This window comes from Pseudoxanthomonas sp. 68-E7, from assembly GCF_057773145.1.
On sequence record NZ_JBYMTI010000001.1, the window covers coordinates 701,232 to 757,414 of the forward strand.

The window sequence follows — 56,183 nt, forward strand, 5'->3', positions numbered from 1 at the left end:
CGCGCACCTTCGCGCCCATTGATGCGGAATTGCTGTTGGGGCGGCGTGCCGCGGGCGTTGCCGCTGGTGCCGACCGTGCCCAGCGGCGCGCCCGCGGCGACCACGCTGCCCGCCCGCAGTCCGCTGGCCCATTGATCCAGGTGTGCGTAGTAATAGCGTTCACGCCCGGGACCGAGCACCCAGACCTGGCGGCCACCCAGGCCGCCCTCACGGATCGAGGTGACCACGCCGCGCGTGCTGCTCAGCACCGGCGTTCCGCGGCGGGCGAAGATGTCCACGCCCGCATGGCGTCGATCCGTGCCGCGCGCGGCGCCGAACGTGGCGGCGATGTCGCGCGCGGCCACGCCCTGCACGGGAACGGCAAGCGCGTTGGCGGGCGGCAGGCGCGACAGTTCCCACAGCGTGCGAAGCGGAAGCAGGAAGGGTTGCCGCCACGCCCATGCCGCCAGCCATGCCAGCAGGGGGATCGCGGCCCAGGCGAACAGGCGTCGATGCCTGCGGCGGGCGGGACGCGGGCCGGTGGCGGCCATGGCGATCAGGCCGGCGGAGCGGAATCCGCCAGTTGCCGTTCCAGGCGCGCCTTCAGATCGGCATCCAGCTTCAGCTGCCGCGCCAGTTCATCCAGGTAGGCGCGCTCCATGAAATTCTGTTCGTCGACCACCATCAGGCTGGCCAGGTACATCTCCGAGGCCACCTCCGGGCTATCGCCGGCGCGCGCGACCTCGGCCGGATCCAGCGGCTTCTGCAGCTCCGCCTGCAGCCAGCGCTGCAGTTCGGCATCGTCGCCGAGGCGGCGGAACTCGCCCTCGATCACGCCGCGCTCGCGCTCGTCGACGTGTCCGTCCGCCTTGGCCGCGGCAATGAGCGCGCGCAGGATCGCCTGGCTGTGGTGCTCGGCCTGGGGCGGGGGCAGGCGATCGACGGTACGCGGTTCGTTGACCGCGGCCGCGCTCTGCTGCTGGTGATCGCGATAGGCCTGGTAGGCCATCACGCCAATGGCGGCCAGGCCACCATAGGTCGCGAGCTTGCGGGTCTTGCGGTTCTTGCCGAGCAACAGGCCCAGCGCGCCACCGGCGACGGCGCCCTTGCCGAAGTCGGCGTTGAGCAGGCTGCCGCCGGTCTGGGACTTGAGCAACTGTTCCAGGAAGCCTTGAATCTTCATGCGCGGGAATCCTTGGTTGTACGAAAGGGATGGGATCGGGATGGGGTCGCGCGGGCTCGGGCACAAGCGTGACCGATGGCAGGGCCGCAACGGTGCGCGCCCGCGGCCGGGGGAGCCTGTCTTGGGAATACCGATGAACAGGCGAAAAAAAAGGGACGGCCAGGCCGTCCCTTTTTTCGATGCGAGGTGTCGCGCCTGGATCAGGCGGCGGCGTCCTTCAGCTTCTTGAGCGGGCGCACCTTGACCTTCACCGAGGCGGGCTTGGCGGCGAACCACTGCTCTTCCTTGGTGAACGGGTTGATGCCCTTGCGCTTCGGCTTGGCCGGCACGTTGATGGCGCTGATCTTCAGCAGGCCCGGCAGGGTGAAGGAGCCAGCGCCCTTCTTGCTGATGGAGGCGTGGACCGCGCTTTCCAGCGAAGCCAGCACGGCGCGCACGTCCTTCGCGGCCACGGCGGTGGCTTCGGCGATGTGGGCGACCAGGCCGGACTTGCTCAGCGCTTCCTTGATCGGCTTCGGGGCTGCCGGCTTGGCGGCGGCCTTCGGTGCGGCTTTCTTGGCGGCCTTTTTCGGCGCTGCCTTCTTGGTGCTCTTTGCCATAAGTGTCCTGTTTTTACAGTCTGTAGGTGGGTAATCGGGCCGACCGCGTCGGCAGGCGCAATGTAGGACAAAGAATTCGCGTCGCACAAGTAGCAAGACGCCAAATAGCGCGTTTTTTTTGCGGTTTCCGGCGGATGGTGCGACTTGAGGCGGGAAATTCGCCGGGAAACCAGTGCCGAAGCGGGTGGATGAGCGCCGATCCGGTGGCGGCGGCGGGCGGAACGCTGCATGCGCTCCGCCCTTTCGCGACGTTCAATCGTCCTCGGGTTTCGGCTTGTACGCGTCGACCAGCTTCTGCTGCACGTTGCCGGGCACCGGCTCGTAGTGGCTGAAATCCAGGCTGTAGCGGCCGCGGCCGGCGGTCACGGACTTCAGTTCCGCCGCATAGCCTTCCAGTTCGGACAGCGGCACCTGTGCCCGGACGATGATTTCCCCGCGCACCGTATCGGTGCCGTTGATGCGGGCGCGCTTGCTGGACAGGCCGCCGGTGATGTCGCCGACCTGGGCTTCCGGCGCGGCGACCTCCAGGTCCACCACCGGTTCCAGCACCTGCGGGCGCGCCTTGCCGATGGCATCCAGGAAGGCCTTCTTGCCCGCCGCGACGAACGCGACCTCCTTGCTGTCGACCGGATGGTGCTTGCCGTCCAGGATCACCACGCGCAGGTCCTGCAGTGGATAGCCGGCGACCGCGCCGCTGGCGAGGACCTGGCGCACGCCCTTTTCCACCGCGGGCATGAATTGGCCCGGGATGGTGCCGCCCTTGACCTCGTCCACGAACTCGAAACCCTGGCCGCGCGGCAGCGGTTCGATCCGCAGCGACACTTCGCCGAACTGGCCGGCGCCGCCGGTCTGCTTCTTGTGGCGATGATGGCCATCGGCCTTCGCGGCGATGGTTTCGCGGTAGGCGATGCGCGGCGGCCGGGTCCGGACCTCGACGCCATGGCGGTCCTTGAGCCGATCCAGCATCACCCGCAGGTGCAGGTCGGACAGGCCGCGCACGACGGTCTCGTTGAGTTCCGCCGCATGCTCGACCACGAACGCGGGGTCCTCCTCGGCCAGCTTCTGCAGCGCGGTGGAAAGCTTCTGCTCCTGGCCCTTGCTGGCGGCTTCGATCGCCAGGCCGAACATCGGTCGGGGGAAATCCACCGGGGCCAGGTGGATGTGGTCCTCGTCGTGGCTGTCGTGCAGCACCGCATCGAAATGCAGGTCCTCGATCTTGGGGATGGCGGCGATGTCGCCGGGGACCGCCTGCTCGATCTCGGCGTGGTCCTTGCCCTTGAGCTTGAACAGGTGCGCGACCTTGAACGCTTTCTTGCCGTCGTCGACGAACAGCAGGGCATCCTTCTTCACCGTGCCCTGGTAGACCCGGAAGATACCCAGTTTTCCGACGAAGGGGTCGTTGACGATCTTGAACACGTCGGCGATCACGTGGGCCTGCGGATCCGGGCGCGCCTGCACCGCTTCGGTGCCGGCGCCGTTGGTGCGCTGGAACGGCGGCGGATTGCCTTCGCCCGGATGCGGGAACAGGCGCTCGGCCACGTCCAGCAGTTCGGCCACGCCGGCGCCGGTGCGCGCGGACACGAAACAGACCGGCACCAGGTGGCCTTCGCGCAGGCATTGCTCGAAGGTGTCGTGCAGCTCCGGACCGGACAGGCCGCCTTCGCCGGCATCCAGGAAGTGCTCCATCACCGTTTCGTTGATCTCCACCACCTGGTCGATGATCTTCTGGTGCCATTCGGCCACCGGCCCCAGGTCGGAATCGCCCTGCGCCTGGCCGAAGCAATCCACGACCCGGCGACCGCCCTCGGCGGGCAGGTTGAGCGGAAGCACTTCCGCGCCGAAGGATTCGCGCAGGTCGGCCAGCACGCGCGCGCAATCGGCGCCGTCATGGTCGATCTTGTTCACCACGATGGCCCGGCACAGGTTGCGCTGGCGGGCGCGTTCCATCAGCCGGCGGGTGCCGTGGGCCACGCCGGTATCGGCGTCGACCACGATCAGCGCGGTTTCCACCGCCGACAGCGCCGACAGCGCGGGCCCTCGGAATTCCGGATAACCGGGCGTGTCGATGAGGTTGAGGTGGATGCGTTCGCCGGAGGCGGCCAGGTGATCGGTGCTGGCGATGGCGGTGTCGATGGAATGGCCGCGGGTCTTTTCGATCGGATCGTGATCGGACACGGTGGTGCCGCGTTCGATGGTGCCTGCCGCCTGGAGGGTGCCGCCGGCATGCAGCAGGGCTTCGAAGAGCGTTGTTTTGCCGGCGCCAGGGTGGCCTGCCAGGGCCACGTTGCGGATTTGGGGTGTGCTGTAGGACATGAGGCCGTTCCTCCCGGGAAGTGGGGTCGAAGGGCCGTCATGGCTGTCCGGGCCGGCGCGACCCGTGAGCGTGCGCTCGGCGGGCGGTCATGGCGGGCAGCCAGCATCGGCCGCGCTGGCGGCGGGGTCAAGTCGCAACGCGCAACCAGCGCTACACATGTCGCGGTGTAAGCTGCCGTTCCCCTGGACGAGGAGCGGCAGCCATGGCTTTGAAACGTTACGCGGACGCGGTGTGGAAGGGTGACCTGCAGGCCGGCAAGGGCAACATCAGCACGCCGCAGAGCGGCCTGTTCGATGCCCAGAACTATTCGTTCAAGACCCGCTTCGGCGATGAAAAGGGAACCAACCCGGAGGAACTGCTGGCGGCCGCGCACGCCGGCTGTTTCAGCATGGCGCTGTCGGCGGTGCTGGGCAAGGCCGGTTTCACGCCGGACATCATCCAGACGCGGGCCGAGGCGACCATGGAACCGGGCATGGATCCGGGGCCGACGATCACCGGCATCAAGTTGATCGTGTCGGCGCGGGTCCCGGGCATCGATGCCGCCCAGTTCGACGAGATCGCGCACCAGGCCAAGGCCGGTTGCCTGATCTCGCGCGCGCTGTCGGTGCCGGTCTCGCTGGAAGCGACCCTGCTTGCCTGACCGGGCCGCGCCCGGCTGGAGCGCGTTGTTCCTGCATGGCGCCGGCGGAGGCGGCTGGGAATGGAATCGCTGGTGCGGGATCTGGCGCGCGCGCGGCATCGCGGTGCACGCCCCGGATCTGCAGCCGGCATCCGCGGGCATCGAGGCGACCGGATGGGACGACTACCGTGGCCAGGTGGCGGAGTGGCTGCGGGCACTGCCGCACCCACGCGTGCTGGTCGGTGCGAGCCTCGGCGGCCTGCTCGCGATGCAGGCCACCGAAGGCGCCGATGCGCTGATCGTGGTCAATCCGCTGTTGCCGGCGCCATGGCATCGGGAATTGCGGGCGCGGGACTGGCCGGATCGGGTTCGCTGGCGAAGCGACGCGCGCCTGGCTTCGACCCGTCGGTCGATGCCGGAAGCCGACCCGGCATCGGTCCTGTACGCATTGCGCCGCTGGCGTGACGAGTCCGGCGCGGTGTTGCGCACGGCCCAGGCCGGCATCGCGGTCGAAGCGCTCCGTTGCCCCGCCTTGTTCATCGCCTCGCGGGATGACGGCGACGTCCCCGCGCCGGCGGTGCGCGGCCTGGCCGCGGCGTCGGGAGCGGGCCTTGTCGAGGTCGCCGGTGGCCATTTGGCGCCGGTGCTGGGCCGGGACGCCCCGCAGGCCGCCCGGCAAGCTGTCGAATGGCTAAACAATCCAGGGGCGGCCGGCTGAGTTCAGTCTGTTTTCACCCACCCGACTCGACGATGCGTCGCACGCCATCCCGGCGTGGGGAGCCTGTCATGAACCGCCTGTCCACCGCTCTGATCGCCTTCGGCCTGCTGGCTTCCGGCGCCGCTTCGGCGCAGTCCTATTCCGGCGGCTACGGCGATCGGAATGACCGCTATGCCAGCGGCGACTACGACTATGCGCGGGTGATCCGGGTGGACCCCGTCATCGAGGGCGACCGTTATGGCGGTCGTACCGTCAGCACGGCGCAGCGCTGCTACTACCGCGATGCGGACGATCAATACGTTTCCGGCGATGGCTACTACGGCGACGATCGCTACCGGGACGATCGCTATGGCGATCGCTACGGCGACGATCGCTATCGCGGGAACGACACCGGCCGGACCGTGGCCACGGTGATCGGTGGCATTGCCGGCGCCGTGCTCGGCAGCAAGATCGGCGACGGCAGCGGCCGTTATGTCGGCACCGCCGTGGGCTCGATGGTCGGCGGCATGGCAGGCCGCTCGATCTACGACAACACCCAGCGCAACCGCCAGGTCCGGCGCGGCACGGTACGGGTCTGCGACCCCGAGCCGGTCAATGGCGGATACAGCGGTCATGACGGCGACGGTCGCGTCACCGGCTACGACGTGACCTACGAGTACGCCAACCGGACCTACCACACGCGCACCAGCTATCACCCCGGCGATCGCATCCGCGTGCGGGTGGACGTGCGACCCGAATAAGGCCGCCGTATCGCAAAAAGGGGCTCTTCGGGGCCCCTTTCGTTTTCCGGCGCTTGAATGCGCCCGCCATCGAACGCATAGTCGCCCGGTTCATTCACACGGGAGCAGGGGATGCGCGGGACTTTGCTGGCGATGGTGTTGGGTGCGGTATCGGCATCGGGAATGGTCCTGGCGGACGAGGTCACCGTCCTGACCGCCGACCGGATTCATACCTCCGATCCGCAGCGGCCGCAGGTGCAGGCGATGGCCTGGAACCAGGAGGGCCGCCTGCTCGAACTGGGCGAGTCCGCCGCGCTGCTGGCGAAGTATCCGCAGGCCAGGCGCATCGATGCGTCCGGCAAGACCGTGATCCCCGGTCTCATCGATGCGCACGGACACCTGATGGGCCTGGGATACGCGTTGATGCGCGCCGATTTGACCGATGCCCGCAGCAAGCAGGAAATCCTGGAACGCCTGCGCACCTATGCCGCGCAATTGCCGGAAGGCGCGTGGCTGCTGGGGGGAGGCTGGGATCAGAACGACTGGCCGGAAAAGGTGTTTCCGGCGGCGACGGATCTGGATGCCGCGTTCCCCGACCGTCCGGTCTGGCTGGAGCGCGTGGACGGCCACGCCGGCTGGGCCAATTCGGCGGCGTTGCGGGCGGTGGCGGCCAAATCCGGAAAGCCCCTGGCGGGTGACTGGCAACCGGCGGGCGGGCGCATCGAACGCAAGGCTGGCAAGCCGACGGGCGTGTTCGTCGATGGCGCGATGGCGCTGGTCTACGAGGTGGTGCCGCCGGCGGATGACGCCACCCGGGAGCAGGCCGCCGCCAAGGCCTTCGACGCGGCCGTGCGGCACGGCTTGACCGGCGTGCACGACATGGGCGTGTCGCGCGAGGACCTGGCGCTGTTCAAGCGCTTCGCCGATGCCGGCAAACTGCCGCTGCGCGTGGACGCGTATGCGGATGGCGATGGCAACGCGCTCGCGGATCTGTGCGCCAACGGGCTCTACCGCCATCCCGGCGGGCGCCTGGAGATGCGCGGGGTGAAGCTGTACATCGACGGTGCGCTGGGCAGCCGCGGCGCGGCCATGCTGGAAGACTACAGCGACGATCACGGCAACCACGGATTGCTGGTCACCGATCCGGTGACCTACGAGGCATCGGTGCGCAAGGCATTGGGTTGCGGCGTGCAGGTTGCCACCCACGCCATCGGTGATCGCGGCAACCGCATCGTGCTGGACACCTATGCGAAGGTGCTCGGCGACAAGGCCGGTTCCGATCACCGCTGGCGCATCGAGCATTCGCAGATCGTGGCGCTGGAGGACATTCCGCGCTTTGCCAGGCTGGGCGTGATCGCCTCGATGCAGCCCACCCATGCCACTTCGGACATGCCTTGGGCGGAAGACCGGGTGGGACCGCAACGCATTCTCGGCGCCTATGCCTGGCAGCGTTTCCTGCACAGCGGTGCGCGCCTGGCGCTGGGTTCGGATTTCCCGGTGGAGTCGGTGGATCCGCGGCTGGGCCTGTATGCCGCCGTCACCCGCCAGGACCGCGAAGGCCAGCCGCCGGGTGGATGGCAGCCGGAACAGCGGCTCAGCGCCGCCGAGGCGGTGCGCGGATTCACCGCCGACGCGGCCTGGGCGGGACGCGATGAAAAGGAAGTCGGGCAACTGGCGCCCGGGCTGCGCGCCGATTTCGTGATCGTGGACGAGGACCCGCTGGCGGTGCCGTCCGCGCAGCTGGATGATCTGCACATCCGGTCGACCTGGGTGGACGGCAAGCCGGTTTACGAAACGCCCTGAGCGGAGCTCCGGCCCGCGTGCGCCCCGCGCGGGCCGGAAGGGATTTCAGGCAGGGACTGCGCCGCCACCGCGCGGGCTTACCAGTCCAGCGTGCCGCTCACCACGGTGCGCACGTGCCCGCCGGACCAGACGTCGCCATTGGCGTCGATGTGCAGTTGCAGGCGGGCGTCATGGCCGACTTCGCGGCCTTGGCTGACGGTGTAGCGGTTGCGACCGCCGGGCAGCGCGCCGCGTTCGGCCAGCCAGGCCGCCAGGGTCGCGTTGGCCGCGCCCGAGGCGGCGTCCTCGAACACCGCGGGCGCGCCGACGAAGGCGCGCACCACCAGATCGTAGTCCTGACCGGCGTCGGCGCGCGCGTAGGCGCAGACCCCCATGCTTTCGGTGGCCTTCGCCAGTGCGGCGATCGCGTCCCAGTCGGGCGCGGCCGTGCGCAGGCTGCGTTCGTCGCGTACTTCGGCCAGCCACCAGCGACGGCCGCCATCGACCAGTGCGGGTGGCAGGTCGCCGGCGGGGAGTGTGGCGAGCGCGGCGCGCAGCAGCGGATCGTTCGCCGGTTCGCCGGTTCTCTGCACACTGGCGCGCGGCGTGCGCACGGCGATGCTGCGCGCGGCGCCTTCGCCCTCCACGCGCAGCGGCAGGCAGCCGGCAGTGCCTTCCTGCACCAACTGGCCGTCGCGCGGCGTGGCCAGTCCCGCTTCCAGTACCACGTGCGCGGTGCCGACGCTGGGATGGCCGGCGAACGGCACCTCGCGGCGCGGGCTGAAGATGCGCAGGCCGTAGCTGGCTTCCGCCGAGGGCGCGGGGAACACGAAGGTGGTTTCCGGCAGGCGCGTCCAGCGGGCGATGGCCTGCATGGCATCGTCGTCGAGGCCTTCGGCATCCAGGACCACGGCGAGCGGATTGCCGGCACCGGGACGGTCGGCAAAGACGTCCAGCTGGACGTAGCGGCGAAGGGTCATCAGGGGAATCTCGGTGGGGGCGCGCAGCTTACCAAGTCGCGCTGCCGGCGATGACCGGCTGGACCTTGCCGCCGATCCAGATCGCACCGGCCTCGTCGCGCTCGACCGTCACCCGGCCGTCGCGTCCCAGTTCGCGTCCCTGGCTGGCGACATAGCGGCCCTGGCCGGGAAAGCGGCCGGCGGCGTGCAGGGCGGCGCCGATGGCCGCGTTCGCGCTGCCGGTGACCGGGTCTTCCGGAACATCGTCGGCGGGGCAGAACGCCCGCACCGCGAGCGCGTGGTCCGTCGCCGCCCGGGCCATGCCGAACACGGCCAGCCCGACCGCGCCGGTGGCCCTGGTGAGCTCGGCGATGGCGGCCAGATCCGGTGCGAGTGCACGCACCGCGGCGGCGTCCTCCAGTTCTACCAGCCACCATGCGGGACCGTTGTTCCAGAGCGCGGCCGGCATCGTGCCCTGCCTCCATGGCGCGAGCACGCGGGAAAGCAGGTCGTGCGCCGGCGTGGGCACCGGTTGCGGCACGGCATCGGGCGCGCGCAGCCGCAGCAGGCGATCCGGCCCGCGACCTTCCACCCGCACTGGCAGCAGGCCTGCCGCGCATTCCTGCACCAGTGCGCCGGTGTCGGGGGCCAGGCCGGTCTCCAGCGCCGCCCAGGCCGCGCCGATGCTGGGATGGCCGGCGAAGGGCAGTTCCCGCCGCGGGGTGAAGATGCGGATGCGGTAGTCCGCCTCGGCCGAGGTGGGTGGCAGGAAGAAGATGGTTTCCGAGAGCCGGGTCCAGGCCGCGAACGCCTGCATCGCGTCGGCCTCCAGGTCGGCCGCGTCCAGCACCACCCCCAAGGGGTTGCCGGCGCCGGGGCGGTCGGCGAAGACATCCAGCTGCAGGTAGCGGCGAGGGCGCATGGATCGTTGTCCCATGGGGCCGGACCCGGCCATTTTCGGCGGGGCGTTCGGCTAGAATCGAGGGTTCACGCCCGAATGTTTCGGGCATCTCCCCACCATTCTATCCATGCCTTCCGCCCCTATCGCGCCTGATCCCTGGATCGTCCTCAAGTTCGGTGGCACTTCGGTGTCCCGTCGTCATCGCTGGGACACGATTGGTCGATTGGCGAAAAAACGGGCGGACGAGCAGGGCGCCCGCGTGCTGGTGGTGGTGTCGGCGCTCTCGGGCGTCACCAATGAACTGACCGCGATCGCCGACGGCGCTGCCGATGGCGCCGAGCGTGTCGCGAAATTGGAACAGCGCCACCGCGAGTTCGCCGCCGAACTGGACCTGGATGCCGAGGCGGTGCTCGGTGCCCGGCTGGCGGCGCTGCGGGATCTGCTGGCCGATCCGCGCGCGGCGACCCGCGTGCTGGACTGGCAGGCCGAGGTGCTGGCGCAGGGCGAGCTGCTGTCGTCCACGCTGGGCGCGGCCTACCTGAAATCGCAGGGACTGGATTTCGGGTGGATGGACGCGCGCCACTGGCTGCAGGCGAGCATCCTGCCCAACCAGAGCGCGTGGGCGCAGCGGCTGTCGGTGTCCTGCGCGACCGCGCCGGACCAGGACTGGCGGCGCGCGTTCGCCGCGCAGGACAGCACGATGCTGCTGACCCAGGGCTTCATCGCCCGCCACGGCGATGGTGGCACGGCGATCCTGGGCCGCGGCGGCTCGGACACCTCGGCGGCGTACTTCGGTGCGCTGCTGGGCGCGCGCCGGGTGGAAATCTGGACCGACGTACCCGGCATGTTCAGCGCCAACCCGCGTGAAGTGCCGGATGCGCGCCTGCTGACCCGGCTGGACTACTACGAAGCGCAGGAAATCGCGACCACCGGTGCGAAGGTATTGCACCCGCGTTCGATCAAGCCCTGCCGCAACGCCGGCGTGCCGATGGCGATCCTGGATACCGAGCGCCCGGACCTGCCGGGCACCAGCATCGACGACAAGGCCGCGACGGTGCCCGGCGTCAAGGCGGTCAGCCGGCGCAACGGCATCGTGCTGGTGTCGATGGAAGGCATCGGCATGTGGCAGCAGGTCGGCTTCCTGGCCGACGTGTTCGCCCGCTTCAAGAAGCACGGCCTGTCGGTGGACCTGATCGGTTCGTCGGAGACCAACGTCACCGTGTCGCTGGATCCCAGCGAGAACCTGGTCAGCACCGACGTGCTGGCGGCGCTGTCGGCGGATCTGGCCGAGGTGTGCCGGGTCAAGGTCATCGCGCCATGCACGGCGATCACCCTGGTCGGCCGCGGCATGCGTTCGCTGCTGCACAAGCTGTCGGACGTGTGGGCGATGTTCGGCCGCGAGCGCGTGCACCTGATCTCGCAGTCGTCGAACGACCTCAACCTGACCTTCGTCATCGACGAGGCCGCCGCCGACGGCATGTTGCCGGTGCTGCATGCCGCGCTGATCGACAGCGGCGCGATGCCGACCGACGAGACCAGTGTGTTCGGCCCCAGCTGGCGCGAGATCAACGGCGCCATCCGTCGTCGCGGCATGCCGTGGTGGCAGGCGCCGCAGGAGCGCGAGCGCCTGCTGTCGCTCGCGCGAGTGGGCACGCCGCGCTACGTCTACCACCTGCCGACCGTGCGGGCGCGCGCCCGCGCGCTGGCCGGGATTGCCGCCATCGATCGCCGCTTCTACGCGATCAAGGCCAATTCGCACCCGGCCGTGCTGCGCGCGATCGCCGGCGAAGGCTTCGGCCTGGAATGCGTCTCGCAGGGCGAACTGGAACGCGTGTTCGCGGCGGTGCCGTCGCTCGCGCCCGCGAACGTGCTGTTCACCCCCAGTTTCGCGCCGCGCGGCGAGTACGAATTCGCCTTGTCGCGTGGCGTCATCGTCACCCTCGACAACGTGGAAGCGCTGCGGAACTGGCCGGAGGTATTCCGTGGCCGCAAGCTGTGGGTGCGCATCGACCTGGGGCGCGGCGATGGCCACCACGACAAGGTCAAGACTGGCGGCAAGACCTCCAAGTTCGGCCTGCCGCTGGCGCGCCTGGACGAGTTCCTGGCCACCGCGCGCGCGCTCGACATCCGCATCGTCGGCCTGCATGCGCACCTGGGCAGCGGCGTGGAGACGCCGCTGCACTGGAAGCAGGTCAGCGACGAGCTGGGCGGGCTGGCGGACCAGATCGGCACCATCGAGAGCATCGACATCGGCGGTGGCCTGCCGATTCCCTACGCGGCCGAGGACGAGCCTTTCGATCTGGACGCGTGGGCGACCGGCCTGGCCGAGATCAAGGCCGCCTATCCGGCCTACCAGTTGATCATCGAGCCGGGCCGCTACCTGGTGGCCGAGTCGGGCGCGCTGCTCACCCATGTCACCCAGGTGGTGGAGAAGCAGGGCATCCGCCGGGTCGGTGCGGACGCGGGCATGAACGCGTTGATCCGTCCGGCGCTGTACGACGCCTGGCATGACGTGGCCAACCTGAGCCGGCTGGGCGATACGCTGGAGGACAGCTTCGACGTGGTCGGTCCGATCTGCGAATCCAGCGACGTGTTCGGCAAGCGCCGGCGCCTGCCGGCGGCGACCGCCGAGGGCGACGTGCTGGTGTTCGCCGATGCCGGTGCGTACGGCTACTCGATGGCCAATACCTACAACCTCCGCGATCTGCCGGCGGAGGAAGTGCTCGACGAGGCGGTGGGTGATGAAACCGCGCGCTGAGTTCGTGCTGACCAGCGCGGTGATCGCGCTGGTGTTGGCGATCGTCGCCTTCGTGGCGATGCTGCATCAGTGGAACGTTTCGCAGTGGCCCGCCGGTGCGCTGGAGGCGCTCAAATGGGCGCCGGCGGCGTTCCTGGCGGCGCTGCTGGGCGCATTGGGAGCGACTGGCTGGCATCGTCGCGCGCAGGCGCGCCAGCGGCGCTGGTCGGCCGGCGGCATGACCCTGCGTACCCTGCTGCTGTCCTACCTGGCCTTTCCGCTGTTGCTGGGGGGCTGGGTCGCCGCCGTCTCCGCCGGCGATCAGGCGTGGGCCGCCAGTCCCGCGCCGGTGCAGGACAGCCTGTCCTGGCTGCCGCTGACCATGCTGTTGTTCACCGCGTTCGCCATCGTGCTCGGCGCGGTGCCCGCCTTCATCCTCGAATACTTCGTCAGCCGCCGCTACCTGCGCCGGCTGGCCGCCGTCACCACAGGTTCCGCATGAGCAATTTCGATCGTTCCTCCATCCGCTGTTTCCGGTTCGTCCGCTGTACCTTGGATCCGGACACCGGCGTCGCACGCCTGGTCTATGCCTTCGACGATGGTCCGGAACTGACCGAGACCGTCACCTTCCCGGGCGCGCCGTTCTCCCTGGACGCGGCGCGCGCGCAGGCGGCGGAACAGGCGCTGCGGCTGCTGCACCTGCTGACCGGCGTGAGCTACTACAAGGCGGCGGTGCCGCCGGAAATCCGCATCGACGACTACGCCATCGACGCCGATACCGCGGCGATGATGGAAGAGATCTACGTCAACGGGCTGGGCGAGTTCGCCTACCGCAATGGCCTGGACCTGCATGGCCGGGTGCGTTTCCCGGTCGGCAGGCCAACGGCCGATGCACAGGCGCCGGCATTGGGGCTGCGCCGCCATGCGCTGGTCGCCATCGGCGGCGGCAAGGACTCGCTGGTCAGCATCGAGGCGCTGCGCGGCGCCGGCATCCAGCAGACCGTCACCTGGGTGGGCGGCTCGCAGCTGATCGCCGCATGCGCCGCCCGCACCGGGCTGCCGACGCTCAACCTGGGGCGGGCGCTGGCGCCGGAACTGTTCGAGTACAACCGCCAGGGCGCCTGGAACGGACACATCCCGGTCACCGCGATCAACTCGGCGATCATGGTGCTGGCGGCGCTGTTGCTGGATGCCGACCAGGTGGTGTTCTCCAATGAGCGTTCGGCCAGCTACGGCAGCGTGATCCCCGGCACCGGCGAAGTGAACCACCAATGGTCCAAGGGCTGGCGCTGCGAGCGATTGCTGGGCGAGCACGTGCAGCGGCACATTGCCGCGGATCTGCACTACTACTCGCTGCTGCGGCCGCTGTCGGAACTGGCGGTGGCGCGCCAGTTCGCCCGTACCGACCACTACGACGCGCATTTCTCCAGTTGCAACCGCAACTTCCACATCCTCGGCGAGCGCCCGGTGAACCGCTGGTGTGGCGTCTGCCCGAAATGCCATTTCGTGTTCCTGGCGCTGGCGCCGTTCATGCCGAAACCGCGCCTGGTGGGTATTTTCGGCCGCAACCTGCTGGACGATCCGGGCCAGATCGGCGGTTTCGACGCCTTGCTGGAGTACCAGGATCACAAGCCGTTCGAATGCGTCGGCGAAGGCCAGGAGTCGCGCGCGGCGATGGCCGCGCTGGGCGATCGCCCGGAGTGGCGCGAGGACGCGCTGGTCGCCCGCTTCAACCGCGAGATCCGGCCGCAGCTGGATCCCGCCGAATTGGCGATCGCGCCGCTGCTGGACATCGGCGACGAGCACCGCATTCCCGCCGCGCTGTGGGAGCGCCTGCGTGCGAATTTCGCAGCTTGAGGGACATCGTGTCGCGCTGTGGGGCTGGGGTCGTGAAGGCCGCGCCGCCCATGGCGCCATCCGCACACGCCTGCCCGAGCTGCCGCTGACGCTGTTCTGCAGCCCGGTCGAGGCCGATGACGCGGCCGGGCTGGGCGATGCGCAGCTGCGCATCGCCACCGCCGTCGACGCGGATGCCCTGGCCGCGTTCGAGATCGTGGTGAAGTCGCCGGGCATCAGTCCCCACAAGCCCGAAGCCCTCGCGGCCGCGGCGCGGGGAACCCGCTTCATCGGCGGCACCGCGTTGTGGTTCGCTGAACACGCCGGTGCCGACCGCCTCGCCGCGCGCACCCTCTGCGTGACCGGCACCAAGGGCAAGAGCACCACCACTTCGTTGCTGGCGCACCTGCTGCGCGCGGCCGGCCACCGCACCGCGCTGGCCGGCAACATCGGCCTGCCGCTGCTGGAAGTACTGGCGCCGCAACCGGTGCCGGAGTACTGGGCGATCGAACTGTCCAGCTACCAGACCGGCGACGTGGCCGCCAGCGGCGCACGTCCGGACGTGGCGGTGGTGCTGAACCTGTTCCCCGAGCACCTGGACTGGCACGGCAGCCAGGCCCGTTACGTCGAGGACAAGCTGGCGCTGGTGACCGGCGCGCATCCGCGCGTGGCCGTGCTCAATGCCGCCGATCCGGTGCTTGCCGCGCTGACGCTGCCACGCAGCGAGATCCATTGGTTCAATACGCCGCGGGGCTGGCACCTGCGTGGCGACGATCTGTATCGCGGCGAACAGCGGGTGATGGACACGACCTCGGTGCCGGTACCCGGTCGCCACAACCGCAGCAATCTGTGCGCGGTGCTCACCGCGCTGGAAGCGGTGGGCATCGACGGCGTGGCCGTCGCGCATGCCGCGCGCGATTTCCGGCCGTTGCCCAATCGCCTGCAGACCCTGGGCGAGCGCGACGGCTACACCTACGTCAACGATTCGATCAGCACCACGCCACATGCAAGCCTGGCGGCGCTGGAGTGCTTCGCCGGCCGACCCATCGCGCTGCTGATCGGCGGGCACGACCGCGGCCTGGATTGGGCCGGCTTCGCCGAACGGATGGCGACCGACGCCCCCGGGGTGATCGTCACCATGGGCGCCAACGGGCCGCGCATCCACGCCTTGCTGGCGCCGCTCGCGGCGGCCGGCCGTTTCGTCCTGCTGGCGGCCGAGAGCCTGCCGGACGCGATGGCGCAGGCGCGCGCGCATCTTCCCGCGCCTGGCGTCATCCTGTTGTCGCCCGGTGCGCCCAGCTACGGTCCCTATCGCGACTACGTGGCGCGCGGGCGCCATTTCGCCGAGCTGGCCGGGTTCGACCCGGCGCTGATTTCGGCGATTCCCGGGATCGGCATCGCCTGATTGGAACAGGCCTGCCGCTGCACATTCGCGGCGCCCGGACCGGCGTACACTCCGCCGGTCTTTCCCCGCGAGGAACTGTCATGCGTCCGTTGTCCGTACTGGTGGCCCTGTTGGCCGCGTTGTGGGTGTCTCCGCTTTTGGCCGCGCCGCAGGCCAAGCCGCTGGAATGGAAGGTGGGCAAGCAGACCTTCTCCGGTTTCCTGGTGTACGACGACGCCAGCAAGGAACAGCGTCCCGGCCTGCTGATGGTGCCGGACTGGCTGGGCGTGACCGACGATGCGGTCACCAAGGCCAGGCAGGTGGCCGGCGACGACTACGTGGTCCTGGTCGTGGACATGTACGGCAAGGGCGTGCGTCCGCAGAATCCGGACCAGGCGCTGGCGCAGGTCAAGCCGCTGTATGCGGATCCGGCGCTGATGCGTGCCCGCATGAATGCGGCGCTGGTGGCGCTGAAGGAACAGGCGGGCAAGGCCCCGCTGGACGGGTCGAAGATCGGTGCGTTCGGATTCTGCTTCGGCGGCTCGTCGGTGCTGGAACTCGCACGCGGCGGCGCCGAGGTGGCCGGCGTGGTGAGCTTCCACGGCGGCCTGGACACTGGATCGCCCGCGCAGGCCGGCGTGGTGAAGGCGCCGATACTGGTCCTCAACGGTGCGGATGACCGCGGCACGGCACCGCACATCGCGGCGTTCGAGAAGGAAATGAACGAGGCCGGCGCGGACTGGCAGTTCGTCAACTTCAGCGGGGCCGTGCACTGCTTCGCGCTGGAGAACGCCAACCGTCCGCCGGGCTGCGTCTACAACGCGCGTGCGGCCAGGCGCGCCTACCGGATGATGGATGACTTCTTCGACGAAGTGTTCGGCGACTGATCCCCGGCCACCGCGATCGCATTGGCGATCGCGGTGCGCGCCTGCGGACTGTTGCGCCAGCAGGTCGTGCCCAGCAGCGCGGCAATCTGCGCATTGATGTCGGTCGCCGAAGCCAGCGCCAGATCGGCCAGGCGCTGATACCCGATCTGCTCCAGCCGCGCGATCACGGTCGGCCCCACCCCATGCGCGGCCAGCAGCCGCTCCCGCTCGTCCGGTGGAAAAGGCATCAGTGGCTGCGTTCCACCGCGTAGCGGGCCAGCCCCCGCAGCGCGGCGAGCGCATCGTTTTCGGGCAGGCCATCCAGGCAGCGTTCGGCGGCATCGGCATAGTCCCGCGCGCGCTGCTGGCTGTACTCCAGGCCACCGGTCGCGCGGATGGCCGCCAGTACGTTAGGCATCGCGGTGGCGTCGCCTTCCTGCACGATGACGCGCAGGCGTCCGGCGGTGGCGGCGTCCGAATGGCGGATGGCATGGATCAGGGGCAGGGTCGCCTTGCCCTCGGCCAGGTCGTCGCCCAGGTTCTTGCCCAGATCGGCGGCGTCGGCGGTGTAGTCCAGGACGTCGTCGGCGATCTGGAAGGCGTAGCCCAGATTCATGCCGTAGTCGTACAGGCGCTGCTGGGTCGCCGCATCGACCTGCGACGCCAGTGCGCCCAGTTGGGTGCCGGCGGCGAACAGCACCGCCGTCTTGCGCTCGATGACCCGCAGGTACGCAGCCTCGTCGGTATCCGGGTTGTGCACGTGCAGCAGCTGCAGCACTTCGCCCTCGGCGATGCGGTTGGTGGTGTCGGCCAGGATCCGCATCACGTCCATGCGGTCCAGTTCCACCATCAGCTGGAAGCTGCGCGAATACAGGAAGTCGCCGACCAGCACGCTGGGCGCGTTGCCCCACAGCGCGTTGGCGGTGCTGCGGCCGCGGCGCAGGTCGGACTCGTCCACCACGTCGTCATGCAGCAGGGTGGAGGTGTGGATGAACTCGACGATCGCGGCCAGTTGGTGGTGTTCGGGTCCCACCGGTCCGGTCGCCCGGCCGGCCAGCGCCACCAGCATCGGGCGCAGGCGCTTGCCGCCCGCCGAGACGATGTGGTCGGCAATCTGGTTGATCAGCACCACGTCCGACGCGAGCCGGCGCCGGATCAGGGCGTCGATGGCGGCCATGTCCCCGGCGGCGAGGGATTGGATCTGGGGCAGGGCCAGGGCTGAGCGCGGGGATTCGACGACGGACATGGGAAATCGGGCAGGGAAGTGCCTGAATTATAAGGCGGGCGGGACAGGGAATTCCTACAGGACGTCACGGACCCACCTGATGGTCAGGCCGGCACGGGTATACTTTACTGGTCCATGCCCGCGTCCGGCGGGCGCTCACTACGGAAATCAGCGCTATGGCCCGCGGCATCAACAAAGTCATCCTGGTCGGCAATCTCGGCAACGACCCCGAAACCAAGTACACCCAGGGAGGCATGGCCATCACCCGCATCAGCCTGGCGACCACCAGCGTCCGCAAGGACCGCGATGGCAACCAGCAGGAACGCACCGAATGGCACCGCGTGGTGTTCTTCGGCAAGCTGGGCGAGATCGCCGGCGAGTACCTGCGCAAGGGCAGCCAGGTGTATGTGGAAGGTTCGCTCCGCTACGACAAGTACACCGGCCAGGACGGGGTGGAGAAGTACTCCACCGACATCGTCGCCGACGAAATGCAGATGCTGGGTGGCCGCGGTGAAGGCGGCGGCGGTGGCGGCGGCGGCATGGAGCGCTCGCAGCGCCCGCAGCGGCAGGAGTACTCCCAGCAGGCCCCGCGCCGGCAGGCTCCGGCCCAGCAGCCCGCGCCGATGGATGACTTCGCCGACGACGATATTCCGTTCTGAGCGCGACGTTTGTCCTGCTGCTTCGAAACCCGCCGCAAGGCGGGTTTCCTGTTCCGGGGTACCCCGGATGGCAGGGGACGAATTCATGCCGCGCCCGGTCTCGACCGCTACAATCGGTGGAGCGTGGTTCGGGAAGACCGGTGTTGAAGCCTTGGCCCGATTTCACGGAGCGCGGCGTTGAGAAAGTCGTCTTCCGTCGCGTGGCGTGGAACACGACAACAGCTTGAGGGGCGATGCGTGGCAACTTGGCTAGTCACCGGCGGGGCCGGATTCATCGGCGGCAATTTCGTGCTGCGGGCCGTTGCCGATGGCGTACGGATCATCAACCTGGATGCCCTGACTTATGCGGGCAACCTGGACACGTTGTCTTCGCTGGAGGGCAACGCCCACCATGTCTTTGTCCATGGGGATATCGGGAACCGGGCGCTCGTGGCGTCGCTGCTGGCGGAGCATCGGCCCGATGCGGTGGTGAACTTCGCCGCGGAGAGCCATGTGGATCGCTCCATCGATGGACCCGGCGCCTTCGTCCAGACCAATGTGGTGGGAACGCTGGGCCTGCTTGAGGCGGTGCGCGATCATTGGTGCTGCCTCCCCGGTCCGGAAAGGAATGGCTTCCGGTTCCTGCACGTCTCGACGGACGAGGTCTATGGTTCGCTGGGAGAGGGCGGCAGGTTCACCGAGGCCACGCCGTATGCCCCCAACTCTCCTTATTCGGCGTCGAAGGCGGCTTCGGATCATCTGGTGCGTGCGTTCCACCATACCTATGGCTTGCCGACGCTGACGACCCACTGCTCCAACAATTACGGCCCCTACCACTTTCCCGAGAAGCTGATCCCGCTGATCATCCAGCGTGCCCTGGCCGGGGAAGCCCTGCCGGTATATGGCGATGGAACGAACGTCAGGGATTGGCTGTTCGTTGGCGATCACTGCATGGCCCTCCGCGACGTCCTGAAGAAGGGCAGGGTCGGGGAAACCTACAATGTGGGCGGAAACGCGGAGCGGCGGAACATCGAGGTGGTGGAGACCATCTGCTGTTTGCTGGACGAGCGCCGGCCGCGTGCCGATGGCAGGCCACGCAGCAGCCAGGTCACGTTCGTCGCCGATCGACCAGGGCATGATCGGCGCTATGCCATTGATGCGTCCAAGCTACGCGATGAGCTGGGTTGGGAGCCGCGGTACACTTTTGAACAGGGCATCGCCGAAACGGTGGACTGGTATCTGGAAAACCAGGACTGGGTGGCCCGTGTGCTGGATGGCAGCTATCGTCTGGAACGCATCGGCATTAGGGCCTGAGCAGGAATTCCCATGAGCATACGCAAGGGCATCGTTCTGGCCGGTGGGTCCGGCACGCGGCTCTACCCCATTACCCGCGCCATCAGCAAGCAGCTGTTGCCGGTCTACGACAAGCCGATGATCTATTACCCGCTCAGCGTACTGATGCTGGCGGGCATCCGCGAGGTCCTGATCATCAACACGCCGCATGAGCAGGCGCTGTTCCAGAACCTGTTGGGGGACGGCTCGCAATGGGGCATGCGCATCGAGTACGCGGTGCAACCGAGCCCGGATGGCCTTGCGCAGGCGTTCCTGATTGGCCGCGAATTCCTGGCTGGCGGCCCGAGTTGCCTGGTGCTGGGCGACAACATCTTTCATGGACACGGCTTCAGCCAGATTCTCAAGCGTGCCGATGCACGGGAGGACGGCGCGACCGTGTTTGGTTACTGGGTACGTGATCCCCAACGCTATGGCGTGGCCGAGTTCGACGCCGACGGAAAGGTCATCGGTATCGAGGAGAAGCCCGCGAGTCCTTCTTCCAACTATGCGATTACGGGCCTGTATTTTTACGACGGGCAGGCAAGTGACTACGCCGCTTCATTGACGCCATCCGCCCGCGGTGAGTTGGAGATTACCGATCTCAACCGCCGATACCTGGAAGAGGGCCGTCTGCATCTGGAACCCCTGGGGCGAGGCTATGCGTGGCTGGATACGGGCACCTACCAGTCCCTGCTGGAGGCATCCACGTTCATTGAGACCATCGAGGCGCGACAGGGGCTGCGGGTCTGCTGCCCTGAGGAAATCGCCTACGGCAACGGCTGGATCGATGGCGAACAATTGCAGAGGCTAGCCGAACCGCTTGCCATGAATGGCTACGGGGAGTACCTGCTCGGCCTGCTGAGCCGGGGAAGCGTGCCTTGAAGGTGCTCGAAACTTCACTGCCGGGCTGCGTGGTCATCGAGCCCGCGGTCTTTGGCGACGATCGCGGTTTTTTCTACGAGGCCTGGAACGCGACGCGTTTCGAGGCGCATGGACTCTCCGGCCGGTTCGTCCAGAGCAACATCTCTTCTTCCTCGCGCGGTGTGTTGCGCGGCCTGCACTATCAGTGGCCGAATCCACAGGGCAAGCTGGTCAGCGTGCTGGAAGGCGAGGTCTATGACGTGGCGGTGGACATCCGCCGCGGCTCGCCGTATTTCGGACGTTGGGCGGCCGTCCTGCTGAGCGCGGAGAACAAGCGCCAGGTCTGGATTCCGGAGGGCTTTGCCCATGGCTTCGCGGTTCTGTCGGAACGGGCCGTCTTCAGCTATCTGTGCACCGCGATCCATGACAAGGCCAGTGATGCCAGCATTCGCTGGGACGATGCACACATCGGCATCGACTGGCCTGTCAGCGAACCCATACTGTCGGAAAAAGACGCCCGGGCTCCGTTTCTCGATGATGTGGCGCCCGAGCGCTTGCCGTTGTTCACCGCATGAAAATCCTGCTGCTGGGAGCAAACGGCCAGATTGGCCATGAGCTGAGGCGAAGCCTGGCGGGCCTCGGACCAATCGTGGCGGCCACTCGCAGTGGCGTGCTGGCGGATGGAACGCCCTGTGAAGTGGCCGATTTCGACCGGCCGGATTCGCTGCTTGCGCTGCTCGAACGGATCCGGCCGGATCGCATCGTGAATGCCGCAGCCTACACTGCGGTCGAACGCGCCGAGGATGATGTCGAAGCCGCGTTTCGCGCCAATGCGGAAGCCCCCGCGTTGCTGGCCGCCTATGGCGCCGAACGAGGTGTTCCCCTGTTCCATTACTCCACGGACTATGTCTTCGATGGCCACGCTGGACGCCCTTATCGCGAAGAAGATCCTGTAGCACCCCTGGGCGTGTATGGGGCATCGAAGCGCGCTGGCGAGGTGGCCGTTCTCGAATCTGGCGCGCAAAATGTGATTTTTCGCACTGCCTGGGTCTATGGCGCGCGCGGCGGCAATTTCCTGCTGACGATGCTGCGCCTGGCGTGCGAGCGGGATGAGTTGCAGGTCGTGTCGGATCAACGAGGAACGCCGACTTCGGCCCCTTTGATCGCGGACGTGACCGCGAGGGTGATGAAACGACATCCGGAAACCCGGGGGATCTTCCACCTGACCGCCAGTGGCGAAACCAGTTGGCACGGATTCGCCGAGGCGATCCTGAGCGGCGCCCACCGGCGCGGATTGATTCCGGAGTTGCCGCGGGTGGTGCCGGTTCCTTCATCGGCCTATCCCACCCGCGCCTCGCGTCCGGCGTACTCGCGGCTGGATACCGGCAAGCTGGAAGCCCTGCTGGAGTCCCCCATGCCCAGATGGGAGTCCGGCATGGAAGAGGTACTGGATCACATTTCCCCGTAATTTGGCATTAGACTTCCTGTAATCCGGTTTATCGGCTGGATTCAAATCATGGGGGAGTCAATGAAGATGTTGAAATGGAAGTTGGCCGGCGTCGCGGCCGCGGTGGGGATGTCGTGCGCGGCGCAGGCGGTGGAAGTGATCCCGGTCCAGGATTTCGTCAAGCACCCGACCTACAGCAGCGTGAAGATCTCGCCGAACGGCGAGTATCTGGCGATGACGGTCGATCGCGGTGACCAGGACGTCCTGACCGTGCTGCGGACCAAGGATCTGAGCATCGTCAAGATCAACCAGTTGCCGGAAGAGAAGAGTGTCGGCAGCTTCTACTGGACCTCGCCGGATCGGCTGCTGTTCAACTCGATCAAGAAGATCGGAAGCTATGCCCGCCCGTTTGGCACCGGCGAGTGGTATGCGGTGAATGCCGACGGCTCGCAGCCGCGTCCGTTGATTTTCTACGGGACCCGCGATGCGACCCAGCGCGGCAAGCAGGTGGGCAACGAGAGTTTTGGCCTGCTGGACACACTGAAGAACGATCCGGACAACGTCATGATGACGGCGACCTATGCTCGTTCCTCCACCGGTGCGGGTACCGAGATCGTACTGATGGATACGCTGAGCGGGCGCCGCAAGTCGCTCGCGCGCGCGCCACGGGACGATTGCGGTATCGCACTGGACGAAAAGAAGGAACCGCGTTTCGCGGTCTGCTACGACCGTTACGACGAGGAAGGCAACTTCTCCGACGCACACAATGAACTCTATCGTCGCGATGGCGGCGGCAAGTGGACGCTGGTCAACAGTTCCAAGGCCAGCGGCAAGCGCATCGAAATCCTCGGCACGGCCGCCGATGGCACTGTCTATGCGACCCAGGGCGATGGCAAGAAGCCAGCGGCGTTCGGTACGCTGAATACCGCCGATGGCAGTTTCACCGTGCTGCACCAGGATCCGGTGTCTGAAATTTCCGGATTGATCCAGGCGGCCGACGGGGAAACCGTCATCGCCGCGGTCACCGAAGCCGGTGCGCCCCAGGTGACCCTGGTCAACGAAAACCATCCGGATGCCGAACTCTATGCATCGCTGGCGGCTGCCTTCCCGGGCCAATTCGTCGACTTCTCCAGCGCGACCCAGGACGGCAAGAAGATCGTGGTCTCCGTCTATAGCGACGCCAATCCCGGCGAGCTGTACCTGTATGACCGTGACACCGGCAAGGCCCGCTTCCTGATGAAGAGCCGGCAATGGATCGATGCCAGCAAGATGGCCTCGGTCAAGCCGGTCAGCTTCAAGTCGCGCGACGGCCTGACGATCCACGGCTACCTGACCATTCCCAATGGTTCGGACGGCAAGAACCTGCCGATGATCGTCAATGTCCACGGCGGCCCGATGGGACCGCGTGACAACTGGGGCTTCCAGTTCGAGAACCAGATGTTTGCCAACCGCGGCTACGCGGTGCTGCAGGTGAACTATCGCGGTTCGGGTGGCTTCGGCAAGGCTTTCGAGGAGATGGCCTATGGCCAGTGGGCCGAGGGCATCATGAACGACGTCCTCGACGGCACGCACTGGGCCATCCAGCAGGGCTACGCCAACAAGGACCGCATCTGCATCTACGGCGGCAGCTTCGGCGGCTACGCCTCGATGATGGCGCCGGCCCGCGAGCCGGGGCTGTACAAATGCGCGTTCGGCTACGTGGGCAACTACAGTGCCGCGATCCAGATGAAGCTCAGCGACACCAGCAAGCGCGAGGACGGCATGAAGTACCTGATTCGCGCCTATGGCAGCACCAAGGCCGAGCAGGATGCGATGTCGCCGATCAACCACGTCGACAAGCTGAAGTTGCCGATCTACCTGGCCGCCGGCGCGCGCGACGCCCGTTGCCCGCCGGAGCATACCGAGGCGATGGCCAAGGCACTGACCGCGGCCGGCAACGCGCCGCAGGGCGTGATCATCCAGTCGGGCGAGGGGCACGGCTTCTACAAGGAAGAGAACAACCTCAACCTGTACAGCAAGATGCTCGACTTTTTCGCCCAGCACATCGGTGGCAAGGGCGCGGCCCAGTAAGCTACGCGCGAAGAATCGGTAGTGGCGGGAAACGCCGGCAAAAGCTGGCGTTTCCTGCATCTCCAGAAAGGAAGGGGAGAGGATATGCGAGTCTTGGCGATGCTGGTCTTGTGCTTGTCCGGGATGAATGCCGCCTTGGCGGCACCGGAAATTGCTTCCTACATCAGGAAGGATCGATTCGAGGACATCAGGATTTCTCCCTCGGGGGAATACTTGGCCGCGACGGTACCGTTGGAAGACAACACGGGCCTGGTCGTCATGCGGCGAACCGACAACACCGTCACGGCGAGATTCGGACTGGGGCGGAATACCTACATTTCATCATTCTGGTGGGTCAGCCCGGAGCGGTTGCTCATCTCGATGGCGCAGAAATTCGGCTCGCGCGATGAGCCCGTCGGGACCGGCGAATTGTTTGCGGTCAACGCAGACGGATCCAAGCCGGAAATGCTGGTGGGATTCCGGGTGCAGGGAGCCGGCGCCGGTACCCGCATACAACCCAAAAAGGTGGAGGACGTGGCGGCATTCCTGGTGGATGCATTGCCCCAGGATGACCGCCACGCCATCATCGCCGCCTGGCCGTTCGGGAATGATCCCTATACCCGCGCCGAGCAGTTGGACGTGAACACCGGACGTCGTGTCGTGTTGGCACGCGCGCCGGTACGGCGCGCCGAATTCCTGACGGATCATCAGGGCGTGGTCCGGTTTGCGGAAGGCGCGAACACGGACAATGCCAGGAAACTGTACTACCGCGCGGACGAAGCGGGCGAGTGGAAACTCATCAACGATGAGAGCGTTACCGGCAACGCGGAATATCCGTTGGGTTTCTCGGCAGACGGGCGAATTGCGTACCTGCAGGCGGAACGTGCGCAGGGGCCGGATGCCATCCTGGCCTTGCACCTGGAGGATGGAAAGAAGGAGCCGGTCTTCAGCGATGAAGTTTCCGATCCCGGCATCGTGCTCCAAGAATTCTCGGCGGCGTCGGCACAATCCAGGGCCGTGATCGGCGTGGAGTTGCCGGCTGGCAAGCCCCGGCGAACCTTCTTTCATCCCGATTCAAGGGCTGCCGCGCTGTACGGCATGCTGGACGCCGCGTTCCCGGGGGAAAAGGTACGGGTGACCTCGACCACCTCCGACGGCAAGCTGGCGCTGGTACTGGTCAGCAGCGACCGGAATCCCGGTGACTACTACCTGTTCGATACGTTGACCCGAAAGGCGGATTACCTGCTTAGCCGTCGCGATTGGTTCGATCCTGCCGAAATGGCGGAGGCACGTCCCTTCCAGGTCAAGGCCAGGGATGGATTGACGCTCCATGGATACCTGACGCTGCCACCGGGTAGACCGGCGCAGGGCTTGCCCATGATCGTCCTGCCACATGGCGGTCCGTTCGGGGTCGCCGATCGTTGGGAATTCGATGCGGAAACGCAGATGCTGGCCAGCGCGGGCTATGCGGTCCTGCGGGTGAATTTCCGCGGGTCGGGTGGATACGGACGCGCCTTCCGCGAGGCAGGCGCGCACCAGTGGGGCAAGGCCATGCAGGACGACGTGACCGATGCGACCCGATGGGCGATCAGGGAAGGCGTGGCCGATCCCGACCGGATCTGTATCTATGGCGCCAGCTATGGTGCTTATGCGGCGCTCATGGGCGTTGCCAGGGAACCCGGCCTCTATCGATGCGCCGCCGGATACGTTGGCATCTACGACTTGCCAATGCTCCACAACCTGGGTGACATACAGGATGCAAAATCAGGCAGGGCCTACCTGCGCGACTGGGTGGGCGAAAAGGAAGCCGTGGCGACGGTGTCACCAACCCAACTGGCGGCGCAGATCCGGGTGCCGGTATTCCTGGCGGCCGGCGGACAGGATCGCCGTGCGCCCATCGAGCACACCAAACTGATGGAGCAGAAGTTGAAAAGTGCCGGTGGGCAGGTCGAGGCGCTCTACTATTCCATGGAAGGACATGGTTTCTACGACGAAGCTCACCAACTGGAGTACTACACCAAGCTGCTGGCTTTCTTTTCAAGGCATACCAGCGGCAAGGGGGGAACCCGGTAAAGCCGCGCATGTGGCAAGCAATAGCAGGACGGCGCCTTGCGGCGCCGTTCCTTTTCAATGCACCCCGTGCATCATCCGCCGGAGCTGGGGCGAGAACAGGAAGGCAACCAGGCCGCAGCCCACGCCGATGGCGGTCATCAACCAGAACAGATCCGCGTAGCGCGCGGCGGCGTCGGCCATGACCAGGCTACCGCCTTCGGGGACGTCGATGGCGGCCAGCTTGCCGAACAGGGCCGCCAGCGCCTCGGAGAACGCGGTCGCCAGGAACCAGGTGCCCATCATCAGGCTGACCACCTGTGGCACCGCCAACTGGGTCACCGCCGACAGGCCTACCGGCGACAGGCACATCTCGCCGATCTCCAGCACCAGGTAGGCCAGCACCAGCCACCAGACGCTGGCCATCTGCCCGCTTTCGCCCACGAGATGGGCAGCCCAGGCCAGCGGGATGAAGGACAGGCCGGCGATGACCAGGCCCAGCGACGACTTGAACGGCTTGGAGGGATCCCGGCCGCGCCGGCCGAGCCAGGCCCACAGCGCTGCGAAGGCAGGCGCAAGCAGCACCAGGAACAGCGCGCCGAGGTAGGTCAGGGAGCCGGCGGTCTGCGGCAGCACCACGCAGTCGCGCAGCAGGAAGACCAGCATCAGCACCACCACCGCGATGAAAACGGCCCGTGGTGCGGTCGACTCGGGATTGCGATCGGACAGCCGCGCGGCGATCACGAAGCCCAGCGGCGCTAGCAGCAGCGACCAGGTCGACCACGGCGCGCGCGCCAGCAGCGTGATCATGTCCACCGCCCAATACCCCGTCCAGGTCACCGCGGCGGGCGCCTGCACCAATGCTGGCACCACGTCCTTGGTCAGCAGGCGATCGGTGAAGGTCACCCACGAGCCGTAGGTCTGCTCATACAGGGTGAAGAAGATCAGCGCCATGAAGATCAGCGCCATCAGCGCGAGCATCTGCTGCCGCTGCACCGGCGTGCACCGGGTCGACAGGAACCAGCCGAACCACGCCAGCACGGCCGCCAGCACCACCAGCATCAGCAACAGCGCCAGCGAGATTTCCCCGCCCAGCGAGAACGCGCCATTGGCGGCGGCCCACATCAGCCACGCCACCGGCAGCACGCCGAGCAGGGCGCCGGCGTAGATCAGCCATTCGCGCGGGATGCCGGCGACGCGTTCGCGCAGGCGCTCGGGCGCGGCCGGTTCGGCGTGGCCATGCAGGTACTTCTGGCCCCACAGGAACATGCACAGGCCCAGCAGCATGCCGATGCCCGCGGCGCCGAAGCCGTAGCGCCAGCCCAAGGTTTCGCCCAGGTAGCCGCACACCAGCGAGGCGAACAGCGCGCCGAGGTTGATGCCGGCGTAGAACAGGCTGAAGCCGGCGTCGCGGCGCGGATCGTTGTCGGCGTAGAGCCGGCCGACGATGGTGGAGATGTTGGGCTTGAGGAAACCCACGCCCATGATGATCAGCGCCAGCGACAGGTAGGTGATGCGCAGCGAGCCTTCGTCGCGCGTGATCACGCCGTCCAGGGAGGTCGCGGCATGGCCCTCGAAGGCCATGCCGACGTGGCCGGCCACCAGCAACAGGCCGCCGAACAGCACCGCCTTGCGCATGCCCAGCCAGCGGTCGGCCAGCACGCCGCCGATCACCGGGACGCAGTACACCAGTCCGCCGTAGGCGCCCAGCAGGTCCAGTCCGGCCTTGTCGCCGAACAGGTGGTATTTGGTTAGGTAGAGCAGCAGCAGCGCCTTCATCCCGTAGAAGGAGAAGCGCTCCCACATCTCGGTGAAGAAGCAGATGTAGACGCCCTTGGGATGACCGAGGAAGTCCTCGCGGGCGGGCAGGGGCGTGGCGGGGATGGAGGCTGGGACCATGGGCAGGCGGGCAGTGCGGAACCGGCCGAGTATAGCCACGCAGCCCGTTCCGGCTGGACTTGCCGGGGCGTAGCCGATAGTTTGTCGGGCTTCTGTATCCCCGGAACCGCGTCATGAACCAGGCTGCGACGCCTCAACTTACCTTCCGCGCCATATTGCTGGCCGTCGTGCTGGCGGTGGTCCTTTCCGCCGCCAACGCCTACCTGGGCCTGTTCGCCGGCCTGACCATCGCCACCGCCATCCCGGCCGCGGTGGTGTCCATGGGCGTGCTGCGGGTGCTGGGAGGCGGCTCCATCCTGGAGAACAACATCGTCCAGACCGGCGCCTCGGCCGGCTCGTCGATCGCCGCCGGCGTCATCTTCACCATCCCGGCGCTGGTCATCATGGGCTACTGGCCGGACTTCAAGTACTGGTGGGTGCTGGGCATCGCCGGCCTGGGTGGTCTGCTGGGCGTACTGTTCTCGGTGCCGCTGCGCCGCTCGATGATCGTCGAGGATCCGCTGCCGTTCCCGGAAGGCAAGGCGGCCGCGGAAGTGCTGAAGGCCGGTGACAATCCCGGCCCGGGCCTGAAGATCCTGGCGCTGTCCGGGGTGATCGGCGCGGTGGTCAAGCTGGCCGCCGCCAGCGGCCTGCGCATGATTCCGGATACCTGGACCCAGTCGGCGTATGTCGGCAGCTCCAAGGTCACCGCGTTCCTGGGCACCAACCTGTCGCCGGCACTGCTGGGCGTGGGTTACATCGTCGGCCTGAACGTCGGCATCGTGGTGTTGTCCGGCGCTGTGCTGTCCTGGCACATCGCCATCCCGCTGTACCAGGCGTTCTTCACCGGTTCGGATCCGGCGCTGGCCGCTTCGATCGCCAACGCCTCCTCGGCCGATGCCGCGTTCGCCATCTGGGGCGCCAAGGTCCGCTACCTGGGCGTGGGCGCGATGCTGGTCGGCGGCGTCTGGACCCTGTTCTCGCTGCGCAAGTCGCTGCTCAAGGGCATCAAGAGCGGTTTCGCCGCCGCGCGCAGCAGCGGCGCCGGTGGCCAGGTGCAACTGGAGACCGAACGCGATCTGCCGATGAAGTGGATGCTGGTCGCCCTGGTGGTGTTCACCCTGCCGCTGCTGGGCCTGTACCAGGCCATCGTCGGCCAGTGGCACGTCAGCGTGCCGATGACCCTGATCATGATCGCCGCCGGCTTCCTGTTCGTGTCGGTGTCGGCCTACCTGGCCGGCCTGATCGGCTCGTCCAACAACCCGGTCTCGGGCATCACCATCTCCACCATCCTGTTCGCCTCGGCGGTGCTGGTGCTGCTGCTGGGCAAGAGCGGCATGGCGCCGGTCGGCGCCGGCGGCGCGCCGCTGGGCGCGGTCGCCGCGATCATGATTGGCGCGGTGGTGTGCTGCGCCGCGGCAGTGGGCGGCGACAACCTGCAGGATCTCAAGGCCGGTTACCTGGTCGGCGCGACCCCGTGGAAGCAGCAGCTGATGCTGGGCATCGGCGCGTTCTCCTGCGCGCTGATCATGGCGCCCGTGCTGAACCTGCTGGCCCAGGCCTACGGCATCGGTGCGCCGACGCCGGAGCATCCCAATTCGCTGGCGGCACCGCAGGCCAACCTGATGGCGTCGGTCGCGCGCGGCCTGTTCGGCGGCGAACTGCCGTGGGCGATGATCGCCATCGGCGCGGTGGTCGGCGCGCTGGTGATCGCGTTCGACGAATGGCTGAAGTCGCGCAAGGCGCGCTTCCGCGTGCCGGTGCTGGCCGCGGCGATCGGCATCTACCTGCCGCTGGAACTGATGGTGCCGATTTTCCTGGGCGGCCTGCTGGCGCATCTGGTGGAACGTTTCCACAAGGTCCAGCCGGACGACGAGGAGGGCCGTGATCGCGTGCACCGCCCGGGCGTGCTGTTCTCGGCCGGCCTGATCACCGGCGAGGCGCTGATGGGCATCGCCATCGCGATTCCGATCGTGGCCTCGGCCCGCGCCGACGTGCTGGCGCTGCCGGAAGCCTGGCATTTCAGCCAGTGGATCGGCCTGGCCGTGCTGGCGGTGGTCGGCTGGCTGCTGTACCGCACCGGCAAGCGCGGCGAAAAGGCCTGAACCAGGCACCAGGCCGCGTGGCGGCGGCGCAGGGGCATGACCTCATGCCTTTGCGCCGGATTGCCGTATCGGCCTAACATCGGGGTTTTCCTGTTTGCCCGGAGCCCCGGATGAAATTGCGTCTCGCCGTACTGCCCCTCTGCCTGCTGGCGACCCTGCCGGCCTTCGCCGCCCAGCGGGGCCTGGACATCCGCGACCTGGCCGCGCTGGACCGGGTTTCCTCGCCGGCGCTGTCGCCGGATGGCCGCGTGGTCGTTTTCGCCAAGCGCCAGATCGACAAGGAACTGACCAAGGCCGGCACCGGCCTGTACGTGCGCAACCTGCTGACCCGCGACATGGCGCCGCCGAAGCGGTTGACCCCGGAAGGCTGGAATGTCAATTCGCCGTCCTTTTCCGCCGATGGCCAGACCGTCTACTTCCTCAGCGGCAAGTCCGGCACCCAGCAGCTGTACGCAATCCCCACCGCCGGCGGTGAGCCGCGCCAGCTGACCGGATTCACGCTGGACGTGGGCAGTTACAAGGTTTCGCCGGATGGCAGCCGCATCGCGTTCAGCGCCGACACCTTCGCCGACTGCAAGGCCGACTTCGCCTGCACCCGCAAGAAGCTCGACGCCACCGCCGCGCAGAAGAACACCGGCGTGCTGTTCGACAACATGTTCGTGCGCCATTGGGACACCTGGGCCGATGGTCGCCGCAGTCGCCTGTTCGTGGCCGCGCTGCCGGCCGCGGGCGCGGAGCCGGCCGCCACTGCGGTGTCGCTGACCGACACGCTGGATGGCGACACGCCCTCCAAGCCGTTCGGTGGCGCCGATGAATACACTTGGGCCCCGGACGGCAAGTCGCTGGTCGCCAGCATGCGCGTGCAGCCCACGGGCGAGCCGTGGTCGACCAATTTCGATCTGTACCGCCTGTCCGCCGACGGTAATGGCACGCCGGCCAACCTGACCGCGGCCAATCCGGCCTGGGACACCGGCCCGGTGTTCAGCGCCGACGGCAAGACCCTGTACTACCGCGCGATGAAGCGTCCGGGCTTCGAGGCCGACCGCTTCGCGCTGATGGCGATGGACGCCGCCGGCGGCGCGCCGCGTGAAATCGCCGCGGCGTGGGATCGTTCCGCCGACGGCATCACCCTGTCGGCCGACGGCAAGCGTATCTACACCACCGCACAGGACATGGGCGAGCATCCGCTGTTCGTGGTCGACATCGCCAGCGGCAAGGCCGACAAGCTGATCGGCGACGGCAGCATCTCCGCGTTCGAGATTGCCGGCGACACCCTGGCCTTCACCCGCAACTCGCTCAAGAGCGGCGACCAGTTGTTCACCACCTCGCTGGGCGGCGCGCCGGAACGCGCGATCACCCAGAGCGCGCAGGACATGCTGGCGGACGTGTCGTTCGGCGACTTCGAGCAGTTCAGCTTCAAGGGCTGGAACGACGAAACCGTGCACGGTTACGTGGTCAAGCCGTACAACTACCAGGAAGGCAAAAAGTATCCGGTGGCGTTCCTGATCCACGGCGGCCCGCAGGGCAGCTTCGGCAACGGCTGGAGCTATCGCTGGAACCCGCAGACCTACGCCGGCCAGGGCTACGCGGTGGTGATGATCGATTTCCACGGTTCCACCGGCTACGGCCAGGCCTTCACCGACGCGATCAGCCAGCACTGGGGCGACCGCCCGCTGGAGGATCTGCAGAAAGGCTGGGCCGCGGCGCAACAGAAGTACACCTTCCTGGACGGCGACAAGGCCTGCGCGCTGGGCGCCAGCTACGGCGGCTTCATGGTCAACTGGATCGCCGGCAACTGGAACCAGCCGTGGAAATGCCTGGTCAACCACGACGGCGTGTTCGACCAGCGCATGATGGGTTACTCGACCGAGGAACTGTGGTTCACCGAATGGGAACAGGGCGGCACGCCATACGCGGTGCCGGCCAGCTACGAGAAGTTCAACCCGGTCAACCACGTCAAGGACTGGAAAGTGCCGATGCTGATCGTGCATGGCCAGCTCGACTACCGCATCCCGGTCGAGCAGGGCCTGGCCGCGTTCACCGCGCTGCAGCGGCAGGGCGTCAAGTCGCAGTTCCTGTACTTCCCGGACGAGAACCACTGGGTGCTGAAGCCGCAGAACAGCGTGCAGTGGCATGACACCGTCAACGCCTGGCTGAAGCAGCACATCGGCCAGTGACGCACGCAGGGCGCGCCGCATCCGCGGCGCGCCTTTTTTCGTGCCAGGGAAACGGCTGAGCCGAAGGCACCCTTTCATCACCAGGGGAGAGATACCGGATGGCGGCAGCAGGCACCGGCGCACTCATCAACAACGACATCATCGTTTTCGGGCTGATCGCCGCCACGCTGGGCGTGATCTTCTGGACGTCCAGCAGCGAGAACCGCCATCTGCGCAAGTTCTACAGCTTCGTGCCCGCGCTGCTGCTGTGCTACTTCATTCCCGGCGTCTACAACACCGTCGGCCTGATCGACGGCGAGAACACCAAGCTGTACAACCCGGTGGCGCGCGATGTTTTCCTGCCGGCCGCGCTGGTGCTGCTGACGCTGAGCATCGATCTGAAGGGCATCCTCGGCCTGGGCTGGAAGATGCTGGTGATGTACGTGGCGGCGGTGCTGAGCATCATGCTGGGGGCGGTGGTGGCATTCCAGGTGATGGGCTGGTTCCATCCCGAAACCGTCGCCGGCGATACCTGGGCCGGCATGGCCGCGCTGGCCGGCAGCTGGATTGGCGGCGGCGCCAACATGCTGGCGATGAAGGAGATCTTCGAGGTCAACGCGACCACCTTCGGCCAGTTCGCGGTGGTCGACGTCGGCGTCGGCTATGTGTGGATGGCGGTGCTGATCTTCTTCGCGGCGCGCGCGCCGGCGCTGGATCGCCACAGCGGCGCGGACACCTCGGCCATCGACGAACTGCGCGAGCGCATCGCCAGCTACCAGGCCCAGCACGCGCGCATTCCCACCCTGTCGGACCTGATGGTGCTGGGTGGCGTAGCGTTCGGAACGGTGGGATTGGCGCACGCGGTCGCCGCGCCGCTGGCCGGCTGGTTCGCGGCCAACGTGGCGTGGTCGCCGATGGTCAGCCTGGACAAGCCGTTCGTGTGGGTAGTCCTGCTGGCAACCTTCGCGGGCCTGCTGCTGAGTTTCACCCGCATGCGCACCCTGGAAGGCGTGGGTGCGTCGAAGTGGGGCTCGATGTTCCTCTACTTCCTGATCGCCTGCATCGGCATGCAGATGGATCTGCTGGCGCTGCTGGAGCGCCCGTGGCTGTTCCTGTTGGGGGTGATGTGGATCGCGGTGCACATCGTGCTGCTGTGGGGCGTGGGCAAGCTGCTGCGCGCGCCGTTCTTCTATTTCGCCATCGCCTCCCAGAGCAACATCGGCGGCCCGGCCTCGGCGCCGGTGCTGGCCACCGCGTTCCATCCGGCGCTGGCACCGGTGGGCGTGCTGCTGGGAACGCTCGGCTACGCCACCGGCACCGGTGCGGCCTACGTGGTTGGCATCACCCTGCGCGCGATGGCGGGGCAGGGATAAAACCCGACTCGGGGAGTCGATACAGGCGCTGAAAAAAGCACGGCAGCCGCCAGGCTGCCGTGCTTTTGTTTCTGCGGGCGATGCACTTCAGTTCAGCGGACAGCCCTGGTTGTTGTACGCGTCCAAGGTGGCGGACAGCGAGATCATCACGTCGCGATCGCCACTGTCCAGGGCGAAGGTGACCTGCTGGATCACCTGCGCGGTGGTCAGCGGAAAATCCACGCCGGACGATGCCGCGTTCAACAGCGATGCCACCGCCTGCTTCAGCAGGATGCGCTTGCCGCCGTCCACGCCCGGACCGCCCTGGAAATTGAGCGCGGTCAGGAAGGTCACATCGGGTGCCCCGCTGCCGAAGTAGCCTTGCAGCAGTGTGTTGACGGTGAACGGCACTGGCCAGGAATCATGATGCTTCTTGACCTTCCAGTAGCCCAGCGTGCAGCCCTCGAAGCCGGTTTGGTCGGGGGTGGAATAGCAGAAGCTGGCGCGGCTGATGTGCGGATAGGGAGTGTTGGTGAGGATGGTGAAGCCGGGCGCGGCGGGCAGGTGCAGGCCGGCGTCGCTGGTGACCGGCGGGTCGTAGACATAGAGCACGCCGCCGTTGTCGTCGCTCAGCGAAACGCTATGGATGGACTGGCCGCTGCTCAGCTGCTCCCAATACAACAGCCAGCCGCTGGTGGATTCGAAATGGATCGTGTCCACGGTCAGTACGCCATCGGTGTGCGCCTGCACGCCGTCCGGCAGCGGGTTGATGACCAGTTCGCTGAGGATGCCGGCGGTGTCGAAATCCTTGCAGCTCAGGCCGACGTCGACCGGCGTCGGCGTGCCGATGGTGCCGGTGGCGTGGGCGGGAAGGGACAGCGCCATTCCCAGCGCCAGCGTGGCGGCGGTGGTGGACAGGAAACCGCGGAACGTGCGCGCCGGCGAGCGGCGTCGTGGTGAATTCATGGCGAAACCCCTTGTGACGTCGAGTGAAACGGCGGCTACGCGGCGCGCAGTTCCGTTGGTGTCTGGGGAAACGCCGGGACATCGGCGATGCGGCCAGAACTCGCCGGAAGCCCGATGAACGGTAGCGCGCAAGAAAAAAAAGACGGGGCCCGAGGGGCCCCGCCGGGGAGGAGGGATTGGGGGCGCTCAGCAGCAGCGGAATCCGCTCCTGCCGCCGTAGCGCGCCTCCTGGCGCTCGCGGAAGAAGGTCTTGTAATCCATGACCTCGCGATCCGGATGCTTCTCCAACATGTGCCGGACATAGTTGTCGTAGTCCGGCACGCCGCAGCACAGCCGCGCGGTCTGCACCAGCCGGCGCCACACCCGGCGGTGTACCTGGTAGTGGCTGACGGGAACGAGCGCGGTGCCCATCACAGGTTCGCCAGCTGCTGCGGATCGACCTTCACGTAGGCCGTTTCGCGATCGGTGCGGACCGCGCTGCGACGGGCGGCGACGATGGTCTTTATCGAGTAGATCAGGATCGCGCCCACCACGAACAGGAACAGCGCGGTGAGGCCGGTGTTGACGTAGGCGTTGACCACGATCTTGTGCATCTCGCCCATGGTCTTGGCCGGAGCGGTGACCGTACCGGAGGCGATCGCGGCCTGGTATTTGTGCGCCTGCGCCAGGAAGCCCTGGGCCGGATTGCCGTCGAAGATCTTCAGCAGGCCGGCGGTGGTCGTGCACAGCAGCAGCCACACGGCCGGAACCGCGGTGACCCACGCGTAGCGATCACGCTTCATCTTGAACAGCACCACCGTGCCGAGCATCAGCGCGATGCCGGCGAGCATCTGGTTGGAGATGCCGAACAGCGGCCACAGCGTCTTGATGCCGCCGAAGGGATCGGTCACGCCGGTGTAGAGCAGGTAGCCCCACAAGGCCACGCAGCCGCCGGTGGCGATGATGTTCGCGGTCCAGGATTCGGTGCGACGCATCGCGGGCAGGAAGTTGCCGAGCAGGTCCTGCAGCATGAAGCGGCCGGCGCGGGTGCCGGCGTCGACCGCGGTCAGGATGAACAGCGCCTCGAACAGGATTGCGAAGTGGTACCAGAACGCCATCGTGTCCTCGCCCGGCAGCACGCTATGCAGGATCTGGGCGATGCCCACCGCCAGCGTGGGCGCGCCGCCGGCGCGGTTGAGGATGGTGCTTTCGCCGATGTCCTTGGCGGTGGCGGTGAGCACGTCGGGGCTGATGGCGAAGCCCCATTCGCTGACCTTGGCGGCGACCGTGACCACGTCGCTGCCGACCGCGGCCGGCGGCGCGTTCATCGCGAAGTAGACACCGGGCTCGATGATCGAGGCCGCGACCAGCGCCATCACCGCGACGAAGGATTCCATCAGCATGCCGCCGTAGCCGATGTAGGGCATGTGGCCTTCGCTGGCAAGCAGCTTGGGCGTGGTGCCGGAGGAAATCAGCGCATGGAAGCCGGACACCGCGCCGCAGGCGATGGTGATGAACAGGAACGGGAACAGGCCGCCGGTCCAGACCGGGCCCATGCCGGTGCGCGCATATTCGGTCACCGCCGGCATCTTCAGATCGGGCATCACGATCAGGATGCCGATGGCGAGCGCCACGATCGTTCCGATCTTGAGGAAGGTGGACAGGTAGTCGCGTGGCGCCAGCAGCAGCCACACCGGCAGCACCGAGGCGATGAAACCGTAGGCGACCATCATCCAGGTGATGGACTCCTTTGAGAAGGTGAAGGCCGGGCCCCAGGTGGGATCCGCGGCGACCTTGCCGCCCAGCCAGATCGCGCCCAGCAGCAGGATCAGGCCGACCACGGAAATCTCGCCGATCCGGCCGGGCCGGATGTAGCGCATGTAGATGCCCATCAGGATCGCGATCGGCATGGTCGCGGCGACGGTGAACATGCCCCATGGACTTTCGGCCAGCGCGTTCACCACCACCATCGCCAATACCGCCAGGATGATGATCATGATCAGGAAGGCGCCGAACAGCGCGATGGTGCCGGGGATGCGGCCCATTTCCTCGCGCACCAGATCGCCGAGCGAACGCGCGTCGCGGCGGCTGGAAATGAACAGCACCATGAAGTCCTGCACCGCGCCTGCCAGCACCACGCCGACCACCAGCCACAGCAGGCCGGGCAGGTAGCCCATCTGCGCGGCCAGCACCGGACCGACCAGCGGGCCGGCGCCGGCAATGGCGGCGAAATGGTGGCCGAACAGCACGTGCCGGTTGGTGGGCACGTAATCCAGGCCGTCGTTGCGGAGCACCGCGGGGGTGGCGCGGGTGGGATCGAGCTGCATCACCTTGTTGGCGATGAACAGCGCATAGAAGCGGTAGGCGATCAGGTAGATCGAAACCGCCGCGGTGACGATCCAGATCGCGTTGATGTGCTCGCCGCGGCGGAGCGCGACCGTGCCCAGCGCGAACGCGCCGAGAACGGCCAGTGCCGCCCAGCCGAGTTTCGACAGACCTTTCATGAATCCACCCTCCACGGAGACTCCCGCTAGAGTCCTCCGATGCCGGGGGAGGGTCAATCCGTAAGCCGGATTCCCGGCTTCGACTTTGGTCGAAACCCGGCGCCGATCACCCTTGCGCTGCTACAGCCAGCGGACGCGCTTGAACAGGCGGTACAGGCCGACGCAGACCGCCGCCACGCCCAGCATCAGCAGGGGATAGGAGAACCGGCCGGCCAGCTCCGGCATGTGCTCGAAGTTCATGCCGTACCAACTGGTGATCAGGGTCGGCGCGGCCAGCAGCGCGGCCCACGCACCCAGGCGCTTGACCGTCTCGCCCTGCGCCAGCGTCACCAGCGACAGGTTGACGCTCAGCGCGGTGGTGAGCATCTCGCGCAGGGTGTCGGTGGATTCGTTGACCCGCAGTGCATGGTCATGCACGTCGCGGAAATACAGCCGCACTTCCTCGGGAATCAGCGGACTCTGCGTGCGCGACAGCTGCGCCAGCACGTCCTGCAGCGGCGCCACCGCCAGGCGCATCTTGGTCAGTTCGCGCTTGAGCTCGTACAGCTTGACCACGGTGACCCGGCGATAGGTGTCGGCGAAGATATCCTTCTCCAGGGCGTCCAGGGTCTGGCGGAACTCGTCTACGATCGGGCGGTAGTTGTCGACGATGAAATCCAGCACCGCGTACAGGCCGTAAGAGGGTCCCAATCCCAGCAGATCCGGTTCGCGCTGGACCCGCTCGCGCACCGGCGCATAGGACAGCGACGCACCGTGGCGCACGGTCACCAGGTAGCGTGGCCCGAGGAAGGCGTGGGTCTCGCCGTAGCGGATGCGGTCGTCCACGACCTGCGCGGTCTGCATCACGATGAACAGGGAGTTGCCGTAGGCCTCCAGCTTCGGACGCTGGTGCGCGTTCTGCGCATCCTCCACCGCCAGATCGTGCAGGCAGAATTCCTCCTGCAGTTTTTCCAGCACCGAGTCCGCCGGCTCGTACAGGCCCACCCAGATGAAGGTGCCGTCGTCGACCGCCAGCACGTCGCTGATCTCGTCCAGGGTGATATCCCGGCGCTTGCCGTGCTGGTCGTAGACGGCGCAATTGATCACGCAGCTGGGCAGGGCGTTCTGGACCGGGTTCAGCGAGGGCGATTGGTTCATGTACCGGATCGTGCGCCAGTTGACCTTGAGCGGCAAGCGGCCGCCATTGTTCCTTCCCCTGTAGGAGCGACGTCAGTCGCGACCCTGCGCCCGACCAAGCACGCCTTGGCCCCATCGAAAATCACCTGGCTGGCAGGACGGCGGTCGCGACTGACGTCGCTCCTACGGAGAGAAGACCTACCTCGCCACGAAGCGGATCGCCTGGCCGCCACCAGGCGCGAGCCTGAGTTCCAGCGTATCGGCCGCGCCGACCTCGCGTTCCTCGATGACGATGTCCTCGCGTACGCCCTTCCAGTCCGCCTTGGGACCGTCGCGGTAGATCTGCGCGGTGTAGCGGCGGCCGGGATCGAGGAACGACAGGGATGCCTTCAGCGTGCGTGGCTGCTCGTCGGTGATCGCGCCCAGGTACCAGTTGTCGCCATGGCGATCCTTGCGCGCGATGGTCACGTAGTCGCCGACCTCGCCGTTGAGCACGCGGGTGTCTTCCCAGTCCACCGGCACGTCCTTGATGAACTGGAACGGGCCCGGATTGGCCTCGTAATTTTCCAGCAGGTCCGCCGCCATCTGGATCGGACTGTAGATGACCACGTACAGCGCCAGCTGCTTGGCCCAGGTGGTGGCCACGCCATCGGGCGAGCGGGTCTTCATGCCGAAGATGCCGGGGGTGAAATCCATCGGGCCGGCCAGCAGGCGGGTGAACACCAGCATGGCTTCGTGCTCGGGCGGATTGCCGGGCTGGCCCCAGGCGTTGTACTCCATGCCTCGCGCGCCCTCGCGCGAGATCCAGTTGGGATAGGTGCGGCGCAGGCCGGTGTCCTTGATCGGCTCGTGGGCGTTGATGGCAATGTGTCGCCGGGCGGCTTCGGTCACCACCTTCAGGTGATGGCGGGCCATGTCCTGGCCCTCGTGCCAGGCGTAGTGGACCGTGCCGTCGCCGCCGATCACCTTGGCCTGGCCGGCGTCGGAGACATAGCCGGTCTTGACCGCGGGCACGCCGACCCGTTGGTACAGGTCGAACGCCGCGCCCATCTGCGACTCGTAGTGGGCGGCGTTGGCGGAAGTCTCGTGGTGGCCGATCAGGACGACGCCTTTGGATTTCGCATACGCGCTGAGCTTTTCCAGATCGAAGTCGGGATACGAGCGGGTGAAGCTGAAGTCCTCGCCGTTGCCGAACCAGTCGCCATCCCAGCCGACGTTCCAGCCTTCGACCAGCACGCCGCCAAAGCCGTGCTTCGCGGCGAAGTCGATGTGCTTGGTCACGTTCTCGTTGGTGGCGCCGTGGCGTGGTCCGGAGGCCCAGGTCCGGGTGTCCAGGTGCATTTCCCACCACACGCCGACGTACTTCATCGGCTTGACCCACGACACGTCGCCCAGCACGTTGGGTTCGTTGAGGTTGAGGATCAGGGAAGAGGTCACCAGACCACCGGCGTCGTCGGCGATCTGCACGCTGCGCCAGGGCGTGTTGAACGGCGCTTCGCGGGTCACCTTGGCACCGTCGATGCCCGGTGTCAGCAGCGCCTTCAGCCGGCGTCCTTCCACGCGGGCGAGGTTCATGCCGGAATAGTCGACCAGCGCGGCCTCATGGATCGACAGATGGGTGCCGTCGGCCAGCCTGAAGGTGATCGGCGTCTGCGCGTCGCCGACTTCCTCTACCGGGGTGCGGTGGTACAGGTACTCCTCGCGGTTCCATTCGCCAGCCGGAATCCACCAGGCGGTGGCGTCGCCGGCGAGGGCGAATTCGGTCAGCTCCTCGCGGATCTTCACCGTCGGCAGGCCATCCTGGCGGGGAAACTCGTAGCGGAAGCCCAGGCCGTCGTCGTATACGCGGAACACCAGGTCCAGGTGTCGGCGCGGCCCGGCATTCTCGGCCAAGGTCACCCGCAGTTCGTTGTAGTGGTTGCGGATGCGGCGGCGCTCGCCCCAGGGCTGTTCCCAGGTCTCGTCGAACGCGCGCGTGCGCGGTGTGGTCACCGCGATGGCGCGATCCAGCTTGGGCGTGTCGAGCAGCAGGAAACCCAGCCGCGAGGGCGCCAGCAGCGGCTTGCCGTCGCGCTGCACGGTGTAGGTCGGGCGGCCGTCGGGATCGGCGTCCAGTTCCACCACGATGCGTCCGTCAGGCGAGGCAACGCGCGCGGCGGGCGCCGCGAGCGCGGCCAGGGGAAGGCCCAGGACGGCCAGTGCGAACAGTCGAATCAGCATGCGGGCCCTGCGTGGATGCGGCGGGAAAGGCCGCATCCTGCGTCAGCCGGCGTGAGGCGGCCGTTTGAATACGTATGCGAGCGCCAGGTGGATGGGCAGCAGCAGGGCGACCCAGGACTGGTTGTACTGGTAGCCGAACGCGAACGGCAGCCACTGTACGAACCAGGCGAACAGCGCGCACAGCGCGACGGCGGTCGACACGCCGCGGAACAGCCGGCCCGGATTGCGGCGGCGCAGCACGGCGATTGCGCCGGGCAGCAGCAGCAGGCAGAGCGGATTGAGCAGCAGCAGGTTGTGGTTGCGCCAGGCGGCCCAGTGTTCGCTGAAGCCCCACAGGTACACCAGCAAACCGCCCGCGATCGCGCACAGCAGCCAGAACGGCAGCGCGAGGGCGGCGATCACGCGCGGATGCCGACGTCCGATCAGAGCGATTGCGACGGCCACCGCCAGTCCGGCGATCAGCCAGGGCCACCAGCGTCGCGGCGCCTCGGGCGGCTCGGCGGCGATCCGGTGTGGCAGCAACTCGGCTTCGGCCTGCACCAGCGGCCGGCCGGCGGCGTTCTTCGCCTCGCGCAGGCTGTCGGCCAGGCGCATCGGGATGAAGCCTTCCTCCCAGCGCGACATCGGCAGGTCCGACGCCGGTCCCAGGCCGACATCGAAGCCCAGCCACATCCAGGTCGCCGGCGAAGCCAACCGCACGCTTTCGCTGCGATAGGTGTTGCCGCGGGAACGGCCGGCCAACTGCGGCTTCAGCGCGCCGCCCATCGCCGCGTCCAGCGCGTCGCGCACCTGGGTCGAGCAGTTGGCGGTGAAGTAGTCGTAGCGGTAGCGCGCGTTTTCCGGCCGCGCCCGCACGGCCAGGCTGTCGGCCAGCGCCTGCGCCTGTTCCGGCGGCAGGTCGAGCCATTGCAGCCGCACCCCGCGGCCGCTGTCGCGGTACTGGGCCAGATCCTGTTCCAGCGGCAGGGCGACCAGGTAGTACTGCATCACCCCGCGGGCGAAGTTGCCGACGAAATCCGATTCGCCCGGATCGAAGTAGCCGAAGTTGTACGAGGTCGCGGCGCCGGTCGCCGGATCCGCGATCACGATGGCGTTGTGGCCGAAGCGTTCGAAGAACACCTCCCCCGGCTGCATGGTCGCCACCGCGACGCGCGGCGCGGCGAAGGCCGATGCCGCCAGCAGCCACAGCGCGGCGATCAGGAGCAGGCGCTGCAGCACGTCAGCTTTCGGCCAGGATGCCGACGTGGAAGGCATGCACGCGGCGCGCGTCGGCCTTGGCCACGCGAAAGGCGAACCGGCCCAGGGTGAGTTCCTCGCCGGCTTCGGGCAGGTGGCCGATGGCGGACGTGACCAGGCCGCCGATGGTGTCGTATTCGTCATCCGGGAAATCCGCGCCGAAGCGTTCGTTGAAGTCGGCGATCGGCGTCAGCGCGTCGACCACGTACTGGCCGTCGGCCTGCACCGCGATCAGCGAGGCGCCGTCCTCGGCTTCGTCATGTTCGTCGTCGATCTCGCCGACGATCTGTTCCAGCACGTCCTCGATGGTGACCACGCCGGCGACGCCGCCGTACTCGTCCACCACGATCGCCATGTGGTTGCGCGAGAGCCGGAATTCCTTGAGCAGCAGGTTGAGCTTCTTGGACTCCGGGATCAGCACCGCCGGGCGCAGCAGTTCGCGGATGCTGCCCGGGCCGTTGTCGGCGACCACGCCGCGCAACAGATCCTTGGCCAGCAGGATGCCGAGGATTTCGTCCTTGTTGTCGCCATGGACCGGGAAGCGCGAATGGCCGGATTCGACCACCAGTTTCATCAGGTCGAGGAAGCGGCCATCCACCGGCAGGGAAATCATCTGCGCGCGGGGGACCATCACGTCGCCCACGGTCAGTTCGGCGACCGTCAGCGCGCCTTCCATCATCCGCAGGGTGTCACCGCCGATCAGGCCGTCGCTCTGCGCATCGCGCAGGATCGCGACCAGGTCTTCGCGGGAGGTGGGTTCGCCGGAAAACGCCGAACTCAGGCGTTCCAGCCAGCTGCGCCGTTTCTCGTGGTGCTCCGGCGCTTGGGTACTGTCGTCTTCTGACATCTCTCGGAAAGGGGCGCCCGCGAGGCGGGCGACGGGCCAGAGTCTAGCAGGCGCGGCGGACGCTCAGCCGCCGGCGGCCGGCTCGGCCGGCTCATCCTCAAGCGGATCAATGCTGTAGGTGCAGCCGACCAGCGTCTTGCCGGGGTGGGAGGTGACGTTGGAGACGTTCAGCACCAGCGAGCGGACCAGGGTCGCGCCGGTGGCCGGGTCGCGCATTTCCTCGCTGACCAGTTCCTTGCCGAACATGGCCTTCTCCGGGGTATCGAGCGCCGTTTCCAGTTCCAGTTGGCGGGCCAGCGGACGCGGGTCCGGCAGGTCCAGCACCGCCATCACGCTGGAGCCGGCGAAGGCGATGCGATCGCTGGAATGGCCGAACACCGTCACCGGCTCGCCGAGCGCGTATTCGCTCAGGAACATGTTGCTCTGGGGCAGCGGGCGCCAGCCCAGCGACACCGCCTTGAGCGGCTCCTGCAGCGCGGTCGCCAGCGCCATGAACTCCTCGGGCTGACCCTCGCAGCGGATCAGCCTGGCGATGTCGACCCTGTCCGGGGTCGATGCGGGCGCCGCATCCTCCCCCGTGCCGCGCGCGTGCGCGCCGGCCGCCAGCGTCAGCAGCAACAGGAGGGGAATGGAACGGGCAGGGAGCATGGCATCGGATCGCTATTTCGGGAGCCCGAAGCGTAGCCGCTGTGCGCGGCCGGGACTACTGCTCCGCGTAGGGATCGTCGATGCCGAGTTCGGCCAGGATCTCGCGTTCCAACTGCTCCATGCACTCGGCTTCCTTGTCGTCCTCGTGGTCCCAGCCCAGCAGATGCAGGGTGCCGTGCACGGTGAGATGGGCGTAATGGGCGGCGAGCGTCTTCTTCTGTTCGCGCGCCTCGCGGGCCACCACCGGCGCGCAGATCACCAGATCGCCCAACAGCGGCATCTTCACGCCCTTGGGCAGCTTGACGCCCTCGGCCACGTCGGCCGGGAAACTCAGCACGTTGGTCGCGTAGTCGCGGCCGCGATAGTGGCGGTTGAGCGCGCGGCCTTCCTTGCTGTCGACGATGCGGATGGCCAAGTCGGCCTCGCGGATGCGCCCGCGCAGCGCCGCGGCCACCCATTTGCGGAAGCTCACCGCCGCGGGCAGGCCCGCGCGCGGCAGCGCGTAGCTGACCGAAACCTCCAGCCGTGTCGGACCCTGCGTCATGCCGGACCTGTCTCCGAATCCTTGCCCTCGCGCGCATCGTAAGCCTGGACGATGCGCGCCACCAGCGGATGCCGGACCACGTCGCGGCTGCTGAAGAAGGTGAAGGAAATGCCGTCCACGTTGCGCAGCACGTCCAGCGCGTCCTTCAGGCCGGACTTCTGGTGGCGTGGCAGGTCGATCTGGGTCAGGTCGCCGGTGACCACGGCGGTGCTGCCGTAGCCGATGCGGGTCAGGAACATTTTCATCTGCTCGATGCTGGTGTTCTGCGCCTCGTCAAGGATGACAAACGCGTCGTTAAGCGTGCGTCCGCGCATGTAGGCCAGGGGCGCGATCTCGATCACGTTCTTCTCGAGCAGCTTGACCACTTTCTCCACCCCGAGCATTTCGTACAGGGCGTCATACAGGGGGCGCAGGTAGGGGTCGACCTTCTGGGTCAGATCGCCAGGCAGGAAGCCCAGCTTCTCGCCGGCTTCCACCGCCGGGCGCACCAGGATCAGCCGCTGCACCCGCGACTCGTTCAGTGCTTCGACCGCGCTGGCCACGGCCAGGAAGGTCTTGCCGGTGCCGGCCGGGCCGATGCCGAAGTTGATGTCATGGGTGGCGATGGCGTGCAGGTAGTTGGCCTGGTTGGCGCCCCGGCCGCGCACGGTGCCGCGCTTGACCTTGATGGCCACTTCCTGCGGCTCGAAACCGCCGGCGGCGACATGGTCGACGTTGGCGTCGTTGAGGCGCAGGTGGATGGCTTCGCTGTCGAAGGTCTCGCCGGCGGTTTCGGCGTAGAGGGAGCGCAGCAGTTTCTCGGTCGCGGCGACCGCCTTTTCCGGGCCGGTGACCCGGAAGATCGCGCCGCGATTGGCGATTTCCACGCCAAGACGCAGCTCGATCTGGCGCAGGTGGGCATCGAACGGGCCGGTCAGGTTGGCCAGGCGCTCGGCGGTTTCGGGTTCAAGGGTGAATTCGCGTTTGCTGGGTACGGTCATGGATGAGGAGCGATGGCGGTGGCCTGACCGGGCGGACGGCCGGGAGGCGGCCGGCGGAGGCCGGACGGGCAGGCACAAGCGGAAATGAAATGGGGTCGGCCGGTCCTATCTGGAGCGGGCGCGCGGGATTTGCAAGCGGCAGATCAGCGGTTGGGCTGGATCACGGCGGCGTTCCTCGGCCGAGGTATCAGGCCGCGAAGGTTAAACCCGCACCCGGCACGACGCCAGCCGGCATGACCGTTCGTCGGCGGCGTATTGCATTAATTAAACGATGAATTAAATAATGCGCGCATGTCGAAACCCACTTCCCGAACCCGCCCCCCTTCCGCCGCCGCCGGCCCGGCCGCGCCGGCCCGGCGCAAGCGCGCCCCCGGTCGCCCCGGCGCCGATCAGGCCGACCAGCGCGAGCGCCTGCTCGACGCCGCGCTGGCCTGTTTCGTCCGCCAGGGCATCGCGGCCACGTCGCTGCGCGACATCGCCGGTGAAGCCGGGGTGACCCCGGCGCTGGTGCATTACTACTTCGGCGACAAACCGCAGCTGCAGCAGGCGGTGGTGGGCGAGCGCCTGCTGCCGGTGGTCGCGCAGCTGCGCGAGCCGGTGGCGGAGGCGCAGGGGGATGTCGCCGCATTGATCGCGGCGTTCGTGCATGGGGTGGGCGGCCTGGTCACGCGGTACCCGTGGCTGCCCACGCTCTGGGTGCGGGAGGTGCTGTGCGAAGGCGGGGCGCTGCGCGACCTGCTCATCGAACAGATCGGCCCGCTGCTGCCGCGGATGATGGCGGCAAGGTTCGCCGAAGCGCAGCAGCAGGGGAAACTCAACGCCGATCTCGATCCCCGCCTGCTGATGGTGTCGCTGGTCGGCCTGACCTTCTTCCCGTTGGCAAGCGCGCCGATCTGGCGAACGCTGTTCGGCGCCGACGATGTGGATTTTGAGGAACTGCGCCGACACACGCTGGTGCTGCTGGACCGTGGACTGGAGTTGGACAATGCGAAATGAGCGCAACCTGATGATGGCCGCGTTGCTGCTGGCGCTGTCCGCCTGCAAGCCCGCCGCGCCGCAGGCGCTGGGCACGCTGGAGTGGGACCGGGTGACCCTGCCCGCGCCGGTGGCCGAGAAGATCGTGCGCATCGAGGTGCGCGAAGGCCAGCAGGTCGCGGCCGGCGCGCCGCTGCTGCAGCTCGAACTGACCCGCACGCAATCGCAGTTGCAGGCGGCGCGCGCGCAGGCGCAGCAGAATCGCGACGTATTGTCGGAACTGCAGGCGGGGCCGCGGGTGGAAGCCATCGCCCAGGCGCGCGCGGCGCTGGCCGCCGCGCAGGCGCAGGCCAGCGATACCCGCGCGTACTTCAACCGGCTGCAGCCTCTCGGCAGGCAGCAACTGGTCGCGGCCGCCGAGGTCGACCGCGCGCGCGCGGCCGCCGACAACGCCGCCGCGCAGGTGCGCTCTGCACAGGCGGCATTGCTGGAACTGGAGCGCGGCACCCGTCCGGAGCAACTGGCGCAGGGCGAAGCGGCGTTGGCAGCGGCCGAAGCACAGGCCGCGGTGCAGGCGGTCACCCTCGACAAGCTCAACGTGGTGGCCCCGCGCGCCGGTCGGGTCGACAGCCTGCCGTACCGCCTGGGCGATCAGGCGCCGGTCGGCGCGCCGCTGGCGGTGATGCTGGTGGGCGAGGCGCCCTATGCGCGCGTCTACGTGCCCGAACCGCTGCGCGCCGGGGTCAAGGTCGGCGATCCGGTGCGGGTGCATGTCGATGGTCGCGAGCAGGTCTACGCGGGCAAGGTCCGCATGATCCGCAGCGAACCGGTGTTCACGCCGTACTACGCGCTGACCGGCAAGGACGCGGCACGATTGAGCTATCTGGCCGAAATCAGTCTGGGCAAGGACGCGGCGGAGTTGCCGGCGGGCTTCCCGGTGCGCGTGGAGTTTGGCGATGGCCGTGGCCGCTGAAACGGACAGCTTCGCGATCGAGGCGCGCGGACTGACCAAACGGTTCGGTGACCTGATCGCGGTGAACGCGGTGGACCTGCGGGTGCCGCGTCGCAATGTGTACGGCTTCCTGGGGCCCAACGGTTCCGGCAAATCCACCACGATCCGGATGCTGTGCGGATTGCTGACGCCCAGCGCGGGCGATATCCAGGTCCTGGGCCTGCGCATTCCCGAACAGGCCGAGCAACTGCGTACCCGGATCGGGTACATGACCCAGAAGTTCTCGCTGTTCGAGGACCTGAGCGTGCGCGAGAACCTGGAATTCCTGGCCGCGGTGCAGAACCTGTCCAAGGCCGAAGCGCGCCGACGCATAGACGAACTGGTCGAGCAGTACCACTTCCAGGACCGGCAGAAGCAGCTGGCCGGCACCATGAGTGGCGGCCAGAAACAGCGCCTGGCATTGGCGGGAGCGGTGATCCACCAGCCGGAGCTGCTGTTCCTGGACGAGCCCACCAGCGCGGTGGATCCGGAATCACGGCGCGACTTCTGGGAAAAACTGTTCGAGCTGGCCGATGCCGGCACCACCATCCTGGTGTCGACCCATTACATGGACGAAGCCGAGCGCTGCCATCGCATCGCCATCCTCGACCGCGGCGTGCTGGTGGCCGATGGCACGCCCGCGGATCTGACCGGCGAACTGGCCGGCCGCACGCTGGCGGTGCAAGCGGCGCAGCCGCGCCAGGCGCAGAAGGTCCTGCTGGGGCTGGCGGACGTGATCAGCGTGGCCCAGATCGGCAACACCCTGCGGGTGCTCATGGCGGGCAATGGCGACGCGGCGGCGCGGGTGGCGGACGGACTGCGCCGTGCGGGCATGGATGCGGAAGTCGCGCCCTCGCAGGCCAACCTGGAAGATGTGTTCGTCGCCGCCACCCGCGGCCGTCCGTCGCCGGACGGGCAGGAGCGCGCCGCATGATCTGGCGTCGGCTTTCCGCGGTGATGCTGAAGGAAGTGCGGCAGATGCGCCGTGATCGCATCACCCTGGCGATGATCGTCGCCATCCCGGTGATGCAGCTGTTGCTGTTCGGGTATGCGATCAACACCAACCTGCGCGATCTCAAGGCCGGTGTCGCCGATCAGGCCAACACCGCGGCCTCGCGCGCGCTGGTGATGGACATCGTCGCGACCACGGTGGTCAAGCCGACGCTTTCGGCACGCACGCCGCAGGAACTGATGGAAGCCATTCGCCGCGGCGAGATCAGCCTGGGCATCGTGGTGCCGCCGGATTTCGAACGACGCCGCGCCGAGGGACGCGAGCAGGTGCAGATCCTGGTCGATGGCAGCGACAACGCGGTACAGAGCGCGGCCGCGCAACTGGCACAGATGCCGGCGGACAGCGCGGTCCGTCCGGTGGTGCCGGCGGAGCGCGCCATCAGCGTGGTCGCCTTCTACAACCCGGAGCGGCGCTCGGCGGTGAACATCGTGCCCGGTCTGATCGGGGTGATCCTGACCATGACCATGGTGCTGTTCACCGGCGTGGCCATCGTGCGCGAGCGCGAGCGCGGCAACATGGAGTTGCTGATCGCCACGCCGGTCAGCAGCGCGGAACTGATGATCGGCAAGGTGCTGCCCTACATCGGCATTGGCCTGATCCAGACCAGCGTGGTGCTGGCGTTGGGCATGTGGCTGTTCGAGGTGCCGCTCAACGGCAGCGTCTGGCACGTCTACGTGGCGGCGATCCTGCTGATCGCGGCCAACCTGACCCTGGGCCTGCTGATCTCGACCCGTGCGCAGTCGCAGTTCCAGGCCATGCAGATGACCTTCTTCGTATTCCTGCCGTCCATCCTGCTGTCCGGCTTCATGTTCCCGTTCTCGGGCATGCCGCGGCCGGTGCAGTGGCTGGCGGAAGTGTTGCCATTGACCCATTTCCTGCGCCTGATCCGCGGCGTCATGCTGCGTGGGGCCAGCCTGTGGGAACTATGGCCGGACGTGCTGGCGCTGCTGGCCTTCACCACGGTGATGATGTCCGCCGCCATCCTGCGCTTCCGCAAGCGGCTGGATTGAAGGTGTGGCCCCTTGTAGGAGCGACATAAGTCGCGACCATGCTGTTTCCGGTCGCGACTTATGTCGCTCCTACAGGGGAGTGGGCATCAAGCCGCGTCCTCGTCCACCGTGGCAATCCGCCCGCGCAGCGAATTGGTCAGCGCCTCGGTGATCAGCACGTCGACGAACTGGCCGACCAGGCGTGGATGGCCGGGGAAGTTCACCGAGCGCATGTTTTCGGTCTTGCCGGTGAGCTCGTTTGGATTCTTCCGCGAGGGACCTTCCACCAGCACCGACTGCACGCTGCCGACCATCCGCTGCGAGATGCCGGCGGCGTGGGCATTGATGTGGGCCTGCAAGCGTTCCAGCCGCGCATGCTTGGTGGCCTCGGGCGTGTCGTCTTCCAGATCCGCGGCAGGGGTGCCGGGGCGTCGCGAATAAATGAAGGAGAACGACTGGTCGAAACCGACGTCCTCGATCAGCTTCATGGTCTTGTCGAAATCGGCATCGGTCTCGCCGGGAAAGCCGACGATGAAATCGGACGAGATCGAGATGTCCGGGCGCACCGCGCGCAGCTTGCGGATCTTCTGCTTGAATTCCAGCGTGGTGTAGCCGCGCTTCATCGCCGCCAGCACGCGATCGCTGCCGGCCTGCACCGGCAGGTGCAGGTAGTTGGCCAGCTGCGGCACGTCGCGATAGGCCTCCACCAGCGAGTCGCTGAATTCCAGCGGGTGCGAGGTGGTGAAGCGGATGCGGCCCACGCCCTCGATCTCGGCGATGGTGCGGATCAGCAGGCCCAGGTCGGCGATTTCGCCGTCGCCATAGGGACCTCGGTAGGCGTTGACGTTCTGGCCGAGCAGGTTGATCTCGCGCACGCCCTGGGCGGCCAGTTGCGCCACTTCCACCAGCACGTCCTCGAACGGCCGGCTGACTTCCTCGCCGCGGGTGTAGGGCACCACGCAGAACGAGCAGTACTTGGAGCAGCCTTCCATGATCGAGACGAACGCGCTCGGACCCTCGGCGCGCGGCTCGGGCAGGCGGTCGAACTTCTCGATCTCGGGAAAGCTGATGTCCACCTGAGGCTGGCCGGACTGGCGCCGCTCGCGGATCAGTTCCGGCAGCCGGTGCAGGGTCTGCGGGCCGAACACCAGGTCCACGTAGGGCGCGCGCTTGACGATGGCCTCGCCCTCCTGCGAGGCCACGCAGCCGCCGACGCCGATCAGGACCGGCTTGCCGCCCTTCTTCAGCGACTTCCAGCGGCCGAGCTGGCTGAACACCTTCTCCTGCGCCTTCTCGCGGATGGAGCAGGTGTTGACCAGCACCACGTCGGCTTCCTCGGGGTTGTCGGTCAGTTCCAGGCCCTCGGCGGCGGCCAGCACGTCGGCCATCTTGGCCGAGTCGTACTCGTTCATCTGGCAACCGTGGGTCTTGATGTACAGCTTGCCGCGGGCCGGCAAAACGGCCGGACGGGCGGAGGAGGCGACAGGCAGATCGCCCATCGGGGCGGTATCGGGGGCTTGCGTCCCGGTCATGGCGCTTATTCCAGTCGGGTGGGCGGGCGGAAACCGCATAGTTTACGCGGGGTGGTCCGGTTCCGTGCCGATTCGGCGTTGATGGGAGGGAACACGCCCCGTCGGGCGGATGCGCGGATGGGGCGCGGAGCCGGATATCCGGATCCCCGACCGACCGCACAGATTCGAGGATTCCTTTCTTGGACAAGGACTTGGCAATCACCCCCGGATCCGGGACACTGCCCCGCATGAGGGGGATACTGCCACTGGGGATGCTGGCCGCGCTGGCCTGCATGGCACCGGCTGCGACTGCGGCCGCCGGTACGCTGTACAAGTGCACCGGCGCCGACGGCGTGCCCGCCTATGTCAGCAAGCGCGTCGGCGGAGCCCGTTGCGAGGTGATCAGCCAGTACACGCCCGAACGCGGCAACCGCCGCGTGTCCAGCGTGTCCCGTCCGGCCGACGCCTCCAGCCTGTCCACGCCGGCGGCCCCGCCGAAAGAACCGGGCGTCGCCGCGATGGGCGGCACGACCACCACCAGCGCGCCGGTCACGACGGCGGTCTCGGTGGCCCCGACCGCGATCACGCCCGCGCCGCTGCCCGCCGCAAGTGCGGGGGGAACCCGCCGGGTGGTCAGCGGGCAGGTCTATTCCTACATCAAGGATGGCGTGCGCCACTACACCAGCACCCGGCCCCGTGGCGGCGCCGGCGCCGTGGCCAGCCTGCGGACCATCAAGTACAGCTTCATCGAAACCTGCTTCGCCTGCGGCAATCCCAGCCTGAACTTCGGCACCCTGCGGCTCAATACCGCGGCCTACCAGGCCGAGATCGCCGCGGCATCCCGCGAGTTCGGGGTCGACGAGGCGGTGATCCGCGCGATCATGCACGCGGAGTCCTCCTACAACCCGATGGCCCTGTCCCACGCCGGGGCGCAGGGCCTGATGCAGCTGATGCCGGCCACCGCGCGCCGGTTCGGTGTCAGCGACGCCTTCAACGCGGGGCAGAACATCCGTGGCGGCGTGCAGTACCTGTCTTGGCTGCTCAAGCGCTTCAATGGCGACCTGCGCCTGGCCGCGGCCGGCTACAACGCCGGCGAGGGCGCGGTGGATCGCCACGGCGGGGTCCCGCCGTACCGGGAAACCCAGCGCTATGTCGAGCGCGTGGCGGTCCTGGCCGATCGCTACCGCGGCAACATCGCCGCCGCGCGCTGACGCGGAAATCCCGCCGTGTGGCGGGTCCAGGCGACCGCAAACCCTTGATCCACGGCAAAACGTTGTCGGTCGGTTAAGGCTTCCGCTACACTTTGCTGTCTTTGCGGCCCGCCCCGAGCTCTGGGCGCGGGGTGCTGGCAGCCTTTTAGCTACCTGATAGTTTTGCGGAGTGCCGGAATGGCCAACGATGGGGTCAATGGGCCTGTGAATACAGGCCGACGCCGGTTTCTGACTGCGACCACGGCTGTGGTTGGTGCGGTTGGAGCCGGTTTCGCAGCAGTACCGTTTATCAAGTCGTGGAATCCGAGCGCGAGGGCCAAACTGGCCGGCGCCCCGGTGACCGCCGACCTCACCGGCCTGCAGGAAGGGCAACGCCTGATCCTGGAATGGCGCGGCCAGCCGATCTGGATCGTCAAGCGCTCCAAGGCGATCCTGGACGCGTTGCCGACCCTGGACAGCCGCCTGCGGGATCCGGAGTCCAAGAACACGGATCAGCAACCGGCCTACATCAAGGGCGAAACCCGCTCCCTGAAGCCGGAAATCTCCGTGCTGGTCGGCTTGTGCACCCACCTGGGCTGCTCGCCGGAAATGGTCGCCGAAATCCGGCCCGAACCCTACGATCCGGACTGGAAGGGCGGCTACTTCTGCCCCTGCCACAAGTCGCGCTTCGACATGGCCGGCCGCGTGTTCCAGGGCGTCCCGGCGCCGACCAACCTGGTCGTGCCGCCGCACTACTACGAGAACGACACGACGATCGTGATCGGCGTCGATCCGAAGGGAGCTGCGTAAGCCATGTCGAACATCTTCAACCGTACCGCCGATGGCGTGATGGATTGGTTCACTGCGCGTGCGCCGAGTTTCATGCCGTTCTACCGGAAGCACATGTCGGAGTACTACGCTCCGAAGAACTTCAACATCTGGTACATCTTCGGCGTCCTGTCCTCGATCGTTCTGGTCAACCAGATCCTGACCGGCATCTTCCTGACGATGCACTTCAAGCCGAGCGCCGCGGAAGCGTTCGCCTCGGTCGAGTACATCATGCGCGACGTGGAGTGGGGCTGGCTGATCCGGTACATGCACAGCACCGGCGCCTCGCTGTTCTTCATCGTCGTCTACCTGCACATGTTCCGCGGGTTGATGTACGGCAGCTACCAGAAGCCGCGTGAGCTGGTGTGGATCCTGGGCATGCTGATCTACCTGGTGCTCATGGCCGAAGCCTTCATGGGCTACGTGCTGCCCTGGGGCCAGATGTCGTTCTGGGGCGCCAAGGTGATCATCTCGCTGTTCGGTGCCATCCCGGTGATCGGCAACGGCCTGACCGAGTGGATCATGGGCGACTACCTGCCCGGCGACGCCACCCTCAACCGCTTCTTCGCCCTGCACGTGATCGCGCTGCCGCTGGTGCTGCTGCTGCTGGTGGTGCTGCACATCTTCGCCCTGCACGAAGTCGGCTCCAACAACCCCGACGGCGTGGAAATCAAGAAGGGCCCGAAGGGCAACCGCTGGTCGCCGACCGCGCCGGCCGACGGCATCCCGTTCCACCCGTACTACACGGTCGGCAAGGACCTGTTCTACGTGTGCATGCTGGTGATGGTCGCCGCGTTCATCATCTTCTTCGCGCCGGCCTTCGGCGGCTGGTTCCTGGAGCATGACAACTTCACCGAGGCCAACCGCCTGGTGACGCCCGAGCACATCAAGCCGGTGTGGTACTACACCCCGTACTACGCGATGCTGCGCGTGGTGCCGCACAAGCTGAGCGGCGTGCTGGTCATGTTCGGCGCCATCGCCATCCTGTTCCTGGTGCCGTGGCTGGATCGCGCCAAGGTCAAGTCGTACCGCTATCGCGGCAAGCTGTCGTGGGCGCTGCTGCTGACCTTCGCCGTGAGCTTCCTGTGGCTCGGCAAGATCGGCGCCGGTCCGGGTACCGACATCGTCGAAACCTACATCGGCCGCGTGCTGACCGTTTACTACTTCCTTTTCTTCCTGACCATGCCGCTGTGGACCAAGTGGGACAAGACCAAGCCGGTGCCGGAACGGGTGACGACGCATGACTAAGACCTTGACTTCCCGCCTAGCTGTCTTCGCCAGCGGGTTGCTGATTTCGTTCTCCGCGCTGGCCGCCGAGGGCGGCGACAAGCTGCAGGCCGGCAACGACCTGAGCGATCGCGCCTCGCTGCAGCGGGGTGCCCAGCTGTACATGAACTACTGCTCGAGCTGCCATTCGCTCAAGTACCTGCGCTATTCGCGCATGGCCGAGGACCTGGGCCTGACCGAAGAAGAGGTGATGAACAACCTCAACTTCACCGGCGCCAAGTTCGGCGAGCAGATCCAGGTGGCGATGCCGCACGACCCGGCGGGCAAGTGGTTCGGCAAGATGCCGCCGGATCTGAGCACCATCTCCCGCGTCCGCGGCAGCGACTGGATCTACACCTACCTCAAGTCGTTCTACCTGGACGAGTCCCGCCCGCTGGGCTGGAACAACAAGCTGTTCCCGAACGCGTCGATGCCGAACCCGTTCTGGGAGCTGCAGGGCCTGCAGCACGCCGAGTACGGCAAGCCCGACGCGGCGACCGGCGATCGCCACGTGGAATCGCTGAAGCTGGCCCAGCCCGGTCGTCTGAGCCCGCAGGAGTTCGATCAGGTCGCGCGCGACGTGACCAACTTCCTCGAGTACGCCGGCGAGCCGGCGGCCCTCAAGCGCCAGAGCCTGGGCGTGTGGGTCGTGCTGTTCCTGGCGGCGCTGTCGTTCCTGGCCTATCTGCTCAAGCAGGAGTACTGGAAGGACGTGCACTGACACGTCCGGCGCTCCCTCGTGCCGTCCGGCTGCATACGCCGGGCGGCAGGGCGGTGCCCAGTGGCATGGCGGCCGCTTGGCATTTTCCTGAAGGGATTGCACACTCGGGGACCGTGGCGACCGCTGGCAAGGGGCTGGCGGCGTCGGTGCGATCGGCGGATTCCGATCGTCGGAGAGCCTGATGGCTGCGAGTCCACGTATGCGCAATACACTGACTTTGTTTTCCTCCATCGATGACGTGCTGTGCCACCGCGTACGGCTGGTGCTGGCCGCCAAGGGCGTCAGCTACGACTTCGTGCCGGTGGATCCGCAGAACCCGCCCGAAGATCTCATCGATCTGAATCCCTACCACTCCGTTCCCACCCTGGTGGAACGCGATCTGGTGCTGTACGCCGCTTCGGTGGTCAGCGAATACCTGGACGAACGCTACCCGCACCCGCCGCTGATGCCGGTGGATCCGCTGTCGCGCGCGCGCCTGCGCCTGGCGATGCTGCGCATCGAGCATGACTGGGTGCCGCAGGTGCAGGCCATCCAGCTGGGCAACAAGCAGCAGGCCGAAGCCGGGCGCAAGCGTCTCAAGGAACTGCTGACCGCGTCGGTGCCGCTGTTCAAGGCAAGCAAGTTCTTCCTCAATCCCGAAATGAGCCTGGCCGATTGCGCCATGGCGCCGATCATCTGGCGCCTGCCGTCGCTGGACATCCCGTTACCCAAGGATGGCAAGGCCATCGAGGACTACGGCAACCGCATCTTCCGCAATCCCGGCTTCATCCGCAGCCTGACCGACGCGGAAAAGAAGCTGCGCGACATTCCGGCCTGACGCCGGGGCAAACGAGTGGAGTCGCTGCCGCGGCGCTGGCATGGAACCGCGGGGTGGTCGTGACTTATCCTAGACCGGCGGCGCGCGACGTCGCCGGCTCCGCCGTCCGTCCGCGGACGACTTCACCAGGCAGTACCCATGAACGATGAAAGCCCCCGCATGACCAGCCACCGCCCGTACCTGTTGCGGGCGCTGGTGGAATGGATCGCCGACAACGGCATGACCCCGCACCTGCTGGTCGATGCGACCCAGGCTGGGGTGCAGGTGCCGGCCAGCGCGGTCAAGGAGGGCAAGGTCGTGCTCAACATCGCCGAGCGCGCGGTGGTGCAGCTGAATATCGACAATCATGCGGTCAGTTTCACCGCCCGGTTTGGCGGGGTCAGCTTCCCGGTGATGGTGCCCATTCCCGCCGTGCTGGCGATCTATGCGCGCGAAACCGGGCAGGGCATGGCGCTGCCCGACGACGGCCATGCGCCGGGACCGGATGACGGCGGCGACGACACGCCGGGTCCGGACAGCCCGGGTGACGACGACACGCCGGCGCCGCCCAAGCGGCCGCATCTGCGGGTGGTCAAGTAAGCCGGCGCGCGGACAGCGTGGCGGAACGGCCGCCGCCGACTGCATCGGGCAGATGAAAACCACGGAAATCGCGGGTGTGGCAGCGACGTGAATCGCGAACCCTGATCCAGCCGGCAGGCGGTCGCGACTCACGTCGCTCCCAGCGGAGAGCATCGGTGACCAAAGTGCGCCCGCCACCAGCGCTCAGTGTTCGAACGGCACCAGGCTCGGGCGAACCGGACCCACGAACGACACCAGGGTGTCGCCACGCAGGACCAGGCGTCCGGTGTGCCGGTCGATGCCGTCGTAGGAGTACTCGAAGCGGAACGTCCGCTCCCAGCCCAGGCGCCCGTCCTCGTTGCGCCGCAGGCGCAGCCCGGCAGCGTGCACGCTCTGGTCCAGCCAGATGACGCCGGCGGCATCGCAGGCGTTGCGGCCCAGCATGCCCGCGCGTTCGGCGGCGGCCCGGGCAGCGTTCCAGTAGGCGAATCCGGCGGCGCCGGCGATCATCAGCAGGATCAGGGTGGGCATGGCGTCGCGGCGTCCGACTTCAGGTGCGGTCGCCCGGCGGCGGGCCGAGTTTCAGCGACAGGTCGA

The 56,183-nt window shown here is 67.3% G+C and carries 51 protein-coding genes (1 of these 51 only partly in view); 29 read left to right on the plus strand and 22 right to left on the minus strand.

Annotated features, from left to right (window positions below; translation table 11 throughout):
* From AC3DE2_RS03305 to fusA, 4 genes are all read right to left on the minus strand, one after another.
* Positions 1–530, minus strand: a 530-nt coding sequence (locus tag AC3DE2_RS03305) for a M23 family metallopeptidase (RefSeq protein WP_488425050.1), incomplete at its 3' end; no start/stop codon positions are given.
* Positions 531–535: 5 nt separating this feature from the next.
* A complete protein-coding gene (locus AC3DE2_RS03310; protein ID WP_488425051.1) occupies positions 536–1,162 on the minus strand; it encodes a tellurite resistance TerB family protein in 627 nt (208 codons plus the stop codon).
* A 200-nt stretch (positions 1,163–1,362) separates the two neighbouring features.
* On the minus strand, positions 1,363–1,761 hold the full coding sequence (locus tag AC3DE2_RS03315; protein ID WP_141453719.1) for an HU family DNA-binding protein: 399 nt from the start codon (positions 1,759–1,761) through the stop codon (positions 1,363–1,365).
* 252 nt (positions 1,762–2,013) lie between these two features.
* On the minus strand, positions 2,014–4,074 hold the full coding sequence (fusA, locus tag AC3DE2_RS03320; protein WP_488425052.1) for an elongation factor G: 2,061 nt from the start codon (positions 4,072–4,074) through the stop codon (positions 2,014–2,016).
* 203 nt (positions 4,075–4,277) lie between these two features.
* Between fusA and AC3DE2_RS03325 the strand changes: the two genes are divergently transcribed.
* The 4 genes from AC3DE2_RS03325 to AC3DE2_RS03340 all read left to right on the plus strand — a co-directional run bounded on the left by AC3DE2_RS03325 (position 4,278) and on the right by AC3DE2_RS03340 (position 7,934).
* Positions 4,278–4,715, plus strand: a complete 438-nt coding sequence (locus tag AC3DE2_RS03325; protein WP_295376122.1) for an OsmC family protein — start codon at positions 4,278–4,280, stop codon at positions 4,713–4,715.
* Positions 4,708–5,412 carry an alpha/beta hydrolase gene (locus AC3DE2_RS03330; protein WP_488425053.1) on the plus strand — a complete coding sequence of 235 codons (705 nt, stop codon included), beginning with the start codon at positions 4,708–4,710 and terminating at the stop codon, positions 5,410–5,412. The genes AC3DE2_RS03325 and AC3DE2_RS03330 overlap by 8 nt, the downstream gene beginning before the upstream one ends.
* 68 nt (positions 5,413–5,480) lie before the next feature.
* Positions 5,481–6,152, plus strand: coding sequence for a glycine zipper 2TM domain-containing protein (locus AC3DE2_RS03335; protein ID WP_295376118.1), 672 nt, complete (start codon positions 5,481–5,483; stop codon positions 6,150–6,152).
* 111 nt (positions 6,153–6,263) lie between these two features.
* Positions 6,264–7,934 (plus strand): amidohydrolase, encoded by a 1,671-nt coding sequence (locus AC3DE2_RS03340; protein WP_488425054.1) that lies wholly within the window; start codon positions 6,264–6,266, stop codon positions 7,932–7,934.
* Positions 7,935–8,011: 77 nt separating this feature from the next.
* Here AC3DE2_RS03340 and AC3DE2_RS03345 read toward each other — a convergent pair whose 3' ends face one another.
* The gene (locus AC3DE2_RS03345) at positions 8,012–8,893 is read right to left on the minus strand and encodes a PhzF family phenazine biosynthesis protein (protein WP_488425055.1); all 882 of its coding nucleotides are present in this window, start codon (positions 8,891–8,893) and stop codon (positions 8,012–8,014) included.
* Positions 8,894–8,921: 28 nt separating this feature from the next.
* Complete coding sequence (locus AC3DE2_RS03350; RefSeq protein ID WP_488425057.1) at positions 8,922–9,794, minus strand: PhzF family phenazine biosynthesis protein; 873 nt, start codon at positions 9,792–9,794, stop codon at positions 8,922–8,924.
* 106 nt (positions 9,795–9,900) lie between these two features.
* Here AC3DE2_RS03350 and AC3DE2_RS03355 point away from each other — a divergent pair, with 106 nt between their 5' ends.
* The 5 genes from AC3DE2_RS03355 (at position 9,901) to AC3DE2_RS03375 (ending at position 16,617) form a co-directional block, all read left to right on the plus strand.
* Complete coding sequence (locus tag AC3DE2_RS03355) at positions 9,901–12,531, plus strand: bifunctional aspartate kinase/diaminopimelate decarboxylase (protein ID WP_488425058.1); 2,631 nt, start codon at positions 9,901–9,903, stop codon at positions 12,529–12,531.
* The gene (locus AC3DE2_RS03360; protein WP_488425059.1) at positions 12,515–13,012 is read left to right on the plus strand and encodes a hypothetical protein; all 498 of its coding nucleotides are present in this window, start codon (positions 12,515–12,517) and stop codon (positions 13,010–13,012) included. The genes AC3DE2_RS03355 and AC3DE2_RS03360 overlap by 17 nt, the downstream gene beginning before the upstream one ends.
* Positions 13,009–14,367 (plus strand): UDP-N-acetyl-alpha-D-muramoyl-L-alanyl-L-glutamate epimerase, encoded by a 1,359-nt coding sequence (gene murL / locus AC3DE2_RS03365; RefSeq protein ID WP_488425060.1) that lies wholly within the window; start codon positions 13,009–13,011, stop codon positions 14,365–14,367. The genes AC3DE2_RS03360 and murL overlap by 4 nt, the downstream gene beginning before the upstream one ends.
* Entirely contained in the window at positions 14,348–15,751 is a 1,404-nt protein-coding gene (murD, locus tag AC3DE2_RS03370; RefSeq protein ID WP_488425061.1) for a UDP-N-acetylmuramoyl-L-alanine--D-glutamate ligase, read from the plus strand. Before murL ends, murD begins: the two co-directional genes overlap by 20 nt.
* A gap of 80 nt (positions 15,752–15,831) precedes the next feature.
* Positions 15,832–16,617, plus strand: a complete 786-nt coding sequence (locus AC3DE2_RS03375; RefSeq protein ID WP_488425062.1) for a dienelactone hydrolase family protein — start codon at positions 15,832–15,834, stop codon at positions 16,615–16,617.
* Here the strand turns inward: AC3DE2_RS03375 and AC3DE2_RS03380 are convergent.
* Both AC3DE2_RS03380 and AC3DE2_RS03385 read right to left on the minus strand, forming a co-directional pair.
* A complete protein-coding gene (locus tag AC3DE2_RS03380) occupies positions 16,572–16,844 on the minus strand; it encodes a helix-hairpin-helix domain-containing protein (protein WP_488425063.1) in 273 nt (90 codons plus the stop codon). The genes AC3DE2_RS03375 and AC3DE2_RS03380 overlap by 46 nt on opposite strands.
* Positions 16,844–17,842, minus strand: a complete 999-nt coding sequence (locus AC3DE2_RS03385) for a polyprenyl synthetase family protein (RefSeq protein ID WP_488425064.1) — start codon at positions 17,840–17,842, stop codon at positions 16,844–16,846. The genes AC3DE2_RS03380 and AC3DE2_RS03385 overlap by 1 nt, the downstream gene beginning before the upstream one ends.
* A 155-nt stretch (positions 17,843–17,997) precedes the next feature.
* Between AC3DE2_RS03385 and AC3DE2_RS03390 the strand changes: the two genes are divergently transcribed.
* The 7 genes from AC3DE2_RS03390 to AC3DE2_RS03420 all read left to right on the plus strand — a co-directional run bounded on the left by AC3DE2_RS03390 (position 17,998) and on the right by AC3DE2_RS03420 (position 26,221).
* A complete protein-coding gene (locus tag AC3DE2_RS03390) occupies positions 17,998–18,480 on the plus strand; it encodes a single-stranded DNA-binding protein (protein WP_295376096.1) in 483 nt (160 codons plus the stop codon).
* A gap of 237 nt (positions 18,481–18,717) precedes the next feature.
* A complete protein-coding gene (gene rfbB / locus AC3DE2_RS03395; RefSeq protein ID WP_488425066.1) occupies positions 18,718–19,773 on the plus strand; it encodes a dTDP-glucose 4,6-dehydratase in 1,056 nt (351 codons plus the stop codon).
* A 12-nt stretch (positions 19,774–19,785) separates the two neighbouring features.
* Positions 19,786–20,673, plus strand: a complete 888-nt coding sequence (gene rfbA / locus AC3DE2_RS03400; RefSeq protein WP_488425068.1) for a glucose-1-phosphate thymidylyltransferase RfbA — start codon at positions 19,786–19,788, stop codon at positions 20,671–20,673.
* Positions 20,670–21,227 (plus strand): dTDP-4-dehydrorhamnose 3,5-epimerase, encoded by a 558-nt coding sequence (gene rfbC, locus AC3DE2_RS03405; protein WP_488425069.1) that lies wholly within the window; start codon positions 20,670–20,672, stop codon positions 21,225–21,227. Before rfbA ends, rfbC begins: the two co-directional genes overlap by 4 nt.
* Positions 21,224–22,120, plus strand: a complete 897-nt coding sequence (gene rfbD, locus AC3DE2_RS03410; protein WP_488425070.1) for a dTDP-4-dehydrorhamnose reductase — start codon at positions 21,224–21,226, stop codon at positions 22,118–22,120. The genes rfbC and rfbD overlap by 4 nt, the downstream gene beginning before the upstream one ends.
* Before the next feature lie 66 nt (positions 22,121–22,186).
* Positions 22,187–24,169 (plus strand): alpha/beta hydrolase family protein, encoded by a 1,983-nt coding sequence (locus tag AC3DE2_RS03415; protein WP_488425071.1) that lies wholly within the window; start codon positions 22,187–22,189, stop codon positions 24,167–24,169.
* A gap of 99 nt (positions 24,170–24,268) precedes the next feature.
* Positions 24,269–26,221, plus strand: a complete 1,953-nt coding sequence (locus AC3DE2_RS03420) for an alpha/beta hydrolase family protein (protein WP_488425249.1) — start codon at positions 24,269–24,271, stop codon at positions 26,219–26,221.
* Between the two features lie 54 nt (positions 26,222–26,275).
* On the opposite strand, the gene AC3DE2_RS03425 is transcribed toward AC3DE2_RS03420, so the two are convergent.
* Positions 26,276–28,096, minus strand: a complete 1,821-nt coding sequence (locus AC3DE2_RS03425) for a peptide MFS transporter (RefSeq protein ID WP_488425072.1) — start codon at positions 28,094–28,096, stop codon at positions 26,276–26,278.
* A 113-nt stretch (positions 28,097–28,209) separates the two neighbouring features.
* Here AC3DE2_RS03425 and AC3DE2_RS03430 point away from each other — a divergent pair, with 113 nt between their 5' ends.
* The 3 genes from AC3DE2_RS03430 (at position 28,210) to AC3DE2_RS03440 (ending at position 33,709) form a co-directional block, all read left to right on the plus strand.
* Positions 28,210–30,180, plus strand: coding sequence for an OPT family oligopeptide transporter (locus AC3DE2_RS03430; RefSeq protein ID WP_295376082.1), 1,971 nt, complete (start codon positions 28,210–28,212; stop codon positions 30,178–30,180).
* Between the two features lie 110 nt (positions 30,181–30,290).
* Positions 30,291–32,357, plus strand: a complete 2,067-nt coding sequence (locus AC3DE2_RS03435) for a dipeptidyl-peptidase 5 (protein WP_488425074.1) — start codon at positions 30,291–30,293, stop codon at positions 32,355–32,357.
* 98 nt (positions 32,358–32,455) lie between these two features.
* Entirely contained in the window at positions 32,456–33,709 is a 1,254-nt protein-coding gene (locus AC3DE2_RS03440) for a DUF819 family protein (protein WP_295378680.1), read from the plus strand.
* 87 nt (positions 33,710–33,796) lie between these two features.
* Here AC3DE2_RS03440 and AC3DE2_RS03445 read toward each other — a convergent pair whose 3' ends face one another.
* From AC3DE2_RS03445 to AC3DE2_RS03490, 10 genes are all read right to left on the minus strand, one after another.
* On the minus strand, positions 33,797–34,654 hold the full coding sequence (locus tag AC3DE2_RS03445; RefSeq protein ID WP_488425075.1) for a hypothetical protein: 858 nt from the start codon (positions 34,652–34,654) through the stop codon (positions 33,797–33,799).
* Positions 34,655–34,840: 186 nt separating this feature from the next.
* A complete protein-coding gene (locus AC3DE2_RS03450; protein ID WP_295378684.1) occupies positions 34,841–35,065 on the minus strand; it encodes a YbdD/YjiX family protein in 225 nt (74 codons plus the stop codon).
* Positions 35,065–37,137 (minus strand): carbon starvation CstA family protein, encoded by a 2,073-nt coding sequence (locus AC3DE2_RS03455; RefSeq protein WP_488425076.1) that lies wholly within the window; start codon positions 37,135–37,137, stop codon positions 35,065–35,067. Before AC3DE2_RS03455 ends, AC3DE2_RS03450 begins: the two co-directional genes overlap by 1 nt.
* Before the next feature lie 120 nt (positions 37,138–37,257).
* On the minus strand, positions 37,258–38,274 hold the full coding sequence (locus AC3DE2_RS03460; RefSeq protein WP_488425077.1) for a magnesium and cobalt transport protein CorA: 1,017 nt from the start codon (positions 38,272–38,274) through the stop codon (positions 37,258–37,260).
* Between the two features lie 177 nt (positions 38,275–38,451).
* Positions 38,452–40,509: a glycoside hydrolase family 97 protein gene (locus AC3DE2_RS03465; protein ID WP_488425078.1), complete on the minus strand. Its 2,058-nt coding sequence runs from the start codon at positions 40,507–40,509 to the stop codon at positions 38,452–38,454.
* A 6-nt stretch (positions 40,510–40,515) separates the two neighbouring features.
* Complete coding sequence (locus AC3DE2_RS03470; protein WP_488425079.1) at positions 40,516–41,727, minus strand: lipoprotein N-acyltransferase Lnb domain-containing protein; 1,212 nt, start codon at positions 41,725–41,727, stop codon at positions 40,516–40,518.
* On the minus strand, positions 41,693–42,556 hold the full coding sequence (locus AC3DE2_RS03475) for a CorC family transporter (protein ID WP_295378693.1): 864 nt from the start codon (positions 42,554–42,556) through the stop codon (positions 41,693–41,695). The genes AC3DE2_RS03470 and AC3DE2_RS03475 overlap by 35 nt, the downstream gene beginning before the upstream one ends.
* Before the next feature lie 63 nt (positions 42,557–42,619).
* Positions 42,620–43,204, minus strand: a complete 585-nt coding sequence (locus AC3DE2_RS03480) for a hypothetical protein (protein WP_488425080.1) — start codon at positions 43,202–43,204, stop codon at positions 42,620–42,622.
* Between the two features lie 55 nt (positions 43,205–43,259).
* The gene (gene ybeY / locus AC3DE2_RS03485; protein ID WP_295378698.1) at positions 43,260–43,748 is read right to left on the minus strand and encodes an rRNA maturation RNase YbeY; all 489 of its coding nucleotides are present in this window, start codon (positions 43,746–43,748) and stop codon (positions 43,260–43,262) included.
* Positions 43,745–44,728 carry a PhoH family protein gene (locus tag AC3DE2_RS03490; protein WP_295378701.1) on the minus strand — a complete coding sequence of 328 codons (984 nt, stop codon included), beginning with the start codon at positions 44,726–44,728 and terminating at the stop codon, positions 43,745–43,747. The genes ybeY and AC3DE2_RS03490 overlap by 4 nt, the downstream gene beginning before the upstream one ends.
* 291 nt (positions 44,729–45,019) lie before the next feature.
* On the opposite strand from AC3DE2_RS03490, the gene AC3DE2_RS03495 reads away from it, so the two are divergent.
* Genes AC3DE2_RS03495 through AC3DE2_RS03510 form a run of 4 tightly spaced genes read left to right on the plus strand, consistent with a single transcriptional unit; the run spans position 45,020 to position 48,716 of the window.
* A complete protein-coding gene (locus tag AC3DE2_RS03495; protein ID WP_295378702.1) occupies positions 45,020–45,724 on the plus strand; it encodes a TetR/AcrR family transcriptional regulator in 705 nt (234 codons plus the stop codon).
* On the plus strand, positions 45,714–46,676 hold the full coding sequence (locus tag AC3DE2_RS03500) for an HlyD family secretion protein (protein ID WP_295378705.1): 963 nt from the start codon (positions 45,714–45,716) through the stop codon (positions 46,674–46,676). The genes AC3DE2_RS03495 and AC3DE2_RS03500 overlap by 11 nt, the downstream gene beginning before the upstream one ends.
* A 16-nt stretch (positions 46,677–46,692) precedes the next feature.
* A complete protein-coding gene (locus AC3DE2_RS03505) occupies positions 46,693–47,628 on the plus strand; it encodes an ABC transporter ATP-binding protein (RefSeq protein ID WP_295378743.1) in 936 nt (311 codons plus the stop codon).
* Positions 47,625–48,716 (plus strand): ABC transporter permease, encoded by a 1,092-nt coding sequence (locus AC3DE2_RS03510; protein ID WP_295378708.1) that lies wholly within the window; start codon positions 47,625–47,627, stop codon positions 48,714–48,716. Before AC3DE2_RS03505 ends, AC3DE2_RS03510 begins: the two co-directional genes overlap by 4 nt.
* Positions 48,717–48,802: 86 nt before the next feature.
* Here AC3DE2_RS03510 and miaB read toward each other — a convergent pair whose 3' ends face one another.
* A complete protein-coding gene (miaB, locus tag AC3DE2_RS03515; protein WP_488425082.1) occupies positions 48,803–50,227 on the minus strand; it encodes a tRNA (N6-isopentenyl adenosine(37)-C2)-methylthiotransferase MiaB in 1,425 nt (474 codons plus the stop codon).
* A gap of 227 nt (positions 50,228–50,454) precedes the next feature.
* Between miaB and AC3DE2_RS03520 the strand changes: the two genes are divergently transcribed.
* From AC3DE2_RS03520 to AC3DE2_RS03545, 6 genes are all read left to right on the plus strand, one after another.
* Entirely contained in the window at positions 50,455–51,417 is a 963-nt protein-coding gene (locus tag AC3DE2_RS03520) for a lytic transglycosylase domain-containing protein (RefSeq protein WP_295378710.1), read from the plus strand.
* Between the two features lie 177 nt (positions 51,418–51,594).
* Positions 51,595–52,206, plus strand: coding sequence for a ubiquinol-cytochrome c reductase iron-sulfur subunit (gene petA, locus AC3DE2_RS03525; protein ID WP_141453682.1), 612 nt, complete (start codon positions 51,595–51,597; stop codon positions 52,204–52,206).
* Positions 52,207–52,209: 3 nt separating this feature from the next.
* Positions 52,210–53,472, plus strand: a complete 1,263-nt coding sequence (locus AC3DE2_RS03530) for a cytochrome b (RefSeq protein ID WP_295378715.1) — start codon at positions 52,210–52,212, stop codon at positions 53,470–53,472.
* Complete coding sequence (locus AC3DE2_RS03535; RefSeq protein WP_295378716.1) at positions 53,465–54,211, plus strand: cytochrome c1; 747 nt, start codon at positions 53,465–53,467, stop codon at positions 54,209–54,211. Before AC3DE2_RS03530 ends, AC3DE2_RS03535 begins: the two co-directional genes overlap by 8 nt.
* 181 nt (positions 54,212–54,392) lie before the next feature.
* Positions 54,393–55,028: a glutathione S-transferase N-terminal domain-containing protein gene (locus AC3DE2_RS03540; RefSeq protein ID WP_295378719.1), complete on the plus strand. Its 636-nt coding sequence runs from the start codon at positions 54,393–54,395 to the stop codon at positions 55,026–55,028.
* 138 nt (positions 55,029–55,166) lie between these two features.
* Positions 55,167–55,607, plus strand: coding sequence for a ClpXP protease specificity-enhancing factor (locus AC3DE2_RS03545; protein WP_488425083.1), 441 nt, complete (start codon positions 55,167–55,169; stop codon positions 55,605–55,607).
* Positions 55,608–55,790: 183 nt separating this feature from the next.
* Here AC3DE2_RS03545 and AC3DE2_RS03550 read toward each other — a convergent pair whose 3' ends face one another.
* Both AC3DE2_RS03550 and nadC read right to left on the minus strand, forming a co-directional pair.
* The gene (locus AC3DE2_RS03550; protein WP_488425084.1) at positions 55,791–56,117 is read right to left on the minus strand and encodes a DUF3301 domain-containing protein; all 327 of its coding nucleotides are present in this window, start codon (positions 56,115–56,117) and stop codon (positions 55,791–55,793) included.
* Between the two features lie 19 nt (positions 56,118–56,136).
* A protein-coding gene (nadC, locus tag AC3DE2_RS03555; protein WP_488425085.1) for a carboxylating nicotinate-nucleotide diphosphorylase crosses the window boundary here: on the minus strand, positions 56,137–56,183 show its 3' portion. 814 nt of this gene lie beyond the right edge of the window; 47 of the gene's 861 nt are visible here — the last part of the coding sequence; the start codon falls outside the window, past its right edge — the gene reads right to left on this strand; the stop codon is at positions 56,137–56,139.

Bases quoted from the DNA above. Each gene is read 5' to 3' on its own strand.
- AC3DE2_RS03310 (WP_488425051.1), bottom strand. From the start codon at position 1,162: ATGAAGATTCAAGGCTTCCTGGAACAGTTGCTCAAGTCCCAGACCGGC.
- AC3DE2_RS03315 (WP_141453719.1), bottom strand. From the start codon at position 1,761: ATGGCAAAGAGCACCAAGAAGGCAGCGCCGAAAAAGGCCGCCAAGAAA.
- fusA (WP_488425052.1), bottom strand. From the start codon at position 4,074: ATGTCCTACAGCACACCCCAAATCCGCAACGTGGCCCTGGCAGGCCAC.
- AC3DE2_RS03325 (WP_295376122.1), top strand. From the start codon at position 4,278: ATGGCTTTGAAACGTTACGCGGACGCGGTGTGGAAGGGTGACCTGCAG.
- AC3DE2_RS03335 (WP_295376118.1), top strand. From the start codon at position 5,481: ATGAACCGCCTGTCCACCGCTCTGATCGCCTTCGGCCTGCTGGCTTCC.
- AC3DE2_RS03340 (WP_488425054.1), top strand. From the start codon at position 6,264: ATGCGCGGGACTTTGCTGGCGATGGTGTTGGGTGCGGTATCGGCATCG.
- AC3DE2_RS03345 (WP_488425055.1), bottom strand. From the start codon at position 8,893: ATGACCCTTCGCCGCTACGTCCAGCTGGACGTCTTTGCCGACCGTCCC.
- AC3DE2_RS03350 (WP_488425057.1), bottom strand. From the start codon at position 9,794: ATGCGCCCTCGCCGCTACCTGCAGCTGGATGTCTTCGCCGACCGCCCC.
- AC3DE2_RS03355 (WP_488425058.1), top strand. From the start codon at position 9,901: ATGCCTTCCGCCCCTATCGCGCCTGATCCCTGGATCGTCCTCAAGTTC.
- AC3DE2_RS03360 (WP_488425059.1), top strand. From the start codon at position 12,515: ATGAAACCGCGCGCTGAGTTCGTGCTGACCAGCGCGGTGATCGCGCTG.
- murL (WP_488425060.1), top strand. From the start codon at position 13,009: ATGAGCAATTTCGATCGTTCCTCCATCCGCTGTTTCCGGTTCGTCCGC.
- AC3DE2_RS03375 (WP_488425062.1), top strand. From the start codon at position 15,832: ATGCGTCCGTTGTCCGTACTGGTGGCCCTGTTGGCCGCGTTGTGGGTG.
- AC3DE2_RS03380 (WP_488425063.1), bottom strand. From the start codon at position 16,844: ATGCCTTTTCCACCGGACGAGCGGGAGCGGCTGCTGGCCGCGCATGGG.
- AC3DE2_RS03385 (WP_488425064.1), bottom strand. From the start codon at position 17,842: ATGTCCGTCGTCGAATCCCCGCGCTCAGCCCTGGCCCTGCCCCAGATC.
- AC3DE2_RS03390 (WP_295376096.1), top strand. From the start codon at position 17,998: ATGGCCCGCGGCATCAACAAAGTCATCCTGGTCGGCAATCTCGGCAAC.
- rfbA (WP_488425068.1), top strand. From the start codon at position 19,786: ATGAGCATACGCAAGGGCATCGTTCTGGCCGGTGGGTCCGGCACGCGG.
- rfbD (WP_488425070.1), top strand. From the start codon at position 21,224: ATGAAAATCCTGCTGCTGGGAGCAAACGGCCAGATTGGCCATGAGCTG.
- AC3DE2_RS03415 (WP_488425071.1), top strand. From the start codon at position 22,187: ATGTTGAAATGGAAGTTGGCCGGCGTCGCGGCCGCGGTGGGGATGTCG.
- AC3DE2_RS03420 (WP_488425249.1), top strand. From the start codon at position 24,269: ATGCTGGTCTTGTGCTTGTCCGGGATGAATGCCGCCTTGGCGGCACCG.
- AC3DE2_RS03425 (WP_488425072.1), bottom strand. From the start codon at position 28,096: ATGGTCCCAGCCTCCATCCCCGCCACGCCCCTGCCCGCCCGCGAGGAC.
- AC3DE2_RS03430 (WP_295376082.1), top strand. From the start codon at position 28,210: ATGAACCAGGCTGCGACGCCTCAACTTACCTTCCGCGCCATATTGCTG.
- AC3DE2_RS03435 (WP_488425074.1), top strand. From the start codon at position 30,291: ATGAAATTGCGTCTCGCCGTACTGCCCCTCTGCCTGCTGGCGACCCTG.
- AC3DE2_RS03440 (WP_295378680.1), top strand. From the start codon at position 32,456: ATGGCGGCAGCAGGCACCGGCGCACTCATCAACAACGACATCATCGTT.
- AC3DE2_RS03445 (WP_488425075.1), bottom strand. From the start codon at position 34,654: ATGAATTCACCACGACGCCGCTCGCCGGCGCGCACGTTCCGCGGTTTC.
- AC3DE2_RS03450 (WP_295378684.1), bottom strand. From the start codon at position 35,065: ATGGGCACCGCGCTCGTTCCCGTCAGCCACTACCAGGTACACCGCCGG.
- AC3DE2_RS03455 (WP_488425076.1), bottom strand. From the start codon at position 37,137: ATGAAAGGTCTGTCGAAACTCGGCTGGGCGGCACTGGCCGTTCTCGGC.
- AC3DE2_RS03460 (WP_488425077.1), bottom strand. From the start codon at position 38,274: ATGAACCAATCGCCCTCGCTGAACCCGGTCCAGAACGCCCTGCCCAGC.
- AC3DE2_RS03465 (WP_488425078.1), bottom strand. From the start codon at position 40,509: ATGCGGCCTTTCCCGCCGCATCCACGCAGGGCCCGCATGCTGATTCGA.
- AC3DE2_RS03470 (WP_488425079.1), bottom strand. From the start codon at position 41,727: ATGCCTTCCACGTCGGCATCCTGGCCGAAAGCTGACGTGCTGCAGCGC.
- AC3DE2_RS03475 (WP_295378693.1), bottom strand. From the start codon at position 42,556: ATGTCAGAAGACGACAGTACCCAAGCGCCGGAGCACCACGAGAAACGG.
- AC3DE2_RS03480 (WP_488425080.1), bottom strand. From the start codon at position 43,204: ATGCTCCCTGCCCGTTCCATTCCCCTCCTGTTGCTGCTGACGCTGGCG.
- ybeY (WP_295378698.1), bottom strand. From the start codon at position 43,748: ATGACGCAGGGTCCGACACGGCTGGAGGTTTCGGTCAGCTACGCGCTG.
- AC3DE2_RS03490 (WP_295378701.1), bottom strand. From the start codon at position 44,728: ATGACCGTACCCAGCAAACGCGAATTCACCCTTGAACCCGAAACCGCC.
- AC3DE2_RS03495 (WP_295378702.1), top strand. From the start codon at position 45,020: ATGTCGAAACCCACTTCCCGAACCCGCCCCCCTTCCGCCGCCGCCGGC.
- AC3DE2_RS03500 (WP_295378705.1), top strand. From the start codon at position 45,714: ATGCGAAATGAGCGCAACCTGATGATGGCCGCGTTGCTGCTGGCGCTG.
- AC3DE2_RS03510 (WP_295378708.1), top strand. From the start codon at position 47,625: ATGATCTGGCGTCGGCTTTCCGCGGTGATGCTGAAGGAAGTGCGGCAG.
- miaB (WP_488425082.1), bottom strand. From the start codon at position 50,227: ATGACCGGGACGCAAGCCCCCGATACCGCCCCGATGGGCGATCTGCCT.
- AC3DE2_RS03520 (WP_295378710.1), top strand. From the start codon at position 50,455: ATGAGGGGGATACTGCCACTGGGGATGCTGGCCGCGCTGGCCTGCATG.
- petA (WP_141453682.1), top strand. From the start codon at position 51,595: ATGGCCAACGATGGGGTCAATGGGCCTGTGAATACAGGCCGACGCCGG.
- AC3DE2_RS03530 (WP_295378715.1), top strand. From the start codon at position 52,210: ATGTCGAACATCTTCAACCGTACCGCCGATGGCGTGATGGATTGGTTC.
- AC3DE2_RS03535 (WP_295378716.1), top strand. From the start codon at position 53,465: ATGACTAAGACCTTGACTTCCCGCCTAGCTGTCTTCGCCAGCGGGTTG.
- AC3DE2_RS03540 (WP_295378719.1), top strand. From the start codon at position 54,393: ATGGCTGCGAGTCCACGTATGCGCAATACACTGACTTTGTTTTCCTCC.
- AC3DE2_RS03545 (WP_488425083.1), top strand. From the start codon at position 55,167: ATGAACGATGAAAGCCCCCGCATGACCAGCCACCGCCCGTACCTGTTG.
- AC3DE2_RS03550 (WP_488425084.1), bottom strand. From the start codon at position 56,117: ATGCCCACCCTGATCCTGCTGATGATCGCCGGCGCCGCCGGATTCGCC.